Annotated in this window: 44 protein-coding genes and 3 pseudogenes; 38 read left to right on the top strand and 9 right to left on the bottom strand. The window is 42.0% G+C overall.

Features of this window, described 5'->3' with window-relative positions; genetic code table 11:
• Positions 1-145: 145 nt before the first annotated feature.
• Complete coding sequence (locus tag PS3_RS03860; protein WP_007122126.1) at positions 146-715, bottom strand: NADPH-dependent F420 reductase; 570 nt, start codon at positions 713-715, stop codon at positions 146-148.
• 143 nt (positions 716-858) lie between these two features.
• Between PS3_RS03860 and PS3_RS03855 the strand changes: the two genes are divergently transcribed.
• The 5 genes and pseudogenes from PS3_RS03855 to PS3_RS10600 form a co-directional block, all read left to right on the top strand.
• Entirely contained in the window at positions 859-1,359 is a 501-nt protein-coding gene (locus PS3_RS03855) for a GNAT family N-acetyltransferase (RefSeq protein ID WP_040468048.1), read from the top strand.
• Positions 1,356-2,372 (top strand): YdcF family protein, encoded by a 1,017-nt coding sequence (locus tag PS3_RS03850; RefSeq protein ID WP_040468047.1) that lies wholly within the window; start codon positions 1,356-1,358, stop codon positions 2,370-2,372. Before PS3_RS03855 ends, PS3_RS03850 begins: the two co-directional genes overlap by 4 nt.
• Positions 2,373-2,386: 14 nt before the next feature.
• Entirely contained in the window at positions 2,387-3,154 is a 768-nt protein-coding gene (locus tag PS3_RS03845; RefSeq protein WP_040468046.1) for an SGNH/GDSL hydrolase family protein, read from the top strand.
• Entirely contained in the window at positions 3,136-3,918 is a 783-nt protein-coding gene (locus PS3_RS03840; protein WP_040468045.1) for a putative hydro-lyase, read from the top strand. Before PS3_RS03845 ends, PS3_RS03840 begins: the two co-directional genes overlap by 19 nt.
• A gap of 55 nt (positions 3,919-3,973) precedes the next feature.
• Positions 3,974-4,195: pseudogene (locus tag PS3_RS10600) on the top strand (NADH-dependent oxidoreductase); the annotation flags it as partial.
• Between the two features lie 24 nt (positions 4,196-4,219).
• Here the strand turns inward: PS3_RS10600 and PS3_RS03835 are convergent.
• Positions 4,220-4,786 (bottom strand): sugar O-acetyltransferase, encoded by a 567-nt coding sequence (locus PS3_RS03835; RefSeq protein ID WP_007122123.1) that lies wholly within the window; start codon positions 4,784-4,786, stop codon positions 4,220-4,222.
• 71 nt (positions 4,787-4,857) lie between these two features.
• On the opposite strand from PS3_RS03835, the gene PS3_RS03830 reads away from it, so the two are divergent.
• From PS3_RS03830 to PS3_RS03825, 3 genes are read left to right on the top strand one after another with little or no spacing between them, the layout of a single operon-like run.
• Complete coding sequence (locus tag PS3_RS03830) at positions 4,858-5,277, top strand: (deoxy)nucleoside triphosphate pyrophosphohydrolase (RefSeq protein ID WP_007122122.1); 420 nt, start codon at positions 4,858-4,860, stop codon at positions 5,275-5,277.
• Complete coding sequence (locus tag PS3_RS10595) at positions 5,270-6,196, top strand: phospholipase D-like domain-containing protein (RefSeq protein WP_050950812.1); 927 nt, start codon at positions 5,270-5,272, stop codon at positions 6,194-6,196. Before PS3_RS03830 ends, PS3_RS10595 begins: the two co-directional genes overlap by 8 nt.
• Positions 6,135-8,216, top strand: a complete 2,082-nt coding sequence (locus PS3_RS03825; RefSeq protein WP_328285564.1) for a DUF3427 domain-containing protein — start codon at positions 6,135-6,137, stop codon at positions 8,214-8,216. The genes PS3_RS10595 and PS3_RS03825 overlap by 62 nt, the downstream gene beginning before the upstream one ends.
• Positions 8,217-8,310: 94 nt before the next feature.
• On the opposite strand, the gene PS3_RS03820 is transcribed toward PS3_RS03825, so the two are convergent.
• A complete protein-coding gene (locus PS3_RS03820) occupies positions 8,311-9,915 on the bottom strand; it encodes an LPXTG cell wall anchor domain-containing protein (protein WP_040468044.1) in 1,605 nt (534 codons plus the stop codon).
• 274 nt (positions 9,916-10,189) lie between these two features.
• On the opposite strand from PS3_RS03820, the gene PS3_RS03815 reads away from it, so the two are divergent.
• From PS3_RS03815 to PS3_RS03765, 11 genes are all read left to right on the top strand, one after another.
• Positions 10,190-11,872 carry an NEAT domain-containing protein gene (locus tag PS3_RS03815; RefSeq protein WP_176662249.1) on the top strand — a complete coding sequence of 561 codons (1,683 nt, stop codon included), beginning with the start codon at positions 10,190-10,192 and terminating at the stop codon, positions 11,870-11,872.
• 8 nt (positions 11,873-11,880) lie between these two features.
• Complete coding sequence (locus PS3_RS03810) at positions 11,881-12,633, top strand: NEAT domain-containing protein (RefSeq protein ID WP_007122121.1); 753 nt, start codon at positions 11,881-11,883, stop codon at positions 12,631-12,633.
• Between the two features lie 9 nt (positions 12,634-12,642).
• Positions 12,643-13,518: a heme ABC transporter substrate-binding protein IsdE gene (isdE, locus tag PS3_RS03805; protein WP_007122120.1), complete on the top strand. Its 876-nt coding sequence runs from the start codon at positions 12,643-12,645 to the stop codon at positions 13,516-13,518.
• Positions 13,519-13,528: 10 nt separating this feature from the next.
• Complete coding sequence (locus PS3_RS03800) at positions 13,529-14,449, top strand: FecCD family ABC transporter permease (protein ID WP_007122119.1); 921 nt, start codon at positions 13,529-13,531, stop codon at positions 14,447-14,449.
• The gene (locus PS3_RS03795) at positions 14,446-15,231 is read left to right on the top strand and encodes an ABC transporter ATP-binding protein (RefSeq protein WP_007122118.1); all 786 of its coding nucleotides are present in this window, start codon (positions 14,446-14,448) and stop codon (positions 15,229-15,231) included. The genes PS3_RS03800 and PS3_RS03795 overlap by 4 nt, the downstream gene beginning before the upstream one ends.
• An 87-nt stretch (positions 15,232-15,318) precedes the next feature.
• Positions 15,319-15,750, top strand: coding sequence for a CopY/TcrY family copper transport repressor (locus tag PS3_RS03790; RefSeq protein ID WP_040468043.1), 432 nt, complete (start codon positions 15,319-15,321; stop codon positions 15,748-15,750).
• A complete protein-coding gene (locus PS3_RS03785) occupies positions 15,747-16,124 on the top strand; it encodes a cupredoxin domain-containing protein (RefSeq protein WP_007122117.1) in 378 nt (125 codons plus the stop codon). Before PS3_RS03790 ends, PS3_RS03785 begins: the two co-directional genes overlap by 4 nt.
• 11 nt (positions 16,125-16,135) lie before the next feature.
• Complete coding sequence (locus PS3_RS03780; protein ID WP_040468042.1) at positions 16,136-16,414, top strand: cupredoxin domain-containing protein; 279 nt, start codon at positions 16,136-16,138, stop codon at positions 16,412-16,414.
• A complete protein-coding gene (locus PS3_RS03775) occupies positions 16,414-18,330 on the top strand; it encodes a copper-translocating P-type ATPase (protein ID WP_007122116.1) in 1,917 nt (638 codons plus the stop codon). The genes PS3_RS03780 and PS3_RS03775 overlap by 1 nt, the downstream gene beginning before the upstream one ends.
• Before the next feature lie 201 nt (positions 18,331-18,531).
• Positions 18,532-19,905, top strand: coding sequence for an NAD-dependent succinate-semialdehyde dehydrogenase (locus PS3_RS03770; protein ID WP_007122115.1), 1,374 nt, complete (start codon positions 18,532-18,534; stop codon positions 19,903-19,905).
• A 101-nt stretch (positions 19,906-20,006) separates the two neighbouring features.
• Positions 20,007-20,726 (top strand): nicotinamide mononucleotide transporter, encoded by a 720-nt coding sequence (locus tag PS3_RS03765; protein ID WP_040468041.1) that lies wholly within the window; start codon positions 20,007-20,009, stop codon positions 20,724-20,726.
• A 46-nt stretch (positions 20,727-20,772) separates the two neighbouring features.
• Here the strand turns inward: PS3_RS03765 and PS3_RS03760 are convergent, their stop codons facing one another.
• Complete coding sequence (locus PS3_RS03760; protein ID WP_050950809.1) at positions 20,773-21,510, bottom strand: DUF975 family protein; 738 nt, start codon at positions 21,508-21,510, stop codon at positions 20,773-20,775.
• Between the two features lie 131 nt (positions 21,511-21,641).
• Between PS3_RS03760 and PS3_RS03755 the strand changes: the two genes are divergently transcribed.
• Together PS3_RS03755 and PS3_RS03750 are read left to right on the top strand one after the other, a co-directional pair.
• Positions 21,642-22,679 (top strand): lipoate--protein ligase, encoded by a 1,038-nt coding sequence (locus PS3_RS03755; RefSeq protein ID WP_040468040.1) that lies wholly within the window; start codon positions 21,642-21,644, stop codon positions 22,677-22,679.
• Positions 22,669-23,763 (top strand): NAD(P)-dependent alcohol dehydrogenase, encoded by a 1,095-nt coding sequence (locus tag PS3_RS03750; RefSeq protein ID WP_007122113.1) that lies wholly within the window; start codon positions 22,669-22,671, stop codon positions 23,761-23,763. Before PS3_RS03755 ends, PS3_RS03750 begins: the two co-directional genes overlap by 11 nt.
• Positions 23,764-23,806: 43 nt before the next feature.
• Here the strand turns inward: PS3_RS03750 and PS3_RS03745 are convergent, their stop codons facing one another.
• The 3 genes from PS3_RS03745 to PS3_RS03735 form a co-directional block, all read right to left on the bottom strand.
• Positions 23,807-24,238, bottom strand: a complete 432-nt coding sequence (locus PS3_RS03745; RefSeq protein WP_040468039.1) for an Rrf2 family transcriptional regulator — start codon at positions 24,236-24,238, stop codon at positions 23,807-23,809.
• An 88-nt stretch (positions 24,239-24,326) separates the two neighbouring features.
• On the bottom strand, positions 24,327-25,178 hold the full coding sequence (locus PS3_RS03740; protein WP_007122111.1) for an NAD(P)H-binding protein: 852 nt from the start codon (positions 25,176-25,178) through the stop codon (positions 24,327-24,329).
• 128 nt (positions 25,179-25,306) lie between these two features.
• Entirely contained in the window at positions 25,307-25,930 is a 624-nt protein-coding gene (locus PS3_RS03735) for a MarC family protein (protein WP_040468038.1), read from the bottom strand.
• Between the two features lie 136 nt (positions 25,931-26,066).
• Between PS3_RS03735 and PS3_RS03730 the strand changes: the two genes are divergently transcribed.
• Entirely contained in the window at positions 26,067-26,672 is a 606-nt protein-coding gene (locus PS3_RS03730) for a nitroreductase family protein (RefSeq protein WP_007122110.1), read from the top strand.
• An 11-nt stretch (positions 26,673-26,683) separates the two neighbouring features.
• On the top strand, positions 26,684-27,058 hold the full coding sequence (locus PS3_RS03725) for a pyridoxamine 5'-phosphate oxidase family protein (RefSeq protein WP_040468037.1): 375 nt from the start codon (positions 26,684-26,686) through the stop codon (positions 27,056-27,058).
• Between the two features lie 58 nt (positions 27,059-27,116).
• On the opposite strand, the gene PS3_RS03720 is transcribed toward PS3_RS03725, so the two are convergent.
• The gene (locus PS3_RS03720) at positions 27,117-28,067 is read right to left on the bottom strand and encodes an L-lactate dehydrogenase (protein WP_007122109.1); all 951 of its coding nucleotides are present in this window, start codon (positions 28,065-28,067) and stop codon (positions 27,117-27,119) included.
• Positions 28,068-28,153: 86 nt separating this feature from the next.
• The gene (locus tag PS3_RS03715) at positions 28,154-29,137 is read right to left on the bottom strand and encodes an aldo/keto reductase (RefSeq protein WP_007122108.1); all 984 of its coding nucleotides are present in this window, start codon (positions 29,135-29,137) and stop codon (positions 28,154-28,156) included.
• A 180-nt stretch (positions 29,138-29,317) separates the two neighbouring features.
• Here PS3_RS03715 and PS3_RS03710 point away from each other — a divergent pair.
• The 15 genes and pseudogenes from PS3_RS03710 to PS3_RS03640 all read left to right on the top strand — a co-directional run.
• A pseudogene (locus PS3_RS03710) lies at positions 29,318-30,360 on the top strand (zinc-binding dehydrogenase).
• A gap of 116 nt (positions 30,361-30,476) precedes the next feature.
• A complete protein-coding gene (locus PS3_RS03705) occupies positions 30,477-31,283 on the top strand; it encodes a Cof-type HAD-IIB family hydrolase (RefSeq protein WP_040468036.1) in 807 nt (268 codons plus the stop codon).
• Positions 31,284-31,295: 12 nt separating this feature from the next.
• Positions 31,296-32,240 (top strand): LacI family DNA-binding transcriptional regulator, encoded by a 945-nt coding sequence (locus PS3_RS03700; protein ID WP_040468035.1) that lies wholly within the window; start codon positions 31,296-31,298, stop codon positions 32,238-32,240.
• Between the two features lie 137 nt (positions 32,241-32,377).
• Positions 32,378-33,886, top strand: coding sequence for a hypothetical protein (locus PS3_RS03695; protein ID WP_040468034.1), 1,509 nt, complete (start codon positions 32,378-32,380; stop codon positions 33,884-33,886).
• Positions 33,883-36,027 (top strand): RNA degradosome polyphosphate kinase, encoded by a 2,145-nt coding sequence (locus PS3_RS03690; RefSeq protein ID WP_007122106.1) that lies wholly within the window; start codon positions 33,883-33,885, stop codon positions 36,025-36,027. The genes PS3_RS03695 and PS3_RS03690 overlap by 4 nt, the downstream gene beginning before the upstream one ends.
• Positions 36,028-36,033: 6 nt before the next feature.
• Complete coding sequence (locus PS3_RS03685) at positions 36,034-36,963, top strand: Ppx/GppA family phosphatase (RefSeq protein WP_007122105.1); 930 nt, start codon at positions 36,034-36,036, stop codon at positions 36,961-36,963.
• Between the two features lie 16 nt (positions 36,964-36,979).
• Positions 36,980-37,474 carry a GNAT family N-acetyltransferase gene (locus PS3_RS03680; RefSeq protein WP_040468033.1) on the top strand — a complete coding sequence of 165 codons (495 nt, stop codon included), beginning with the start codon at positions 36,980-36,982 and terminating at the stop codon, positions 37,472-37,474.
• 8 nt (positions 37,475-37,482) lie between these two features.
• The gene (locus PS3_RS03675; protein WP_007122104.1) at positions 37,483-38,139 is read left to right on the top strand and encodes an NAD(P)-dependent oxidoreductase; all 657 of its coding nucleotides are present in this window, start codon (positions 37,483-37,485) and stop codon (positions 38,137-38,139) included.
• A gap of 278 nt (positions 38,140-38,417) precedes the next feature.
• Complete coding sequence (gene trpB, locus PS3_RS03670; protein ID WP_040468032.1) at positions 38,418-39,611, top strand: tryptophan synthase subunit beta; 1,194 nt, start codon at positions 38,418-38,420, stop codon at positions 39,609-39,611.
• 124 nt (positions 39,612-39,735) lie between these two features.
• On the top strand, positions 39,736-41,445 hold the full coding sequence (locus tag PS3_RS03665; protein WP_007122103.1) for an ABC1 kinase family protein: 1,710 nt from the start codon (positions 39,736-39,738) through the stop codon (positions 41,443-41,445).
• 101 nt (positions 41,446-41,546) lie between these two features.
• Positions 41,547-42,014: a Dps family protein gene (locus PS3_RS03660; protein ID WP_007122102.1), complete on the top strand. Its 468-nt coding sequence runs from the start codon at positions 41,547-41,549 to the stop codon at positions 42,012-42,014.
• 127 nt (positions 42,015-42,141) lie between these two features.
• Entirely contained in the window at positions 42,142-42,945 is an 804-nt protein-coding gene (gene proB, locus PS3_RS03655) for a glutamate 5-kinase (RefSeq protein ID WP_007122101.1), read from the top strand.
• A 4-nt stretch (positions 42,946-42,949) separates the two neighbouring features.
• Complete coding sequence (locus PS3_RS03650; RefSeq protein WP_007122100.1) at positions 42,950-44,191, top strand: glutamate-5-semialdehyde dehydrogenase; 1,242 nt, start codon at positions 42,950-42,952, stop codon at positions 44,189-44,191.
• Positions 44,192-44,201: 10 nt separating this feature from the next.
• Positions 44,202-44,972, top strand: coding sequence for a pyrroline-5-carboxylate reductase (proC, locus tag PS3_RS03645; RefSeq protein ID WP_007122099.1), 771 nt, complete (start codon positions 44,202-44,204; stop codon positions 44,970-44,972).
• Positions 44,973-44,988: 16 nt separating this feature from the next.
• A pseudogene (locus tag PS3_RS03640) lies at positions 44,989-45,721 on the top strand (hypothetical protein); the annotation flags it as partial.

Here is a 45,721-nt window from a genome sequence, read left to right as displayed (position 1 = left end):
CACTGATAGATTTTTCTATCAGTACTAAAAAGTGTAGAACCAGAATTTTGATGAAGATGGTCAGCAAGTCAAGTCGTTACAAGAATTTTAGATATTTAAAAGGCGTTAACTGATCCCAATTCGGACCAGCTAACGCCTTTATCAATTATTGATTAATGCCAAAGCCACCATTCCAAGAAATCTTATCTTGGGCTGCTAAGGTCATTTGTAAGAAACCGAGTGCTTCCATTTCCCGCGCCCGCTTAAGTTTTCCGGCATCCATAACAGTTAACGGACTTCCTGACAGGGCTGAAGCAAAAGTTTCCTTGGCATCTTCATCGTCACCAGCAACTAAAACGGTAGTTTGATTATCGCCAACCTGGCCACTATTTAAAGTACCAGCAAAGGTCGTATTAAAGGCCTTCAAAACCTTAGATTGTGGTAAAACCGTTTGTAAAATTTCAGCGGCGGATGAATCGCTTGGTACCACTAATTCGTCCCAATTATCAAAATTCAAGGGGTTGGCAATCTCAACCACAATTTTACCGGCTAATTGGGCTTGGTATTGATTTGCTAAGTCTTTTTCTGCCGCAAATGGAACCGCAAACACGACTAAATCGCCAAAAGTTGGTTGTGCTTCGCCATGACCAATAAATTCAACGGATTGACCTGCCGCTTCAAAATTCTTCGCAATTGCTTGCCCCATATTTCCTTTACCAATTACTGATACTTTCATAATCGTAAACTCCTTTTAAAAATTTAATTTCAATTGTTAAATTCATTATAGGATATTTACTTACTTTTTACAAGTAAAATGGTTTGAAGTGAAATTTAGGACTATTTATAATTAAGGCATTAATACTTAAGGGGAGATAGCTTATGCAAATTCGCCATGCTCAAATGGCTGACATCCCAGTCCTAGCAGCTCTTGAAAGGCATGCTTTTCCAAAAGCAGAAGCGGCTACGCAAGCGCAACTTAAAGCGCGGGTTGCCGCTTTTGGGAATCATTTCTGGTTACTGGTTGATGACGATGATCACTTGATCGCCTTTGTCAATGGTCTAGTAACGAATCAGGCTAATTTAATCGATGAGATGTATGAACGGGTCGATTGGCATCAAGAAGCTGGTGCCTGGCAGATGATCTTTTCAGTGGTAACTGATCCTGATCATCGTAAGCAGGGGTACGCTAGTCAATGTTTAAAAGCCGCAATTAAGGATGCCCAATTGAAGGGACGTCAGGGGTTAGTACTAACCTGTAAGGATCCTTTAATAGGATTTTATGAACGTTTTGGTTTTGTGAATGAAGGCTTTACTGGTTCTACCCATGGTGGGGTTCGCTGGAATCAGTTACGTTTGAGGTTTGAGGAAAGTCAAAAATGAAGCTTACACTCTTGATAATTACTCTACTGAGTTTCGGTGCCTTTGGAACAATTTGGCACCATGATCGGCGCTCTTTATTCCTTGGCTTTTATTTCTTGACGACCTTGGGAATGCTTGGGGTAGATTTACTGGTGGTCAATGCCCAACTCTGGCAGGCGGGCAGTCAATTTGCTTGGTTGGTGCTCGTCGTAATCGTGTTGATTGTGATTCTGTTGCTTTTGGTGCCTTTTTTGACGAGTTTTCTTTTGATTATTAACGGGATCCAATTAATTCGACGGACTCGGCGCTCCTTTAATAATTTGTTATCACTATTAGCTGGCTGCTTACTCTTGATTAACCTTACTATTTGGGCCCAACTCGACCACTTGTTTGCTTCCTGGGGACCATTCTTTTGGCATCTTTATCATATGGTCGATCTGGTGATTGCAGATGTCTTATTTTTATTAACGATCTATACCGTGACGAGCCTCTTGAATTTAATCCACTTTAAACATGAGCCATTAGATTACTTGATCGTCTTGGGAGCAGGCTTATATCAAGGTCGGGTTTCACCCCTGTTGGCGGGGCGGGTTCAGAAGGCGGCTTCTTTGGCCCAAGATAATCCGCAAACTAAATTCATTATGTCTGGAGGTCAGGGGAGCGATGAACCACGCTCCGAAGCCGCTGCCATGAAAGAATATGCCATGAGTTTAGGTGTGCCCGTAGACAGGATCATTTTGGAGGATCAATCGACGAACACGGCTGAAAACATCAAATTTTCGCAGCGTTTAATCCCGCCTAATCAAAAAGTCGGCTTGGTCACCAATAATTTTCATTTGCTTCGAGCCTTATTGTTAAGCCGTCAAGCTGGTTTACCATGTGTGGGATATGGGAGTAAAAGTCGCTTCTATTATTCTCTAAATGCTTTTATCCGGGAGTTTGCCGGCTATCTATTATTACGTAAGAAATTATTAGTGGGAATTTTGATCTTAATTGAGGGGGCGTATCTTCTTTTCGCCACTCTCGCGTCTTGAAGAGGAAATTGACGATGGAAAAAGCAGAGATAGAACAACTGTTACACCAGCTAGCACCAAAGGATCCGCTAAAATTACCGGGGAATGCGGAACAATATGCCGTTAAAAATGTAGTACTTAATCCTGATTCTCCCTTAAAAGGTAAGCGGATCTATTTCTTAGGTTCTTCAATTACGCTGGGGGCCGCGGCAAATGACGAGTCATTTGTTGATTACCTAGTAGCTGAAGATGGGATCATCGCGCAAAAAGAGGCCTTATCAGGAACTACACTGGCGAATTCAAATCAACCTTTATTAAAAGGGAATTCATATTTAGAACGCCTAGCTAAGAACCCGCCCAAGCAACCACTTGATTTAATGGTGGTTCAACTTTCGACCAATGATGGACGAAAACAAATTCCTTTAGGCCAGATTAGCTCAACTAAAGATATGGCGACTTTTGATCAACAGACGACTTTAGGAGCACTTGAGTACCTATGTGCCTTAGTCACGCAAAATTGGGTCTGCCCCCTTGCTTTTTATACCTGTTTACGCAAGGGAAATGATTATCAAATTTTGATTGCTAAGTTAAAAGTGCTACAGGATAAATGGGGATTTTCAATGATCGACTTAGGTAGTGATGAAAAGATCATATCAGTTACTCAGCAACACCCATCCTATATGTATGATGATGCTCACCCCACCCGCCTAGGCTATCGTGATTTATGGACGCCTTATTTCAGAAAAGAACTGCTTTCGATTTTCAAAGATCAGGAGGTGAAATTATGGAGTATGCAAATTTAAGTCCCGTTGAATTCCGTCATCTAGTCCGGCAAGGTCAATTTACGGGCCCGACGAGTGGCTATTGCCCTGGATATACCCAAGCAAATTTGATTATTGTGCCGCAAGCGGATGCCTTTGATTTTTTATTATTGGCCCAACGTAACCCACGACCATGTCCGGTTTTAGAAGTTGCTGATGTCGGTAGTCGTCAGTTACACCAATTTGCTCAAGACGTAGATCTGGCCAATGATTTCCCTCGTTATCGGATTTATCGGGATGGTCAATTAGTCCAAGAGGTGACCTCACTAGATGACATTTGGCGAGATGACTTTGTGGCCTTTCTCATTGGCTGCAGTTTTTCGTTTGAAGCAGAACTAATGGCCGCCGGAATTGAAATCCGCCATATCACCGAGGGCGTGAATGTGCCAATGTATGACACTAATATCGAATTACATGGAGCGGGGAAACTACAAGGTCAAATGGTGGTGTCCATGAGACCGATTCCTGGTAGCCAGATTGCCAAGGCTGTCGAGGTGACGGCGGCTATGCCACGTGTTCATGGCGCGCCAATCCAGATTGGGGATCCACAAGCAATAGGTATTCAGGATCTCAATCATCCTGATTATGGGGATCCGGTAACGATCAAGCCAGGAGAATATCCAGTATTTTGGCCGTGTGGGGTCACGCCGCAAAACGTGGTACGTCAAAGTAAGTTGCCATTAGTTATCACGCATGCACCGGGTCATATGCTGATCACTGACGTATTAAATCAAGATTTGAAATAAAATTGACATAAGATATGTGAAGAGCTCCAAGAAACTTTAACAGGGTTCACTTCACGTTGCTCAATTAGCACCAAGTGACTTTATTATTGGTTATCGGATCAGCCCGGAAGAAATTCATGGGGATCAGGTTGGTTATACATATCGTGAGTCGCGTTAACTAATTGCTCAAGTTGTTAAGGAGGAGTTGGATTATATTCACCTTTCCTTGTGGGAAGGCTATCAGTCAACTCCTAAAGATACGACGCGAACATATGCTGTGCTGTTCAAAGAAGTCTTAATAAGGTTGATATCCAGTTTTGTCTTACTCAGTAATTTCGCGAATAACCCGACAAGGAACGCCGGCTGCGACAACGTTGGCTGGGATATCTTTAGTGATCACACTGCCGGAGCCGATAATTGTATTATCACCAATAGTGACGCCTTGATTAATATGGACACCAGCGCCAACCCAGACATTATTACCAATCTTAACTGGTTTAGCATAGCAAGCGCCATGAGTACGCTCCCAAGCATCAAAAGCGTGATTAGATGTATAGATGCCGACTTTTGGCCCAAAAAGCACGTTGTCGCCAATTTCGATCCCACCGCCGTCGAGCATGACACAATCAAAATTAGCGTAGAAGTTATTACCAATCTGAATGTGATTACCAAACTCATAGCGAAAGGTTGGTTCAAAATGGACTCCTTGGCCGATGTGACCGAGGAGTTTTTTTAAGATGGCTTCTCGTTCAGGGGCCGGTTGACCAAAGCTGGCGTTATATTGGTTGGTCAATAAAACAGTTCGTTCCCGGGCCGTTACCAATTCAGGGGTTAGGTCATCATACATTTGCCCACTTAAAATTCGTTGGTATTGATCTTCTAATTTCATGGTGAGTACCTCGCTTAATATTGATATGTTATGATATTTACAGTATATCAAAAGGAAAGTGGGCCTGTAATATGAAGCAGATTAACGTAGTTGGTGCTGTGATTATTGATGATGCTGGACATGTATTGATTTCAAAACGAAAGGCAGAGCGAGTTTTAGGATCCTTATGGGAATTTCCGGGGGGCAAGATTGAAACCGGTGAAACACCTCAAGCAGCTTTGAAACGCGAAATGCAAGAGGAGTTTCAGGACCAAATTGTTGTTGGCCCACAGGTGGGGACAACGGCTGTGCACCAATATGATTTTGGCGAAATTCATCTTTCGGTTTATTTTGCTAAATTGTTAACCCATCATTTTAATTTACTTGAACACAGTAAAGTTGAATGGGTGGAACAAAATGAATTATTAAAACGGGACTGGCCAGCTGCTGATGGAGAAATCGTTAAGGAATTAGCCCAAATTGATTTGAGTGAGGTAAGTTTTGATGCATAAGGAAATCAAATATTCCTTTGATCGGGATTTAGCAGCTCATGATCCGGTAGTGGTCGAAGAACTAAGTGAATCACTGTTAAATGGTTACGTCGATCGTGATCAGTTTGACTATGTCAATGATTATGCCCCACAACTACTGACTAATCGGGGTGATCGACATATTTTTGATGACCTGCAAAGTGAACTTCGAAATTGTGATGGATTTACTTTTTCCGTGGCCTTCATCACGGAAGAATTATTGACAATGTTAAAGACTACTTTGGCCGATTTAGCTGAACGTGGGGTGCAAGGTCGAATTCTAACTTCCAATTATCTAAATTTTAATCACCCGAAGGTTTTTAAGGACCTTCAAAAAATTCCTAATATTGTAACACGATTGGTACGAGCCAATGGGTTTCATCAAAAGGGATACATCTTTGATCATACTGATCGGGATCTACAGACGGTGATCATTGGCAGTGCTAATTTAACCAAAAATGCCCTCTTAACGAACTATGAATGGAATCTACGGATTAGTTCATTGGAGAATGGGGATATTACCCATCAGGTTTCCCAAGAAATTGAAAGCTCGTGGGAGCAAGCCACTGTTTTAACGGATGAATGGATAGCTGATTACGAACAGTCCTATCAAGAAAAGGCTAGTATTCAGTATATAATTCGACAGGAAAAAACATCTAAAGTAGATCAGCTAATTAAGCCAAATGCAATGCAAGGGGAAGCTTTGGATCAACTGCAAATCTTGCGACAACGGGGTGAACATAAAGGCCTGGTGATTTCGGCTACGGGGACGGGAAAGACGTATTTAGGGGCTTTTGATGTTCAACAATATCGGCCAAAGCGGTTTTTATATGTGATTCATCGGGAGCAGATTCTCCAAAAAGACAAAAGATTCCTTCCAACGGATTTTAGGTGGCGATGATCGAGATTACGGAATCTTTACTGGAAATCGAAAGGTGACAGATGCTAAATACCAATTTGCGACTATTCAATCCTTAGCTAAACCGGATCAACTAGCTAACTTTGCACCGGACGAATTCGATTATATTTTATTTGATGAAGCTCACCATGTCGGTGGAGAAACCTATCAACGGGTAATTAATTATTTCCATGCAGACTTTATGCTCGGGATGACGGCTACTCCCGAACGGTCCGATGAATTTAATGTTTTCCAACAATTTGACTATAATATTGCCTATGAAATTCGTCTCCAGCAAGCCCTTGAAGAAGACATGCTGTGCCCTTTTCACTATATTGGAGTGGAAGATTATGAGTTTGATGGGGATGTAATTTCTGATACGGCGACCTTGAGTCGGTTAGTATCACCAGAACGGGTCAAATATATTATCAAACAGACACAATACTATGGTTATTCGGGGAATGTATTACGGGGCCTAATCTTTTGTTCGCGAAAAGACGAAACCTATGATCTGGCAGCTGAGTTAACTAAGCAAGGTTTTCCAGCGATCGGGCTGACCGGTTCCGATAGTGAAACTCGACGGAATGAAGTTGTTGATCAATTAGAAGCCGGAAAGATTAATTATATTGTGACGGTCGATATTTTTAACGAAGGGATCGATATCCCAGGTGTTAACCAAGTTGTCATGTTGCGCAATACCAAATCAAGTATCGTTTTCGTTCAGCAATTAGGACGGGGGTTACGAAAAGCACCGAATAAAGACTACGTGGTGGTAATTGATTTTATTGGAAATTATCGTAATAACTATTTAATTCCCATTGCTTTGACGGGAGATGATAGTCGGATGAAAGATTCGGCCCGCCAAACGATTGAGTTAGAACCAATGATTGGGGTTTCGACTATCAATTTTACCCGAGTCGCTAAGAAGCGAATTTATGAGTCCATCCAAGCAGCGAAGTTAACTGGAATTCGCGAGTTAAAGCAAATTTATTTACAGCAAAAAGAACGATTGAATCGGATTCCGTTAATGTATGATTTTCAGCGTTCGCATTCGATCGATGAGCGTGTCTTTGCTCGAATGAAGGGCAAAAAGACGGGCGCACCACAAGGTAGTTACTACGCCTTCTTAACTCGGGTTGAACCGGGGAAATTTGATTTATCTGGCTATGAAGCGGCTGTTTTGCGCTTCTTGACGAATGAAATTTGTACCGGGATTCGCCAACATGAACTTTTAGTCATTGATTATTTATTGACTCATGACCAATTAACTGATCAGGAATTCGCGAAGATTATTACTGACCATCATTTATATTTAGAAGACGATACATTGGCTTCAGTTCAACGGGTCCTGTCGCTGGAATATTACGGAGAGAAAACTCATCCAAGTAAGTATGACTATGGGGAACTGCCAGTGGTTGAATATGCTGATGGGGTATATCGATTAGGTAAGGACTTTAAGGAGAATTATCGGTATCATCAAGATTTCCAAGTCCTGGTTCAAGACGCAATTAAGACGGGCTTATTGCGGGCAAAACGGTATGATTCTACACAAGTCTTTACCCTGTATCAACGCTATACCCGGTCGGAGATTATTCGTTTAATGAACTTTGAAAAAGATATCCCCAAGTTGAATATTGGTGGTTACAAAATTGAAGGCCACCGCTGTCCAATCTTTGTGACTTATGAAAAACCAGATGATATTAGTGCCACGACTGATTACAATGATGAGTTCTATAATAATCGAGAGATGAGTTACTTCTCCAAGAGTAACCGGACGCGGCAAAGTAAAGATGTGCAAGCGATGACTGGTTATGATGAAAATGGGGAACCATTACTGGAAATGAAATTATTCTTAAAGCAATCAGCTGATGAAGGAGATGATTTCATGTTTTTAAGTCGGGTACGGACGATTACTCAATCTGTGTCAGAGACGACACAGGGTGGCAAACCGGTTGTGAAATTTATTTTGAAATTAGATTCTCCAGTTGAAAACCGGCGGTATCACCGGATTATCGGTAAATAATTGAAAAGCGGATGCATCGAGAAAATGAATCTCGATGCATCCGCTTCTTACTTTTTACCGTCTTTTAAGGAGAGAGATTGGTAAGACTTGTCTTTTAGTATCGACGTAGTTTAGCAAGGGGTGCGAAACCAAGCATTGCTAGGGCGATACCAAGTAGGGTCAGGCTAGTAGCGTCATTCCCAGTTTGTGGTAGGGTTGACGACGTCGTCATAGCTTTTTTAACGGCGACGATTTTCTGATTAGCATTGGTTGCAGCACCAGAAGCAACTTTACTTACTTCCTTGATTTCAGTAACGTTCATCAATTTAGCTACCGTTTCATTCAACACAGTATCCTGACTTGAAGATTCATTAGTAGTTTGATCGGGAACAATCTTTACCGGGGTTGCGTTTTCAGAAGTAGGTTGAGTAGTTTCGGCATTCGGTGCAACTTCTTCGGCTGGAGTAGTTTGGTTTGCAGCGGGTTGTTCAGTAGTTGAATTAGTAGGCTGAGTAGTTTCGGTATTTGGTGAAACTTCTTCAGCTGGAGTAGTTTGGTTTGCTGCGGGTTGTTCAGTTGTTGAATTAGTAGGCTGAGTAGTTTCAGTATTCGGTGCAACTTCTTCGGTTGGTGTAGTTTGCTTTTCAGCAGCTGCTTTAGCAATTACTAAGGTATTTTGAGCAGTGGTTAAAGCTGCTTTGGCATTTGCAAGCGTTTCTTGAGCTTCTGATACTTTTTGATCAATAGCATCTTTTTTATTCTTTGCTTCTAAAAGTTGGTCTTGTGTTCGAGTTACATTATAGCGAAGTCTCATTTGGTAAGCTTGTTCATAACTTGAAAGATCAGATTTTGCTTTATTTAACTCGGTTTCATCAGCTGAAACTTTAACTTTTGCATTGTCAAATGCAGTTTGTGCATCCTTTTGCTTTTCTAGTAAACCATTATAAATGGTTCCATCAACGCTGATCGTGGCCGTTTGATTCATGTGACCAATTGGCGTGTTAATGGACATAGCCAAATCATAGGTCGTTGCAGGATCAGCACTAAAAGTCCAATCGACAGCGTCGCCGTTGGCATTTGAAGCAGTCAGATCAGTTTCCTTGTAAGAAAGTGACCCAACATATTGCTTGCCGCTAGTCATATGAAGAGTAATTTCTACCTGACCACTTGGAAGTAGCTTAACAAGGGCGTTTTTAGCAAAGAATTGCTGTGAAAGTGATTCAGTAGTAGTACCTGTTTTCCAAACAGCAGCTGGAATTTCTTGACCATTTTCGGCACTTGACACGGCAGCAGTGGCAGTGCTTAATGCATCACTAGCTGAATTCAATGTGGCCTGATCTTGGTTGAGTTGATTTGTAAGATCATCGATCTTTTTTTGTGTTGAATCAATATTAGATAAGACTTCGTTATTAGCAGCAACAGCTTCGTCAGCCGCTGCACTAGCACTGGCATAATCACTATCAGCATTCATTTGCAATGCTGTGGCCGCAACTAATGATATATTGGCTGAATCAACATTCGCTTGTGCGGAATCGACGGCCGCTTGTGCTTCTTCAACAGAAGGTGCAGAACTTGTTGTCGCTGGTTGCGCTTCCGTAGCCGGTTGACTTGGGGCCGCTGCATCGGCATTGGCAACCGTGGTCCCTAAAACGGTCGTTGCAAATAGCGCTCCTGCCACAATGGACGTAACCATAGTGGCCTTTTTCAATTGATTTCCCATAAATATTCCTCCAAATTAATTGTAATAATAGTTACAATCATAATTTAATTATACAAACAAAGTTCAAATTTACAACAAAAAATTCAAAAAAGATTATCATGTGATCATCAAATGTGGTATGCTCTAATTGCTTATAAATAAAGGGTTTTCGTGACGTCGTGTCACCAACAAGGGGTTCAAAATGAGAAGAAATATAATGTATATTTATAGGTTGATAATCATATTTATTGTTGCTATTTTTTCAAATTTATTAATAATTTATGATTCTGGTGGTTTGAATATTCATCATAGCTTGGTCCAAGCTGATCAAACAACGAAGACGGTTGATAGCCAAGCGACTTTTTGGAAAAGCTCCGATCCGAACAGTCAATCTGTAGCGCAAAATTATCTGAATACTGATGCCAAACTAATCCAAACTGATGGGAAAACACAAGTGATCATTACTACCAAAAATGGTGGTGGACAAAACATTCAAAAAATGCAGATCAAGGGTGGGAGCGCAGCGCAAATCCAAACCAATGGCAATGAATCCACGCTGACCTTTGATCTGCCTAACTTAGACGGAACCTATACGGTTGAAATGACAATTGATACCAAGGTACCGATTCTTGGTAATCAGGGGATTATGACCGAATCGGCCATTATGAAAGTGGATTTATCGAAGCTTGCAACGACTACTTCATGTTCAAGTTCGGCCACGAGTTCATCAACCACGAGTGCTAGTTCAAGTTCAGTTTCTTCATCAGCGACTAGTTCCTCATCCAATACTAGCTCCTCTACGACAACAACCTCTTCAACGACAACACAATCGGTACCAACAAATAATGATCAGTCAGAAACCCGGTCACTCTCAATCCGCAAGAGTACCAATATCAATGAAGAATCAGCTTCAGCCTCCTTTTTTGGCCCTCAAATAGTCTTTCGCCCAGAGGGTGATCACTACTTAGCAATTATTACCCTGACTAGTGGTAAACAATATGTTAAGACAATGCAGTTTGCGGGCAAGTCACCAAGTCAAATTACTAATTTGGGGCCAGATAGTGCCGCTTATACTTATCAGATTTCAAAGCAAACGATGGTAGATGGTCAGGGAGTATTGACGTTCGATCTGACAACTCCGCTCGGTGAGATGCACCAAACCGCCATCGCTTATTATCCGGCTAATGGTCAGGCGACCCCGACTCCAAACGCAAACTCCATTACAGCGACCTCATCGCCATTTGGCACGGTTAATTCAAGCTCGTCCAATATAATGACTGCAACATCCGGACAAGTGATTGACCCCAATCAAGATGTCCAAGATATTACTTATGAAGTTTTAAACGAAAGTCGTTCAGGCCTCTCTGAAGCGAATAACTACTACACCCGCACTGCTCACATTGTCAAAAGTGGTTCGGGCTACAATGTTACGATGACGGTCAAGGTCAAAGCGGGAATCGTAACCTTTGTTCCGGTCAGTGTCGGGGTTGGGCAGATTACTAGTCAATCACATACTACTTCTGGTGGTGAGGACGTTTGGACTTTTACCTTTCATATCAACAGTGCTGATGACTTGAATAATCCAGTGGCGGGACAAATTAAGATGACCGTCCCAATGGTGGGGATTTCCGGACGCTTGTTCAATATCTGGTACGTCTTTGGGAAAACGTCGGTTGGAGGAGCTAGTTATCTCAGCTCGATGGGTGGCGATGCCGGTGCTTTAGGAACTAGTGGCACAGCTGGTGCTGCCACCGGGGCAGGTCAAACGGCGGGAAGTTCGGCTACTAGCCCACAACTTTTTGATCTAAAGGCGGCGCAAAAGCAGTTAAGCAAGTATCGGGTTGATCCAGTATTGGCTAAATGGCCACACGTGAAACTAATTCGCTATCCAATCGCTTTAACGGCCACAATCATCGTGGGCTTAATGGCCATAATTTCTGGTGGAACCTTAGTTTGGTACAAATGGTGGAGTAAATAGGTGAGATTATGAGAAAAAATCAAGGGATAAATTATATATGGCGGTGGATGTTGAGTGGTTTGATGTTTTGCTTGTCCTTTATTGGCCTGTTAAGTGTGGCGCATGCCGATTCAATTAATTACCAAACCTTTAAATACGGAACCTCCACGACTTCAATGGCGGATGGTTACTATGTTAAACCAGCACAAATTACTGTCTCCGGTAATAAATATGTGATTACGATGACAATCCGGACGGCTAATGATTTGACGGCCTGGCCGGTAGTAGTGAACTCGATTGATGGTCAAGCGCCACAAAATGTTTCGAAAACCCGCAGCGGGAGTTCTTATGACTATTCGTACTCATTTACGGAATCTGATCTGAATAAAGTGATCTCAAGTAATATTTCAATCAATGTTCCGGGCGTGTACACCGCAACTCACAACATTAGTTTTAAATTTGACACGAGCGATTTGCCATCTAAATCAGGTGGTAATAGCCAGACGGAAAGTACGACGGCGGTTGGGACAAATGATCCGAGTTTAAATACTAAATTAAAAAAGCTAACTTCACAGGCTTCTTCACAGTCAAAGGCTGCTAGCAAAAAAGAAAGTCAATTAGCGGTTTCGATTAGTCAGCAGAACCTCGCAACGGCCAAACAGAATCGCTACAATGCAGCACTTTTCTACTATGTGTTAGTGATTGGTCTGGTCGGCTTAGTGATTTTAATCGGTTCAGTAGGTTACTTTATCTGGCGGGGAAAATATCATCCGCGCCATTAGGAGGATAAAATGAAGAGGAAAGTTATTATTGGGAGTCTGCTGGCCTTTTTAGTGATAATTGGCGGGATTGCCTGGGGGGCACGCGTTTTCGTTCAAAAACAACAAGAACAAAGTCAGCGAATTGTGGCTACTAGTGCAGCGATTACCGAAATTTTTGCGAAACTTGATCTTGATTTAGTCGGCGTTCCCAAAACACAAGCAAAATTACCAGCTCGGTATCAAAATGTGGCTAAAATTGGTAGTCCCATGGCTCCTTCAGTGGAGAAAATCGCTTCGCTCAATCCGACAACCGTTTATGCCGTTTCGACCTTAAAAGATCAGTATAATTCGGCTTTTAAGAAGCAAGCAGTGAATGTGGTTTATTTGAAATTAGACTCAGTTAACCAATTGAAAGGAACTTTATCTAGCTTAGGTAAGCAATATCATCGAACGAGGCAGGCCCATGCAGCTAATCAGGAGATTGATAGTGCAATCACAACTGTGAAGAAGCGCGTTCATGGACGGAAGCCGCGGGTCCTGATTTTAATGGGGATGCCGGGAGCGGGATATATGATCATGACTGAGAAAACTTATGTCGGTGATTTAGTGAAACTTGCCGGCGGGGAAAATGTTTATGCTGCTAATGGACAATCATTTATCTCGCCTAATAATGAATCTTTAGCTCAGCAAAAACCTGATGTGATTTTACGGTTAGCTCACGCCTTGCCCGATCAAACGATTCCACAATTTAACGAGGAATTTAAGAATAATCCGGTGTGGGCGCAAATGCCAGCTGTTAAGAATCATCGCGTCTATGATCTGAAACAACCGACCTTTAATGCTTCGGCCAATATCAATGCCGCCAAGGCGCTCAAGCAGGTTAGTCAGTGGTTATATCCAAAATAAGGAGTTAGGGATGAAACGTATCGGATGGGCTTATTTGGGCGTGATGATCTTGTTAGTCGTTACAATAGTGATTGCGGTAACGTGCGGGTCAAGTTCAATTTCATGGCAACATATGACAATGACGGATTACAATACCATTTTTAATATTCGCCTGCCGCGCTTGGTGGCGGATTTAGTGGGTGGAGCTGCTTTAGCGATTAGTGGCGCTTTTTATCAAGCAACTTTTCGGAATCCAATTGCCGATGCGGGCATTTTAGGGATTTCAGCTGGAGCTGACTTGTTTGCGGTGGTTGCCGCCTTGGTTATTCCAGGGGCTTTTTGGTTCAAAGTTGGTGGGGCCTTGATCGGTGGCACCATCGTTTTAGTGGTCCTGGTAACTTTACAACAGTTTTTGAGCCCGACTCAGTTGATTCTAGTCGGGGTGGCAATGGACGCTGCGATTACCGGCGTTCAAAAAATATTGAATACGAATCAGCTGAATGGATTAGCAACGGTGACCTGGACAGGAACGATGGTATTAGCTGTTGTTGGTGTAATTGTTATTATTGCTGCCTTATTTGTTGCTCATTGGGGGAATTATCTTAAGGTCAGTGATGAATTTTTAGAATCCGTTGGACTTAATCCCCGTTTATTACGGACCAGTTTATTAATAATCGCGACGATCTTAGCAACTTGTACTACAGCGGTCATTGGAATTGTGGCTTTCTTAGGAATCATTGTTCCCCAATCATGCCGTGTCATCATCGGCCGAAATTATCAAAATTTAATTCCTTTTGCCGGTTTGTGTGGGGCGTGGTTGCTTTTAGCAACAGATACCTTTGGGCGCTTGATCGTCCAACCCAGTGAGATATCTGCGCAAATTATCTTGGCGATTGTAGGAGGTCCCTTCTTGATTGTGATGTTGGTTAAAGGAAAGCGGGCGGTTCAATGATTAGTGTAAAAGAAGTCAGTTTTCAGTATGATCATCAGCCACGCCTGATTGATAATTTAAATTTTTCACTACCAAGCAAAAAGATTACGGCCATTGTCGGTCCTAATGGGAGTGGGAAGACGACTTTATTAAAGTTATTAATGCGCTCTTTAAAGCCTGAGGAGGGGGAAGTGACGATTGCTGGTCAGTCGATTTGGAATCTGTCAGCTAAAGAATTTGCCCAACAAGTGGCGGTAGTTCATCAACACAATCCACTTTATGACGTCATCAAAGTGGGTGAATTAATTGATTTTGGTCAGTTACCATATCATGATTTGTTAACTAGCGCAGACCGTTCTGATCAGGGCAAAGATGCGATTATTCAACAACTCGGTTTAACAGAGCTAGTTGATCGACCGATGGGATCCTTATCAGGAGGGCAACAGCAATTGGTTTGGTTGGCAACAGCTTTAAATCAGTCGCCACAGATTTTAGTATTAGACGAACCGACGACTTATTTGGATCTTTATTATCAGGTGAAACTAATGCATCTGATCCAAAAAATTCAGAAGACTCAACAGTTAACCATTATCATGATTTTGCATGATTTAAATCAGGTTCTGCACTACGCGGATTGGTGTCTGTTGTTAAAAGATGGGCAATTAATCGATCAGGGGTTGCCCAAAGAGATCTTGACGCCAAAACAGATTCAAGCCACCTTTAATTTGGCGACCGATATGATCAATATGCCTCAGGGAGTCCAGTTATACATTAAAAATGAACAACCATTGATGGGAGATTAGGATTAATAATCTCCTTTTTTTGTTTACAAAAGTAAACGAAGTGCTATACTAGTTATGATTACAAATGTAGACAAAGGAGTTGGTTGGATGGAATTAACGGTTTCCAATAGCGAGTGGGACCTTATGCGAGTGGTCTGGTCTTTAGATCAAGCTACTTCGGCTCAAATTATTGCGGGAATACAAACGCAGCGCTCCTGGAGTGCTTCGACCATTAAAACAATGTTAAAACGGCTGGTTGATAAAGGCTGGTTGACTTTTACGAAGCAGGGGCGGCGGTTTAATTATCAAGCGACCATTGATGAACATACTGCAATGTCCCAACGAGTCTCCGATTGTTTTGACCAGATCTGCGATATGCACAAAGGTGAAATTCTTTATCAGGCAATTGATAATGCAACTTTGAGTCAGAGTGATATTGATAAATTACAAACCTTATTAGCGCAAAAGGCATTAACTGCCCCGCGGACCGTTGCTTGTAATTGTATTGAATGTCGTCAGTGTCAGGAGGAAGAAAAATGAGTGTTCTTCAAATTTTAGTTTTAATCCTTGCCATCGTGTTAATTGCTTTTATTAGTTGGTGGTTTTTCGGCAAACACGACACGGGAGCAGTTAGCGCCACTATGGTTGGGGGGCACCAACAAGTCGAAATCAAAGTGGATGGTGGTTATTCTCCAGAGACGGTGGTATTAAAGCAAGGGGTTCCAGCACAATTGATTTTTAACCGGCTGGATAAATCCAATTGTTTGGATGAAGTGGTTTTTCCAGATCAGGGGATTGATGAAAAATTACCGGCTGAAGCTGTCAAAAAAATCCCGTTTAATACGGATCAAGCGGGTGAATATTCATATGCCTGTGGGATGAACATGTTTCACGGTAAGGTGATCGTTAAATAGGAGGTAAGATAATGGGATTATTTAATAAAAATCAAGTCGTTAAGATTAAAGTTAATCATGGGTACGAACCAGCGGTAGTGAAAGTTAAACAGGGCAAACCGGCCCAGTTGGTATTTAAAAGAACGAATCCATCGACTTGTCTTGAAAAAGTAAAATCGACCCAGTTGGGGTTTGATCAATCGCTCCCCATGAATCAAGCCGTGACAATTTCCATCCCGACGGATCAAGCTGGTGAATATGAATATACCTGTGGGATGGAAATGTTTAAAGGAAAGGTCGTCGTTAACTAATGACCTATACCAAGCGCTTTTTTATTTCGTTGGTTTTAGCGATTCCAATGTTAATTCAAATGATTGGAATGATCTTTAATTGGATGATGCCATTCTATAATTGGATTGCTTTCATCACCACGACCTTGATCATGGCTTTATCCGCCTTGCCCTTTTGGCAAAGTGCATGGGCGGCCTTTAAGCACCATCATGCGAATATGGATACTTTAGTTGCAGTTGGTACAGCAGTGGCCTACTTCTATAGCATCTTTGCCATGTTTACGGGACGAGAAGTCTATTTTGAAAGTGCGGCTTTCGTGACAGTTTTTGTCTTATTAGGGCAAGTCTTTGAAGAACGGATGCGCCATAATGCCTCTAGTGCCGTTGGAAAATTAATTAATTTACAAACTAAAACGGCTGACGTAATCCGTGATGGAGAAGTTATGACGATTGCACTTGATCAGGTAGCTGTAGGGGATCTTGTGCAGGTGCGACCTGGACAGAAAATCCCCGTCGACGGTGTCGTGACTGAAGGTCGCTCGACGGTTGATGAGTCAATGTTGACTGGGGAAAGCATGCCTGTGACTAAAGAAATGGGGGACCAAGTTTATGGGGCGACGCTTAATAAGAGTGGTCGCTTATTGCTGAAAGTCCAAAAGACAGGCAATGCCACTATGCTGGCACAAATTGTTGAATTGGTGAAGATGGCGCAAACTAGTCGGGCGCCTATTCAAAAATTAACGGATCGCATTGCGGACGTGTTCGTTCCCTTGGTATTAATTATTGCGATTGTTACTTTTACCCTATGGTATCTGCTGTTTGGAACGACACTCGTGCAAGCGATGCTTTATGGAGTCGCCGTAATTGTCATTGCTTGTCCGTGTGCGTTGGGTTTAGCGACCCCAACAGCGATTATGGTTGGGACCGGACGGGCAGCTAAATATGGTGTCTTGATCAAAGATGGTGAAGTATTAGAAAAAGTAGACCATCTGAAAACGATTGTGTTTGATAAAACGGGGACCATCACGATTGGTCAACCACAAGTAACCGATGTGATTGGCGATCGCCAAATGACTTTACAATTAGCGGCTAGTTTAGAAAATTCATCCGAACACCCCTTGGCGCAAGCTATCCTGGAAATAGCTAAGAAAGATGGAGTTCCTCAGCAATCAGTAAATAATTTTCAAGCGATCCCTGGGCGAGGAGTCCGTGGCGAGATTGATCAACAAACGATCTTAGTCGGCAATGATAAATTAGTCGCTAGTCAGCAAATTTCAGCTGATTTGCAAAAAGCTAAAGTTCAACTGCATCAGGAAGCTAAAACCGTGGTGAATGTCGGCGTTGATGATCAAGTAATAGGATTAATTGCGATTCAAGACCAACCCAAGGCAGATGCTGATCAAGCGATTAAGGCCTTAAAGCAACGGGGCTTGAAAACGATGATGTTAACAGGAGATAATCAAGAGGTGGCTCATTCCATTGCCCAGTTGGTTGGGATTGATCAGGTAATTGCGGATGTTTTACCTGATCAAAAAGAAGCATCAATTCGGCACTTACAAGCGACGGGATCAGTCGCCTTTGTGGGAGATGGTATTAATGATGCTCCAGCATTATCGACGGCGGATGTGGGAATTGCAATGGGCTCTGGAACTGACATTGCGATTGAAGCTGGTGATATTGTCTTGACCAACAATCGTCTCTTAGGGGTTGTGGATGCAATTGACCTTAGTAAAAAGACCTTCCAACGGATTAAACTGAATCTTTTCTGGGCCTTAATTTATAATGTGATCGGGATTCCGATTGCGGCCGGGATTTTTGCGGAACTCGGCTTAATCTTGAGTCCAGAATTTGCTGGGTTGGCGATGGCCTTATCATCAATTTCCGTGGTTGGGTCCTCTCTATTACTAAATCGTGTTAAAGTTGGCTATGAAAAGTAGAAAATATCAAGCAGCTGGGAAATTTTTATTTTCTCAGCTTTTTAGTTTGTGAAATTATTTGGCATCTCTAAACTATTTCACAAAGTTGATATTTAGATGAACGTTTGATATTTGTGAATTAAATAATTTTTATCCAAAGGCTTGTGAAGATTAAGGAAAGCGTTTACAATGTGAATCACAAAGTAAATGGAGGAAATTATTATGACTTATCAAACGATTAATCCATATTCCAACGAAGTGGAAAAGACTTTCGAAAATACTAGTGCTGCTGAAGTTGAACAAGCCATCGTTAGTGCTCGCCAATTATATTTAAAATGGCGGACTGGAGATGACTTAGCAGCTCGAAAAGCGGTGATTGTAAAGTTAGGACAGCTCCTTCGGGAACGGCGGACATCCTTAGCCGAATTAATGACCCGTGATATGGGGAAACTTATTGGAGAAGCCGAGGGAGAAGTTGACCTTTGTGCCAGTTTTTGTGATTACTATGTTGAACATGCGGATGAATTCTTAGCACCGCAACCCATCTATACTAATTCCGGGAATGCCCACATTTTAAAGCAAGCCTTAGGGGTATTGATGGCTGTGGAACCATGGAATTTTCCATTCTATCAGATTGCGCGGGTCTTTATCCCTAATTTCTTAGTGGGGAACCCAATGCTCTTAAAAGATGCTTCCAATTGTCCAACTTCGGCGCAGGCCTTTGCAGATTTAGTACTTGAAGCTGGCACTCCTAAAGGCGCATTAACCAATCTCTTTGTTGATTATGATCAGGTGGCGGCGATTATTGCTGATTCAAGAATCGCCGGAGTTTGTTTAACCGGTTCTGAACGTGGTGGTCGCTCAGTCGCCACGGAAGCCGCCAAATCGTTAAAGAAATCGACACTGGAACTCGGTGGAAATGATGCCTTTATTGTTTTAGAAGACGCCGATTGGGACCAGTTAGCGCAAATTGCTCCGCAAGCTCGACTATATAATGCCGGCCAAGTATGTACGTCCTCGAAACGATTTATTGTTCCTGAAGCCCGGGTAGATGAGTTTGTTGAAATTCTTAAAGCGGCCTTTAAACAGGTTAAGATGGGCGACCCAATGGATCGGTCAACGACTTTAGCGCCAATGTGCTCGAAGAAGGCGAAAGAAAAGTTAACCAAGCAGGTTCAAACAGCAATTGATAATGGCGCTAAGCTTGAATATGGCTTTGAACCGGTCACTGAGCTGGAGGGACAATTCTTCATGCCAACGATCTTAACGGGGATTACGGAGGACAATCCTTTATTTGATCAAGAAATGTTTGGGCCCGTTGCGGTTGTTTACGGATATCAAACCGAAGCCGATGCGATCGCCTTAGCTAATAATTCTAGTTATGGTCTCGGAAATACGGTTTTCGGTTCTGATATCGCTCATGCTCGAGAAGTGGCCGCTCAAGTAGAAAGTGGGATGAGCTGGCTAAACGCAGGGTGGGCCTCACTACCTGAAATTCCATTTGGCGGGGTGAAAAATTCTGGTTATGGCCGGGAATTGAGTGAAATTGGCTTTACTGAATTTGTTAATCAACACCTAGTTTATGAAGTAGAATAGCTCTAAGCCCTTTACCTTACTGACTACTTGTGCTATAACATTCATCAAAACGAGGGTTGCTTCCGAATACGCCTCGCTAAAAACAAACAGGAGATGATGTTATGGAACGGATTGCTAAATCGAAATTATTTGATTTGTTAGGGGTTGTACTAGTAGTGGTGATTACCATCGCCAGTGGTTATTTAACCGAAACCCTAGCAGATGTGACAAACTGGGGTAACTGGGCGCGTTGGGTGCCATTCGGACTGATTTCTATCGGGAATTCGGTTCTGTCCATTTATTCGACCCGGCTAACTGGTCGCATGAATAATGTCGGTAATTGGATTGGGATTATTAACGCTGTCCTGTCAGGAACTATTGATTACTTACTTGGCAATCAGGCAGCGATTGTTACTTATCCGGTGACCTTTATCATTTATATTTTTGCAATTCGAACCTGGATGCGGTCGGAAAAGTATCGGGCGACTAAGCCCTTAACGGGAACGAAGAAGTGGGTAGTGATGATTAGTCTGTTCATCTTAAGTATGGCCTTTTCTTTTGCTACCAATTTGATTGGTTGGCAAAATGGTTTCCAACAACCGCTATTCTGGATTGTGGTGATCGCCTTCGGTCTTTCGCTAACCGCCAATGTTTTAAATGCCATGAAATTAACAGTCCAATGGCAATACTGGTTTGTTTATAACTTTGTCCAGTTAATTAAAGCCATTGTGCAAGGTAATTTTGCTAACGTTGGTAAATACATTTACTACATTATTAATGCCTTGGCCGCCTTAAGTTTTTGGACAAATTTGTCTGCCAAGGCAGACATTGAAGAACAATAAATAAAAGCTCGATCTTGAAATTCAGGATCGAGCTTTTATTTTTAGGTTAAGGCTTCGCCGCGCAGACTACGGTAAAAATTAACTTGGCAGGCTTTGTAATAAGGGATGATCCAGATACAAGCAATCCCGCAAGTAATGATCCCCAAGATGCCCCAGCGATGAAGGATAAGTCGAGCAAGAATAATTGAGTTTTATGACCGTCCATTAATTCACGACTCTGAGTAATACAGTTCAGGTAAGAAGGTCGGTCATCAGGGTGAGCGTTTAATTCATCTTTATAGATAAAGTAGGTCTGGGCATAGCTATAATGCTTAATGATCGCGGGAAATAATAGTAAGATTGACCAAAGAGAAAGGAAAATGTACATGATCAAGTAGAGACATAGGGTTGCTAAGAAGTACTTTTTCGTATAAATCGAAAACATCCCCCGCGTGGCACTGAAGTTGGCGTTATCCGTTCGGAACCAATCCAGCATGGTAAAGAGTGCTCCCACGGCTACAAATTCAACTAACATAGTGATGATAAAGTTCAGAATATTATTGTTGAAACCTGCGACGATATTGTTATGACTTAAGAACCCCAAATTATTATATTGATATGAGGTTAGGTCGGGGTGGAAGAATAAATAGATTAAAGCGCCGAAAATAACGCCACCGATAAAGGCGAAACCAATACTAGCAATAATTGCTAAAATAATTTGAATAATGTTTAAGCTAATGGCTTGACCCCAATGACCCCGTAATTTATGACGGGCAGCTTGTTTTAATTCACGTCTAGATACCATGTTAATTCCCTCCTTTTTACTTTATTATATCAGAAATAATGTGACTGTTATATAGTTGACCTAACAATCATGAGACCGTTTTCTTTCAAGTCAAGATGAGATAAAATGGGTATATTGAGGAGGGGAGTCAGATGTTTTTAATTGATACAAGTCGACATGGCGAACCAGTGTATGATCCAATTGTTAATCAATCATTGGATAATTATTTAATTAATGATTTACGATTGCCGGGGCATGGCTTAATTATGTATATTAATGATCCAGCGGTAATTATTGGCCGCTTTCAAAATGCCTATGCTGAAGTGAATTTGCCTTATTTAAAGGAGCAAGGAATTAAGTTGGTGCGCCGTTCCAGTGGCGGCGGGGCGGTCTATCATGATCGCGGAAATATCGTTTTCGAAAATATTGTGGTAGGCGATTTATCTAATTATGGTGATTTTAAAGCCATCGGGGAACCAATTGCCCAAGCATTACGTCAACTAGGGATTGCTAGTGCAGAAGTCCGTGGTCGAAATGATATCGCTGTGGATGGGAAGAAGTGTTCCGGGATGGCCATGGTCAAAAGTGGTGATGCCTATGCCGCTGGTGGCACGATTTTGTTTGATCTCGATCAAACCGTTGCCCGTCAAGTTTTAACCCCCGATCGGGGTAAACTCGAATCCAAAGGGATTAAATCAGTAGATGCGCGGATTACCAATTTGAAACCTTATTTACCTACGCAATATCAAACCTGGACCAGTGATGATTTTAAAGACTACTTATTGTGTGCTTTGTTTGAGGTTGATCAGGTTGCTGATATTCCTACCTATCATTTAACTGATGAAGATTGGGCAATTATTGACCAACGGATTGCGGATCATTATGGACAAGCGGCTTGGAATTATGGTAAGAATCCTGGGTATCAACGCTACGTTTCAAAGCATTTTCCGATAGGCACCATCTCCTTTAATTTCAGTGTTCAGGAGCAAAAAATTAGCGCAATTAAAGTCTTTGGTGATTTCTTCACGACAGGAGATCCTACTAAGTTGGAATCAGTTCTATTAGGGTGTGGATTTGATCACGATCATCTAAGAGCTAGTCTGTCACAGGTCAATTTAGCGGCTAATCTTGGTCATGTCACCGTCGATGAAATTATTGATTTATTAATGGAGGATACAAATGGAAATTAAAACAGCTGTCGTTCAAAGGCAAGGAGCCTTATTAGAATGGACACAGGCGCAATTAGATGAACCGAAAATCAATGAAGTACTGGTTAAGGTGGTAGCTAGCGGGATCTGCCACACGGACGCCAAAGGACGTGATACGGGGATCACTCCTTACCCCGTTGCGTTAGGCCACGAAGGAGCAGGGATTGCTGAAAAAGTTGGAGCGGCAGTGACCACGGTAAAGCCCGGTGATCATGTTGTCTTATCTTATACGGTTGATGGAACCTGTCCACAATGTCGAACCGCGCATCCAGGTAGTTGTGAAAGCTTTAATCTTTATAATTTTGGTGGGGCGTCTAAAGATGGAAACCACCGAATTCATGATGAAGCCGGTCATGATATTTCTAACTTTTTTGGTCAATCTTCCTTGTCAACTTATGCGGTCGTTGATGAGTCTGGAGTGGTGAAGGTAGATCCAGAAGTTGATTTACGGTATTTAGGTCCGCTTGGTTGTGGCTTTTTAACCGGGGCGGGGACAATGTTAAATTACATTAAGCCTCAATTTGGAGATACGGTTGCCATATTTGGGGCTGGTGCGGTCGGAATTGCAGCAATTATGGGAGCTAAAATTATGGGATGCCGGCATATTATTGCCGTTAACCGCAAAGATTATCGGCTAACGATTGCCAAAGAAATGGGTGCCACGGAAGTTATTAACAACTCTAAGGTTGATCCGGTAGCTGCCATCAATGAAATTGTTCCAGGTGGGGTTGATTATGTAATTGATACCACTGGGGTTGGTTCGGTCATTCTTGATGGCTTACACGCCCTGCGACCAGGGGGTGAATGTGTCCTAGTCGGAATTGGTGGTGACCTGAACTTGAATGTTATGAATGATTTGTTAGCAACCAGTAAGAAGCTAACCGGGGTTGTGGAAGGTGACGCCGTTCCGCAAACCTTTATTCCCAAATTGGTTGATTACTTTAAGCAAGGAAAGTTCCCACTTGATAAATTAAGTCGCTTCTATCAACCAAAGGACATTAACCAAGCCTTTGCTGATTCTGCGTCGGGAGAAGTGATTAAGCCCATTATTGTATTTGATGAATAGTAAAATCGCCTGAGAAAGCATTCGTGCTTTCTCAGGCGATTTTTTATAAAGAACGTTGTTGGTTGTTTAAAATGCCATCAATAATATCTTGTAGGCTAATGGCTTTCATTTCATTAAAAGCTGCTTGTTGAATTCGATCATAAGCGTCTTGTAACGTAGTTTGAATGTTGCCACCAACAATACAAGCTGGATTGGTATTCGGGTCAACATGAATTAAATCATGGTTGATATCAACAGCCGTATAAATGTCATAAAGACTGATCTTAGCAGGTTGCTTTGCTAAAGAAGGAGTGGCCGAACCTTGATGGGTTAAGATGAGTCCAGCTTTTTTTAGGTCGCGCATAAGATTACGAACCACACTGGGGTTGGCTTCAATGCTATCGGCAATCCTTCGGCTGGAAAGGTCACCATTTTGATAAATATCAAGATAAGCTAAGAGATGAATAGCATCACTAAATTTATAAGAAAATTTCATGATCAGTTACTCCTGTAATTTGATAAATCATTCTTATTGTAACAAATTACCAAAAGGGCGCCCATCCTGATGGCGATTTTTATGACGACTACCGGCTCAAAACCTCTTTAATGGCTTCGGTAATTGGCAATAAATCATGACCAAGGACAGTTGGTAAATCATTAGTATTTTCAGCTAATGACCCTTCTTCAATTGGTAATTGGAAAGAAGCATAAAGCGTTGCCAGATCATGATTTAGACCACTCGCTTCTAGTGCTGCGATGTATTCGTCCTGGCTAAGCTGAATTACCTCAAAATGGTTGCCAGTTGCCGCTTGAAGCGCTTCACCTAATTGAGCATAGGTCATGGCCGGACCAGCAAATTCATAGATCTCAGCGGGGGCTGTTGAGACTAACACTTTGACCGCCGCTTCAGCATATTCACGTTCAAGCGCCCAGCCAGCTTGGTTATTAGCCCAGTAAGCAGCTACCTGGTCATTAGCACCGTTTTGAAGGAAACCAAGCTCATTTTCTAAATACCAATTGTTCCGTAAGAAAGCATGGTTCAGTCCCGCCTTAATAATGGCGTTTTCGGTTAATCGATGGTCTTGGGCTAAGGCACTAATTGAAGTTTGAGCATGAGGAAAACTAGTATAAGCTACGAATTCGACATCATTATTTTGCAATGCTTGGACTACATTTTGGTGTTGAAGATCACGACTTACTTCACCACCAGGTTGAGAAGAAATAAAGAGGACCCGATCAACCCTGTCAAGGGCAGCCGTCATCGAATCAACTGAGTCGTATGATCCTTGTCGAACTTCAACCTGTGGGAATAAAGTTTGAGCCTTGGCTTGATTTCGGGCGATTACAATAATGTCCTTTGCATCAACTAACTTTAATAATTCGTTAACCGCCGTTTGACCAAAATTTCCAGTAGCAGCCGTAATTGCGTATTTCATAATTTAATACTTCCTTTCGGGATGTTGATTTATAATTTACAAGTATTATCATAGCACGTGTGATTTTAAAGTCAACAAGTTAATTCAAAAAAATCAATCTATTCGAAAATAGACTGATCAATTCGCTGTTATTTTAAGATTGTAAAGGCGGCTTTTAAACCCGCGATGACCATATCAGTACCGATGACGGCCAAAATTAACCCCATGAGTCGGGTGATGACGGTTAATAAATTCTGCCCCAATTTTTTAATTATTAATTCCCCGTATATAAAGAGAAAATAGGTTAGTAAAGCAAGAATGGCGAAGGACAGAATCACAATTAATGGATTATGTTTGTCAGCGAGGTTCATGGCTGTGGCAATGGTCCCTGGTCCAGCCAATACCGGCATAGCTAAAGGGGTGATCGCCACTGACATTTGTTGGTCAATGCGTGGATTCTTGGGATCAACATTGTGTTGGAGACTGGATGATTTGCCTTTAAGCATGTCGTAGCCAATAATAGCGATGACAATCCCACCAATGATCCTAAGGGCTGATAAATTAATCCCGAACAAATCGAAGATATATTTACCGACGAGGGCAAATAAGATTACGATGATGGTTGAGATCACTAAGGCTTCTTTAGCAATAGAGCGACTAACTTTAGGATCATCGGCCGTCGTTAGGCTGATGAAGACGGGCATGTTACCAAGCGGATTGAGGATGGCAAAGAAGGCCATAAAAGATACCGCAAAGGCTGAAATCAGGTTCATGGTTGGCACCTCCTTCTAGATAGCTATATTTTACCATTTAAAACAGTTCAAAATGTGAAATAGATTACAATGCTTATTATTTGTAAGTGAATTTATAGGGTGATAAACTTTAGATATTAAGTTAAGGAGATTAAAAATGACAAATCCATTCATTGAATTACAAAGTAAACGCCACTCAGAATATGATTTAAATGATCAGGTGAGCCAATCACCAACACAATTGGCTGATCTAATTAAAACGGCGATCAAGCAATCACCGACCGCCTTTAACAATCAATCAACACGGGCAGTGATCACATTTGGTAAGGATTCGGATGCCGTTTGGGAGATTACTTTAGCGGAATTGAAGCAAGTTATGACCGATGATGCAGCGATCGAACAGACTGCCGCCAAAATTGATACCTTTAAGGCGGGCTTTGGGACGGTACTCTTTTATACTGATACAGATGTAGTTAAGGAGATGCAGGCCCAATTCCCTAGTTATGCCGATAATTTTCCTGACTGGGCCGAACAAGGTCTTGGAGGCGCCCAACAAGCCGTTTGGGAAGCTTTGACAGCAGAAGGTTTAGGTGCAAGTTTGCAACACTACAATCCTTTAATTGATCAAGAAATTGCTGAGCGGTTTGACATTCCTGATTCATGGCAGTTACGTGCCGAAATGCCATTTGGTAATGTAGGTCAAAAGGCAGCGGTTAAAGATTCAATTGATGATGATTTGCGTTTTAAAACCTTTGGGATTTAAGGAGGAAGATGATGGCTAAATTATTAAATAACACGAGTTTAACGGTGGAACAAAAGCAATTTTTTAATGAAACAATGGACTTTCTTTCCACTAGCGGAGTAGATGGGAAACCACAAATTGGTCCTAAGGGATCATTAAGGGTTTTAGATGATGAACATTTAGTTTATCTAGAATATACTTACGGGCAAGCTTTTGAAAACATCAAAGCTAATCCCCAAGTAGCAGTTGCTGGATGGGATCCCAAGAATCATTTATCATTCCGGGTTAACGGGATAGCTGAGCTCCACAAAGATGATGACCTTGCTGATCAGATATTAGCTGATAGTCAACATCTGGAAGCGACGGTAGTTGTAATTAAAATTGATGAAATTTATGCTTTAGCATAGAAATTAAGCGTATATTAAAAGGGCTCCCCATCAATTTAGGGGAGCCTTTTAATGTAGATTATTGTAATTTCGCTAAACCGTTAGTGGCAACTTCTTTTAAGGCCTTGGCTGAATCGGCCATGGCTTTTTGTTCCCGCTCGTTTAATGGGACTTCAATAACCCGAGCGACCCCAGAAGCGTTAATAACTGCCGGCGTTCCAATGTAAATATCTTCTAAACCGTATTCACCATTCATAGGTGCGCCAACTGGGAGGACCGCATTTTGATCCCGTAAGATTGCCCGTGAGATCCGCATTAAGCAGGTTGCAACCCCGTAGTAAGTGGCACCCTTAGTGTTGATAATTTCATATGCTTTATGACGAACATCATCTTCAATTTGAAGTAATTCTTCGTCAGTAACTCCAGCTTCTTGTGCCATTTCTAATAAGGGCTTACCACCAATGGTAGCACTAGAGTAGGCAGCGAATTCCGTATCACCATGTTCAGCCATCATATTTGCCATCACATCTGGTGAAGCAACGCCAAATTTCTTAGCTAGGGCAACCCGGAGGCGAGCGGAGTCAAGCGATGTCCCTGAGCCAACAACCTTGTTCTTTGGGAAACCAGAGAACTTTTGAACAGCGTAGGTTAAAATGTCCACTGGGTTAGCGGCGACTAAGAAGATTCCGTCAAAACCACTGGCCATGATTGGCTCAACCACGGACTTCATGATTTTTAGGTTTTTATCAACTAATTCAATCCGTGTTTCGCCCGGCTTTTGAGGGACCCCGGCGGTAATGACTACTAAATCAGCATCGCCACAAGTGTCATAATCAGCATCGTAAACTAATTTAGGCGAAGTGAAAGGTGTTGCATCTTCCAAATCGAGAGCATCCCCGTGAATGCGGTCTTTATTGATATCGATAATCGCAAATTCTTCAGCGAGTCCTTGTTGAACCATTGCAAAAGCATAACTGGAACCAACCGCGCCATCACCGATTAAAACAACTTTTTGATGATTTTTAGACATAAGTAAAAACTCCTTTTCTGATAATGCTTACTTACAAATTAATTCTACTATAAAGATCAGGTCCTTGTCATTTTAGGTTCGCCAATCTAGTCTGGATCAGCTAGTGACTTGCCACTTTGAGTTTGCTTAAACCAGGTAAAGGCTTGCTCGATAGTTTGATATTCTTCCAAACTTAATTCGAGGTCTAAGGCTTTAGCGTTAGCGGCTACCTGATCAGGACGCTTAGCACCAGGAATTACGACGCTGATAAACGGATTTTGAATGTGCCAAGCCAGCACGGTTTGCGCCACAGTGGCTCCATGTTTGTCAGCAATCGACCGGATTTGATCAACAGCGGCTAAAGCCTTGGTGAAACGTGGCTCTTTAAAGTCGGCAATCTGACTGCGAATATCGTCTGCTGGGAATTCAGTTAAGTGGTCGTATTTACCAGTAAGGAGACCTGAAGCTAATGGAAAATATGGCACAAAGGAAATCTGATTTTCATGAAGATATTCGAGCATGCCATCAGCCAGGTGATCCTGATGGAGCAGACTAAATTCGTCTTCAACCACATCAACATAACCATCAGCATTTGCTTCTTTAATTTGGTCAAGGCTAAAATTCGAGATCCCGATGGTGCGAATCTTCCCTTGCTCACGTAATCGTTGTAAGGCACCAACTGCTTCGGCCTTTGGCGTATCGTGATCCGGAAAATGGAGATAATAGATATCGATATAATCTGTGCCTAACCGTTGCAGGCTCTGATCAACTTGTTGACTAATGAATTTGGGATCATTATTGATTACTTCTTCCCCCGTCGAGAAATCGTGGGCGCCTTTCGTAGCAATTGTCAATTCATGACGATCATAATTTTTAATGGCCTGACCGACTAATTCTTCCGAGTGACCTAATCCATAAACATAGGCTGTGTCGAGCAATCTGATGCCGTGATCAATGCCGGCTTGGACTAACTTGATTCCATCCTCGTCTTTTAAATTTGGAAAAAGGTTGTAACCACCAACGGCATTGGTTCCCAATCCCAATGGAGTTGTGGTGACATCAGTCTTTCCGATTGTAACAGATTTTGTCATAAGCTCCTCCTTTTGTTGATAGCGCTTCCATAGTTTTATTGTAGCATATTCAAACTTCTTCTTGGTAGAGTCCTAGAAAGCTCACCTAGCAAAATTTTTTGATAAAATCATTGCCCTAAAGTCAACTTTAGGGGTTAAGATATAGACATAGATAATTTTTAATTTATATGGAGGAAAATTATGAAAGCTGCAGTATTTGAAAAAGCTGGTCAAATGGTAGTTGATGAAGTGGCTAAGCCAACCATCCAAGCCAGTGATGATGTAGTTATCCGCGTCGTTCGTGGATGTGTGTGTGGATCTGACTTGTGGTCATACAAAGAAGGTGACGAGAAGGAAGCGCACTCGGCCAATTCTGGTCATGAGGCAATGGGAATTGTAGAAGAAGTGGGTCCTGATGTTACTTTAGTTAAACCCGGTGACTTTGTCATTGCCCCATTTACTCATGGATGTGGACATTGTGCCGCCTGTTTAGCTGGTTATGATGGGACTTGTGAAAATCACCCGGTTCCAACTAACTGGAGTAATGGTTACCAAGCCCAATATATTCGTTTCCAATACGCTAACTGGGCTTTAATCAAGGTTCCTGGTCAACCGGAAGATTACTCGGAAGGGATGTTAAAGTCCTTATTGACTCTTTCTGATGTCATGGCAACTGGATACCATGCTGCACGGTCAGCAAATGTTCAAAAAGGGACAAAGTTGTCGTAATTGGTGACGGGGCAGTTGGCCAATGTGCCGTGATCGCGGCTAAGATGCGTGGAGCTTCCCGGATTGTTTTGATGAGTCGGCACGCTGACCGTCAACAAATGGCCCTTGAATCTGGAGCCACTGATATTGTTGAAGAACGTGGCGAAGAAGGGGTTGCCAAGGTTCGTGAACTCCTTGGCGGTGGCGCTGATGCCGCCCTTGAATGTGTTGGGAAGGAACAATCACTCGAACAAGCCTTGGGTGTAATCCACAATGGTGGTCGCGTTGGTTTTGTTGGGGTTCCTCACTTTGCTAAGTATGACTTAGGACAAGCCTTTGTTACGAACACGGCGATTGCCGGTGGGACAGCTAGTGTAACCACTTATGACCGTGAAGTTCTGTTGAAGGCCGTCTTAGATGGAGAAATCAATCCAGGAAAGGTATTCACGAATACTTATACTTTGGATGAAATTGATCAAGCATATCAAGATATGGCAAATCGGAAGACGATTAAGTCTTACCTTGTAATGGAATAATCTACCGAAAAAGTTGCGACAAAAATTTGTGGCAACTTTTTTTATTTTGTCCTTGACCTGGAACGCGTTTCATAAATTATCCTATGGATGAAATCAAATGAAAGCAGGTGTTCAGGATGACAATCAAGCATATTTTTACCGATTTAGATGGAACCTTATTAAATTCTGATGGTCGGTTAACTGACGAGAATGCTCAGCTAATTAAGCAGAGTCGATTGCCAGTGACCATGGTATCAGCCCGCTCTCCTCGCGAAATGTTAGCCCCGCTCCGGCAACTCGCTCTGACCGGCCCTCAAATTGCCTTCAATGGTGGTTTGATTTATCAGATACAGCAAGGAGAACTTAAAGTTTTAGATACCCATCCGATGAATTTAGTGACGGGACGCCAAATTCTTTCATATATGTCAATTTATTTCCCATCGATTAGTACCACCTATTATGATGAGCGAGCTTGGTATGCGGATCATGAAGATTACGGCACAGAAATTGAAAGTCAAGTTACTGGGGAAGCGCCCGTTATTATGAATGCCGGTCAATTTTTAGCAAATCCGGCTAGTCATTTAATGAAGATTATGATTATGACCCATAATTCAGCCGAACGTGAGGTTATTAATCAATCCTTAACGCAATTGCATTTGCAGGATGTTAATATTAAGGCTTCTGGTGAACAGTATCTTGAAATCACAAGTCGGCAAGCCTTAAAATCAATAGGGATAAATTATATAGCAAAAAGTCTCAAATTAAATAAAGCTGAAATGGTGGCTTTTGGTGATGGTCAAAATGATTTGCCAATGTTCCAACAAGTTGGTTTAGCAGTCGCGATGGAAAATGCCGCCACAGAAGTGAAGGCCCAGGCGAACTTGATTACTAAGACCAATGATCTAAATGGGGTTGGTTGGGGACTAAATTATTTAATCTCATAAAAGGAGCTACTTATGGTCACAATGCGTGATATTGCTCGCGAGAGTGGATATTCTTTATCGACTGTTTCGCGGGTGGTCAACCAAGAAAAATACGTTTCCGATGAAGTCCGTGCGAAGGTTCAAGCAGTCATTGATGCCCATGACTATGCGACTAATCGAATTGCTCAGGACCTCAGCCATGGTGAGAATCGGGTTGTCGGGGTGGTTTTGCCAGATAATCGCCATCCCTATTTTGAAGAAATCTTACGAGGCATTACGGATCGAGCTTTTGAAAGTGACCATCGGATTGTCCTATTACCTTCACGTTATGATAAAGATAAAGAAGCGGAATTTTTAGAGGGCTTGCGACATAAAGAATACTCCTCCTTGATTTTTACATCGCATCGGTTGCCACTTACAGACTTTTTAAAATATCAAAAGTATGGTCCAATCGTTTGCTTGGAACACACAAACCTACCAATTTCGAGTGTTTATAGTGAACGAATTGCGGCCGCTAAAGATGCTTTTCGATGGTTAAAAGCCCAGGGACCCACCTCAATCGCTTTGCTCTTTTCACGTGCTGCCAGCGTTAGTGCCACTAATCGTCAAACCCAGTTAGCCTTTGAAAAGGTGTTTGGATATTCTTTGCCAGACCAGGATATCTATACCGGCATGTACACCTTTGATGACGGATATCATATCGCTCCACAGTTAGTAAAACGTCAGTACCAGGCGGTCTTTGCTAACAGTGACGATATTGCTAGTGGGATTTATCAATACTATCGTGTCCATCAGCTCACACAACCAATCATGATTGGACAAGAACAGCAGACTTCAGGGCAGTTATTATCGCTCTCAACCATTAACCATAATCTCTTTGAAATTGGCCAACGCGCCTTTGAACTAGCTGAAAGTACGGAAGTTCGACAAGTTCCGGTTCCGGCCGCCTTTGTTTTAAGAAACTCTTCAGAGATGTAACAAATTTTCGGATTTGTTGCATTTTTTTAATTTCCCCTAAATTCAGGAAAAATGATTAACAGATACTTAAATTAACGGTAAGATTAATTATTATAAGGTTATTAGAAATGACTCATTAAAGATTGGGGGAAAATACGATGGCGGGGAAGACCTACGGACTAATCTACATGTCACCAATTGATATCCGACTTGATATTGTCAATCTGAAGAAACAAACCGTGATTGATCGAGTTAATTCCGTTCCATTTGTGTCGGTTGGCAATTATCAAGCCGAAATGCCACAGATTATTGAAACCCTAATGGGCTTTAAACAATTAATGGCTGATTATGGAGTAGCTGATTATCACTTTTGGTGGCACTACCAAACGGTAGATCCCATTACGGCAGGCTATATTTGCGATCAAATTAAGATTCGGACGGATTTAGATGTCGATTTGCTAAATTTGGGGCAAGTCACTTATTTAAAGAATAGTGCCGTTTTAGCAAGTTTGAAACAAGGCGACTTACAATTAACGACTGATTATGTCTATCAACTAACATTAAGTCCCCAGGGGATTGTGATTTCCGAGTTTTACCGTCATGAGTTTATACAAAGCTGGACGATCAGCTTAAATCTAAATGAATTTAAGTTAATTAGCGATTCCATGTCGCATTCATCTCTCAACCCGATTGAAATCATGATTGACTATACGAGGAGTAAATTAGAATATTTACGCAAAGAATTAGTGCATTCAGACTTAGCCACTTTGATTATTCAGGATGCCTGGATTTTAAATCGTCATTTCTTGGCACCGGGTGAAGAATTTAAATTACTCTCCAGAGATGAGCTTAAACAGTGTTTTACCGATGCAACTCAGCAATCAGATCAGTATTTAATGCAACATTATGGCTTTGAAGAAGAACAGGGCGCGCGCTTTTTATTCGGGATGATTGTGATCCAACGAGTCTTTCATTACATTGCACCGCGTGAAACATACTTGACTAACCGCTCGATTGGTCATGGTTTAGTGCTGAATGAAGCCTCTCAGGCTGGCTACTTAAAGGATAATTACGCGGAGGTAATTTTGACGGCCGCCAAAAATATTGCGGAGCGGTATCAAGTTGACCTTCATCATGCCAATCAAGTTCATCGGTTTGCCAAACATTTATTTGAACAATTAAAGAAGTTGCATCGGCTCGATAAAAAAGAAGAATTATTGCTAGAAGTTGCTTGTTATACCGATGACATCGGTACCTTCATTAATCAATCAGGACACTATGACCACTCGGCATATATCCTACAAGCTAACCCGATCATTGGCTTATCAGACGAAGAAAATAAAATTATTGCCGAGATTTCACGCTATCATAGCTCGGAGTCTCCGGAAACCGGTCAAGCCCATTATCGACACCTTGATAATGACATTCAAATGATTGTGGCTAAATTAGCTTCCATTTTGCGACTGGCCGATGCCCTGGATGATTCCCGGCGGCAAAAGATTGATAAAATTTCTCTGTCCCTTAAAGAAGGGGAATTAATTGTGACCGTTTCTTCGAATCAAAATCTAGCATTGGAACGGTGGTCCTTTGATCTAAAGGCAAGTCTATTCAAAGAGGTCTTTGGCGTGAAACCGGTATTTAAACAAAGAAGGGTGAAACAAGCATGACCAAAAATTTTGCTAAAACCGAATATTTTAAAAATCGTGAATTAAGCTGGATTGATTTTAATGGTCGGGTCCTGCAAGAAGCCCGCGATAAAATGAATCCCTTGTTGGAAAGAGTTAACTTCTTAGGCATTACGCAAAGTAATGTGGATGAATTTTTTATGGTTCGGGTCGCCTCACTAACCAAAATGGAGGCAGCCAAGGTTGAATCAACTGATGCGAGTGGGATGACTCCCCAAGCCCAAATTATTGCTATTAACGAAGCGGAACACCAAGCGGTCCGCCAACGTTATTCAACTTATAACAAGCAATTAATCCCGGCACTTGCGGATGCCAATATTCATTTGTTATCAGCAGACCAATTGACGGATGGTCAAGCTGAATTCATTGAGCGTTACTTTAATGATGAAATTTATCCAATTTTGACCCCGATGGCGGATGATTCTTCGCGGCCGTTCCCTTTTATTAGTAATAACTCCCTGAATTTAGGAGTGCTCTTAAAGGATGAAGCAGGTAATAACGATTATGCTACCTTGCGGGTGCCGACTGGGGTAGTTAATCGATTGGTTAAATTGCCGGAAGCTGAGAATGATTTTATTTTGCTAGAAGAAATCATTAAGCCTTTCTTAGGACGTCTGTTCACCGGTTACACCATTAAAAAAGTGATGGCGTATCGGCTGATCCGTGATATGGATTTAGATGTGGCTGAACGGGATGCCTCAGATCTTTTGATGGCGGTTCAAGATCAACTGAAAGAACGGGAACGGGGCCATGTGGTTCGTCTTGAAATCGATGGCAAGATGACGGATAAACTTTGTCGACGGTTAGTAAAGAAGATTCACGTGGATGAACGGGCGATATACGAGGTCAACGGGCCAATCGATTTAACTTTTCTCAAGAAGTTACCATCCCGAATCAGTGAACACGACGATTTAAAGTATCAACCATTCCAAAGTTATCAAGAACCAGCCTTAGACAAAGATCACGATATTTTTGCGGCCATGCGTCAACAAGATTATTTGATGCAGCACCCTTATGATACTTTTGACAGTGTCGTTAACTTTATTCATCAAGCGGCGACTGATGAGCAGGTTTTAGCCATTAAGATGACGCTATACCGGGTTTCAAAGCAATCGCCGATTATTCGGGATTTAGGGCTGGCGGCGCAACGTGGTAAACAAGTGACGGTTTTAGTCGAGGTTAAGGCCCGCTTTGATGAAGATAATAATGTTCATTGGGCTCAACAACTGGAAAAGATGGGCTGCCATGTTATTTATGGTTTGGTTGGTTTAAAGACTCACTCAAAAATTGCCCTGGTTATTCGGCGGGACGAAGATGGAATTCGGCGTTACTTGCACTTGGGAACCGGTAATTATAATGATTCCACGGCCCGTTTCTATACTGATATGGGTTTGCTAACTTGTAATCGTGACATGGGGATGGATGCTACGACGCTCTTTAATATGTTATCGGGCTATTCTCAGCACCAATACTTGCATAAGATACATCAATCGCCAAAGTTAATTCGTCAATTTATTAACCAAAAAATTGATGAAGAAATCGCCGCGGCTCAGGCTGGTAATAAAGCGCTAATCAAGATGAAGATGAATTCTTTGTCAGATAAACATATTATTGAAAAGCTCTATGAAGCTAGTGCGGCGGGTGTGAAGATTCATCTGCTCATTCGGGGGATTTGTTGTTTAAGAACCGACTTACCAGGCGTTAGTGACAATATTAAGGTTCATTCGATTGTCGGTCGGTTCTTGGAACACAGCCGGATTTATTACTTCTATAACAATGGAAATGAAGATGTATATTTGTCCAGTGCTGATATGATGACCCGGAATTTAAACCGGCGAGTGGAACTATTATTCCCCGTCTTGCAAACTGATTTACACGATCGTGTTTTACGAATTTTTGATATTTTATGGCGGGATAATGTTAAGACACGGGTTTTGCATGATGATCAGTTTGAACGCGTTAATCGGCGGAATCAGGATCCATTAGATGCCCAACAATATTTTGTTAATGAAGCGGAACAAAAAGTTCAAGCTTTAAAAGCTAGTGAGCAGGATAAGTCATCAAGTGAATTTCAACCCTTAACTAAGCATCCTGATGATTTGTCGTTAGATAGTGAGGAATAAATAACCATGATCAATTTTGTTGTGATCGATTTAGGCTCTAATTCGGTTCGAATGCGGATCAATGAGTTAATGGAGAATGGCTCATTTTTGTTAACGCATCAAGTTAAAGAATACGTCCGTTTATCGGAAAATATGGGACCCGATAAAGTCTTGCAAAAAGAACCGATGGAACGGACGATTAAGGCCTTGCAGGAATTTAAAGAAATTTATGATCAGTTACCCAATCCGCAAGTACATGCCATTGCGACGGCCGCTGTTCGCCAAGCAAAGAACCAAAAGCATTTTTTGAAGCGCGTAAAAGAAGCAGTGGACTTAGAGTTTGATGTGATCTCTGGCGATCAAGAGGCCTATCTTGATTACCTCGGCGTTACGCGGACCCTGCCGGTTAATGATTGTATCATCATGGATACGGGTGGGGCTTCGACCGAATTAGTTTACGTTGAGGGGGGAAAAATGAAAGACCGGATCTCAATTCCGCTGGGGTCAGTTTTAATTTCCCAACGATTTGGGTTAGATGATGAAATTTCGGCGGTCAGTCTTTTTAAAGCCATGACCTTTGTAGAACAGGCCTTAGCTAAAATTGATTGGCTCCAAGAGGCTCACGGGAAACAACTCATTGGCCTGGGAGGGAGTAATCGGACCCTCGCCAAGATTATGCGACGCCAGTTGGCTCTTGATCCTGATGATCTTCCGGATATTCATGGGATGCATGTACCGAGTGCGCATGTTTATGAACTTATGGAATCTGTCATTCAAATGAACCGGACTCAACGTGAAAAGACCCCAGGTTTAGCGAAGGTTCGGGCTGACGTAATCGTAGGCGGTTGGATGCCAATCATCCTAGTGATGCGGATGCTGGATATTCAAGAAGTCGTCTTTTCTAATCATGGTTTACGTGAAGGGGTCCTCTATGATTATTTAGATCATCAGGCTTAACCACGGGGGTGAGTAAATGCCAGTAAGTTTTCGGCGGGCCATGACCGCAGATTTACCAATCATAACTACGATTTACAACCAAGCGATTCGGCGCGGCGGGATTACCGATGATGATCAAGAAGCTACCGTCGACGATCGTCAACCCTGGTTTGACGCTTTTACGGACCATTTTCCTTTATGGGTGATTTTAGATCGTCATAGAGTGATTGGCTTTGTAGGCTTGGAAGAATTCTTTCCTCATCCGAATTTTGATCAAAGTGCGCAAGTTTGTCTTTACCTTGATAATTCTGTTCAAGGACAAGGAATTGGTTCAACGGCCTTAGCATATGTTGACCAAATGGCGGAGCGGTTAAAGATCAAAACAATTGTCGCTTACATTTATGCAGAAAATTTGCCCAGTCAAAAGTTGTTTGCTAAAGTGAACTACAAATATCAGGGGGATTTACCTCAGATTGCGCATGTTCGTGGCGAATGGGCAACCATTAAAACTTACGTGAAAAACTATGAATAGCAGGTGATATGATGTTAAAAGTTGGAATTATTGGCGCTACTGGTCAGGCTGGATCGGAATTAACCAAGGCGGCCCAAGCTAGTGGTCAAATCGAAGTTACCGCTTTGGTTCGAAATGGCGAAAAAGCAAAAACAATGCTAGGTGATCAAGTTAAGGTGCTCGAAAAAGATGCCTTTGCGCTCACAAAAGCAGACTTAGCTGACTTTGATGTTATCGTGGACGCTTTTGCGACCGCGCCAGACCAATCTTATTTACAAGTTGATTTGGCGGCGAAGTTAGTCAGTTTTTTCCGTGATACTACTAGCCCACGTTTAGTATTTATCTTGGGTGCCGGAAGTTTACAGACCGGTGACGATCACCATTTGTTTGTGGATGATATTGCGAAAACTCATGGTGCTAACGAATGGATTGCGATCCCACAAAACCAGTTAGCGGAATTAGAATTTTTGCAAAACGTTAAAAATGTTAACTGGGTTGGGGTGTCGCCAGGGGCGGAATTTAAGGTCGGTCCTAAGGCAACAGCGGTTAAGTATGGTCATGATGAATTATTGTTTAATGACCAGGGAGAATCTTTTACGACCTACGCGACGATGGGCGAAGTTCTTACCAAGGAAATTATAGAGCCACAATATCACCAGGAACGATTTACGGTGATTAATCAATAATTTTTCTTGACATTAAAATTAGATTAGAATACAATTAACGAAATTAAAACGAAAGGACGATTACGTAATGACATTAAAAACTTGGCATAACTGGCATAGTTAAGTAAGTGTACATTTAGGTGTAGGCTTACTTTTGATTTGGTTTAAATCAATTGATCGGGCCTATGCCGGCGTAATCATTCATTAGTAATGAGTTGGGTGGCGTAGCTGTCACTCAGCTCTTTTTATTTACCTGGAGATGGCCCATGGACAAGCAAATAGGAAACGAGGTAAATAAAATGACTAATGCTGTAGAAAAAAATATGTTTTATGGTGAATTCGGGGGCCAATATGTGCCTGATAACATTAAGGTGGCGCTTGATGAAGTCGCGAAGGCGTATCAGGCGGCCAAAGAGGACCTGAGTTTTTTAACCGAATTACGGGCTTTATTGAAGGATTATTCCGGCCGGGCAACGCCCCTTTATTATGCAGAAGCCTTTACGAAAACCTTAGGTGGCGCCAAGATTTATCTTAAACGAGAAGACTTGAATCATTTGGGAGCTCACAAGCTTAATAATGTCTTGGGACAGATTTTATTGGCGAAACGAATGGGTAAAACACGGATTATTGCTGAAACCGGCGCTGGTCAACATGGGGTGGCGACGGCCGCCGCAGCCGCACGGTTTGGTATGGAGTGTGAAGTTTACATGGGGGCGGTTGATTGTGAGCGCCAAAAGCTAAATGTATTCCGGATGAATTTATTGGGGGCCAAGGTTAATTCTGTTAAAGCTGGAACAGGCACCTTAAAAGATGCTGTCACAGCGGCCTTTGCTGATTTTGCGCAAAATCTAGAAAATACTTTTTATATTGTTGGTTCGGCAGTCGGTCCGTATCCTTATCCACAAATGGTGCGAGATTTCCAAAGTGTAATTGGTAAAGAAGCGCGAGCGCAAATTTTAGAGAAAGAAGGACGGCTTCCCGATGCGGTTGTAGCTTGCGTTGGGGGTGGATCCAATGCCATTGGTTCATTTTCGGCCTTTTTGCAAGATCAGGATGTGCGTTTAATCGGGGCTGAAGGAGCGGGGAAGGGGGTTGATACTCCTGAAAATGCGGCGACGATGACCAATGGGCGCGTTGGTGTTAGTGATGGGATGAAGTCTTATGTCCTAATGGATGATCAAGATCAAGTTTTACCGGCTTATTCTATTTCCGCGGGCCTTGATTATCCAGGGGTTGGACCGAAACATGCCTATCTTAAAGATGCTCAACGGGCAGAATATTATCCAATTACCGACCAGGAAGCGATTGAAGCTTTCCAACTCTTATCTAAAACGGAAGGGATTATTCCAGCCCTAGAAAGTTCACATGCCCTCGCCCAGGCAATAAAATTGGCACCTACCATGGATTCGGATCAAATCATGATTGTAACCGTGTCAGGGCGTGGGGATAAGGACGTTAATCAAGTTGCTGATTATTTAGGGGTTGAATTATAGGAATCAAGAAATGTATTTAGGGGTGAAAAGAGACAGTTAAGGTTTCTTTTCACCCTCTTTTGAGTGTCCAAAGATGGCTAAATTTCTTATAATATAGTTATAAGAAAATGAGGGGGCAACACTTATGACGACGATCTCTGGAAAGAAACGCTTGCTTCAAATTATCTCGGTCCTTAAAAAGTATTCTTTCATCAGTAATTTTTATCGGCAGACGAACCCAGACCAAATACGTCAGGCCTTAGAGGAGTTAGGACCAACTTTTATTAAGTTAGGACAGATTTTGTCGACCCGGCCCGATTTGGTATCTCCAGCACTGATCAATGAATTACAACAGTTACAAGATAAAGTTAAAGCAGACGATTATGAGGTCATTGCTCAAATTTACGAGGAGCAAACCGGTCAAACAATTGCAGAAAATTTTGCTAGTTTTGAAGAAACGGCTTTTGCATCAGCTTCCATTGGCCAATGTCACCATGCCACTTTATTAGATGGCACGCCGGTCGTGGTTAAAATCCAACACCCTGACGTATCGACCTTGGTGCAAGTGGATCTAAATCTTTTCCGCCGGGCCGTTAAGATGCTGAAATACGTGCCCAATGATGGCAAATCGGTAGTGGATTTACCACAGGTGTTTGATCAACTGAGTACTTCTTTAATGAATGAGATTGATACCCTTCATGAAGTGAAAAATGGGGAACGCTTTTACGATCTCAATAATGGGCAAGGAGTTTTCGTAGTTCCCCAAGTCTATCCTAATGAATCAAGTACCAAGGTGTTAGTAGATCAGGCCATGACAGGCGATAGTATTAAGCAGCTCTTTGCGAGCGAGGAGCATCCCTTATCAACGGATGAACAGGCTCGAAATACCGCTATTGGACACCAATTGGTGGAAAATTTTATTAAACAGGTTTTTACCGATCACTTTTTTCATGCTGATCCCCATCCGGGAAATATCTTATATCGACCAGTTACCTCATCCGATCAACCAAATGTCTCGATTGATACGAAAACCAAAACATTTAACCATCTGGAATTTGAGTATCAAAAGGCGAGTGAGTTGCCACCGTTTCGTTTAATTTATTTAGATTTCGGGATGATGGGGACCTTATCCAATGAATTGGCGGATGGGATTGCCAATATTATTATTGCACTAGTCCAAAAGGATATCTATAAAGTTAGTCAAGCCGTCTTGGCGGTTTGCAATCGGACGGGGCAGGTTGATGAACAACAATTTAACCAACAATTTGGTATCTTTATTCGACCATATTTAAATCAAGGGTTGGGTGATATTGACTTTGGCACGATGGTTTTTGAGATCACGCGGCTTTGTCAAACGAATCATTTACAGATGAAACCAGAAGTTACCATGCTAATGAAGGCTTTTGCGACCCTGGAAGGCACAGTAGCCAAGTTGGATCCCACCATTTCGATGATGGCTGTAGCGCGCCCCTTCGCTAAAAAATATTTAAAAGAGCATTTTAATTGGCGAGAAAGCTTGGGGGATGCCTCTTTAGCCATGTATAGTTCATTAGAGTCCTTATCGAAACTGCCAAATCAGGTCAATCGTTTAATGACCATTTTGGCTAGTGGGGAGCAACAATTTAACTTCCATTATCAGGGACAAGATAAAGTATTAAAGTCCTTACACAAAATGGTCAATCAATTAGCCACGGTGATTGTGATTGCCGCAGTAATTATGGGATCTTCAATTATGGTGGTTGGGAGTTCTGATCACCCCTTTATCCATGATTTTGGAATTTGGGCATATGTGATCGCAATTTTTATCGTTGTAATCATGATGATTTCCTGGTTATGGAAGAGTTGGCGGAAGTAGATTACCAATAATTTTAATTAAAAATTTGTAAATGTTGGTCTCCTAATTAGATCCCTTCTAAAGAAAGCGTTATAATAGATATATCGAAGGAGGGAGATATCATGAAATATCCACAAACTAAAGAAGTTTTAAACCAATTAGTTGCTGATTTAAGTCAATTATCAATGGTTGTTCATCAGACCCACTGGTACATGCGGGGGACGAACTTCTTGAAGCTACACCCATTGATGGATGAGTGGCAAGAAGATTTGGATGCCCAATTAGATGTGATTTCAGAACGGTTAATTGCTTTAGATGGTTCTCCATACTCGACCTTAACCGAAATGGCGGATCATACTAAGATTCCTGATGAACCAGGAACTTGGGACAAGTCAACGCCAGAACGTTTTGAAATTTTTTCCAAGGATTACCGTTATTTAGCAGATCTTTACCAAAAGGGAATTGAAGTCAGTGACGACGAAAAGGACTTCAGTACGCAAGATATCTTCATTGGTTTTAAGACGGAAACAGAAAAGCGACTTTGGATGATTCAAGCCGAACTTGGCAAGGCACCGGAACGTGATGCTTAAAATATAATTTTTCAATCTCCTTGGGACTTCCTGAGGAGATTTTATTTTTAAGTCAAAAAAGCGAACAATTATTCATTAAACTTAGCTTTCTGGTAAAATGAAAGAAATACTTTAAGGAGCGGGACTAATGGCAAAATTACGGCAGCTTAAGGCTAAGCGAATTGTAATTAAGGTGGGAACTAGCACCTTAATTACTTCGAACGGGAAGGTCAATTTACGCGCTATTGATCAGTTAAGTTTTGTTATCTCGGGGCTAGTTTCCCAAGGCAAACAAGTAGTTTTGGTTACTTCAGGTGCGATTGGAGTTGCCATGAATGAGGTCGGCCTTGAACAACGCCCCAAAGCGATTCCATCGCAACAGGCTTTGGCAGCTATTGGACAGAGCCGATTGATCACCATGTATTTGGAGCGTTTTACAACCTATGGTCAAAACATTAGTCAAATTCTCCTAACTTATGATGTCTTAAAAGACCCGGAAACCCGACAAAATGCCTTAAATTCCATTGAGCAACTTTTGGAATGGGGGATTGTCCCAATTGTCAATGAAAACGATACGGTTTCTGTTGACGAAATGGATCATCAAACAACCTTCGGGGATAATGATCAACTTTCCGCCAAAGTGGCTGACTTAATTAATGCAGATTTGCTGATTGTTTTATCAGACATTGATGGTTTGTATGATGATAATCCACATACTAATCCTGACGCCAAGATGATGGAAGAAGTTCATGAAATTACTGCAGCAATCTGGGAAGTTGCAGGTGGAAAGGGCTCCAAATACGGCACAGGTGGAATGCAAACGAAATTGCTTGCGGCTCAACAAATGTTAGAAAATGGTAAAGCGATGGTGTTAATCAATGGTCAAGATCCCAGTCAGATTTTTGATGTAATCGCCGGGATCCCAGTGGGAACACTCTTTCAGAAAGGATGATCATATGAATTTAGAAACGATGGGTGAAAAGGCCCAAGTAGCAAGTCGCAAATTAGCCCAATTAACGACGGAAGAAAAGAATCAGGCCCTAAGATCAATGGCCCAAGCCCTAGAAGATCATACTGAAAACATCATTGCGGCGAATCAACGGGATTTGGAAGCAGCAGTTGGGCTTAAGGCGAGTTTTGTAGATCGGTTGACCCTTGATCGTGCTCGAATTGTGGGGATGGCCGATGGCTTACGACAACTCGCTCGGTTAGCTGATCCGATCGGGGATGTTGTGGATGCTTGGACGACGCCGACGGGATTAGAGATTGCTAAACGGCGGGTTCCCTTAGGGGTAATCGGCATGATTTTTGAAGCGCGGCCTAATGTATCGGTTGATGCGAGTGGCTTGTGTTTTAAATCGGGGAATGCCGTGATTTTGCGTGGTGGTAAAGAAGCTTTACAAACTAATCAGATGTTAGTGAAGGTTCTAAGGCGAGTCCTGGCAGATCATGGTCTGGATCCGAATGCCGTCCAGTTAATTGAGGATACGAGTCATGAAGTAGCCAATCAATTTATGCAGTTAACGGAGTATTTAGATGTCCTGATTCCGCGTGGCTCAGCCCGGCTGATTAATGCGGTAGCCCAACAAGCAACGGTACCAGTGATCAAAACGGGGGCGGGGAACTGTCATATTTATGTAGATGATGACGCTGATTTGGCGATGACCATTAATGTGGTTGTGAATGCTAAAGTGCAACGACCGTCAGTATGTAATGCTGCTGAAAAATTATTGATCAATTCAGCGGTCGCAAGCGAATACCTGCCAGCCATCGCCCAGGCCTTGATAGATCAAAAAGTAGAATTACGGGGTGATAAACGCGCTCAAGCAATTCTTGGTGATCAGATTAATCCGGCTACCAGTGAAGATTGGGATACGGAATATAATGATTACATCATGGCCATTAAAGTGGTTGATACTTTAGATGAGGCTATTAGCCACATTAATCAGCATAATACCCAACATTCTGAGGCAATCATCACCAATAACTATGCCCATAGTCAGCGCTTCTTAGCAGAGGTGGATGCAGCAGCTGTTTATGTTAATGCTTCAACCCGCTTTACTGATGGTAGCGAATTTGGCTTTGGTGCCGAAATTGGAATTTCAACGCAAAAATTACATGCCCGAGGACCAATGGGATTGAAGGAATTAACGACGACGAAGTACGTAATTCGTGGTAACGGACAAGTGAGGAAATAAGGAGATTAAGATGACAAAAGTTGCAGTAGTGGGGACCGGTAGTATGGGAAGCGCCATCTTAGAAGGATTGGCTAAAACCAAGCAGGTAGATTTGGTGGCCGCTAATCATCCCAATCCACGGGCTAAGCAGTTAGCTGATCAATTAAAGATCAAATTATATGAGCGTAACCAAGATTTAATTGCAGAACAACCTGATGTGGTGATTTTAACGGTACCTGTCCCCGTGACCTTAGATGTAGCCAAAGAATTGGCAGGCTTAACGGCCGGAACGGTTGTGATGTCGGCGTCTGTTGGGGTAACAGCTAGTGAGTTACAAGCCATCCTTCCACAGGCAGGGGTGGTACCTTTTGTACCCAATACACCAGTGGCAATTAATGCTGGCACCATTGGCGTAGCCTTCAATGATCAATTAAGTGCTGACCAGCGTCAATTAGCTAACCAGGTACTGGCTCTGTTGGGCGACGTTATTTCAGTACCAGAAGAACGGATGGATATTGTTGGTACGGTGGGCGGCTGTGGCCCGGCATTTGTTGATGTGATGATAGATGCGATGAGTGATGCGGCAGTCGCTAAGGGCCTTGATCGAGCAACGGCTTACCAATTAATCGCAAGTATGGTTAAAGGATCGGGGGCTTTAGCAAGTCAGAGTGACTTAACCCCGAGCCAACTACGTGATCAAGTCACGTCACCGGCTGGAACAACGATTCGTGGCGTGATGGCATTGGAAGCTAATGGTTTCCGCCATGCCGTGATTGAAGCTATTAATAAATCAGCTGAATAGAATGGTAGGAAAAATAATGGGGATTGAGCGAAATTTAATTTCTTATCTTTTAAAACATAGAAAAATACTTATTTTTGGTATTATTACTTGTTTAGGCGTTGTAATTCGGTTGTGCTTATTTAAATTTAGATCAGGAGACTACGATATATATTTATCTACCTGGTATGAGCAAATTAGAGAGCTTGGCGGTATTAAGGCCCTACACTTTCAAGTTGGTGATTATGGTGTGCCATATCAGCTAATAATAGATCTGTTTACTTACATTCCAATTAACAACTTGTATTTGTATAAAGCTCTTTCTAGTTTGTTTGATTTTATTTTAGCGTTCTATGGTGCATTATTATGTAAACAGTTCAATAAGAAAATTGATTTCAATGTAATATATGGAATTATATTAATGATTCCTACAGTGATATTAAATTCGGCATTGTGGGCTCAATGTGATTCGATATATTGTAGTTTTGTTTGCATATCATTATATTATTTGATGAAAAATAAGCCATTACCGTCATTTATTTTCTTGGGTATTGCTTTTTCATTTAAACTACAGACAATTTTTATTTTTCCAGCTTATATCTTATTTTATTTGATAAAGAAAAATATAAGCTGTGTTCATTTTTTGATTATATTAGTATCAATGTATGTAATGAATATACCAGGTTTTATAGCTGGCAGAGATCTTTTAACGCCTATAAAAGTATATATGAATCAAACAAATGAATATAAGCAATACGGATTAAATTTTAATT

Origin of the sequence: Limosilactobacillus gastricus PS3 (assembly GCF_000247775.1) — a bacterium.
Classification (GTDB): Bacteria; Bacillota; Bacilli; order Lactobacillales; family Lactobacillaceae; genus Limosilactobacillus; species Limosilactobacillus gastricus_A.
The sequence above is the reverse complement of the archived record's forward strand: the minus strand, read 5'-3'. Positions and strand labels throughout refer to the sequence as shown.

Excerpts from the sequence above, each read along its gene's own strand:
- PS3_RS03850 (WP_040468047.1), top strand. The coding sequence starts at position 1,356 with ATGAAGCTTACACTCTTGATAATTACTCTACTGAGTTTCGGTGCCTTT.
- PS3_RS03775 (WP_007122116.1), top strand. The coding sequence starts at position 16,414 with ATGACCTATACCAAGCGCTTTTTTATTTCGTTGGTTTTAGCGATTCCA.
- PS3_RS03650 (WP_007122100.1), top strand. The coding sequence starts at position 42,950 with ATGAATTTAGAAACGATGGGTGAAAAGGCCCAAGTAGCAAGTCGCAAA.
- proB (WP_007122101.1), top strand. The coding sequence starts at position 42,142 with ATGGCAAAATTACGGCAGCTTAAGGCTAAGCGAATTGTAATTAAGGTG.
- PS3_RS03760 (WP_050950809.1), bottom strand. The coding sequence starts at position 21,510 with ATGGTATCTAGACGTGAATTAAAACAAGCTGCCCGTCATAAATTACGG.
- PS3_RS03745 (WP_040468039.1), bottom strand. The coding sequence starts at position 24,238 with ATGAAATTTTCTTATAAATTTAGTGATGCTATTCATCTCTTAGCTTAT.
- PS3_RS03695 (WP_040468034.1), top strand. The coding sequence starts at position 32,378 with ATGGCGGGGAAGACCTACGGACTAATCTACATGTCACCAATTGATATC.
- PS3_RS03810 (WP_007122121.1), top strand. The coding sequence starts at position 11,881 with ATGAGAAAAAATCAAGGGATAAATTATATATGGCGGTGGATGTTGAGT.
- PS3_RS03860 (WP_007122126.1), bottom strand. The coding sequence starts at position 715 with ATGAAAGTATCAGTAATTGGTAAAGGAAATATGGGGCAAGCAATTGCG.
- PS3_RS03715 (WP_007122108.1), bottom strand. The coding sequence starts at position 29,137 with ATGACAAAATCTGTTACAATCGGAAAGACTGATGTCACCACAACTCCA.
- PS3_RS03800 (WP_007122119.1), top strand. The coding sequence starts at position 13,529 with ATGAAACGTATCGGATGGGCTTATTTGGGCGTGATGATCTTGTTAGTC.
- PS3_RS03855 (WP_040468048.1), top strand. The coding sequence starts at position 859 with ATGCAAATTCGCCATGCTCAAATGGCTGACATCCCAGTCCTAGCAGCT.
- PS3_RS03795 (WP_007122118.1), top strand. The coding sequence starts at position 14,446 with ATGATTAGTGTAAAAGAAGTCAGTTTTCAGTATGATCATCAGCCACGC.
- PS3_RS03680 (WP_040468033.1), top strand. The coding sequence starts at position 36,980 with ATGCCAGTAAGTTTTCGGCGGGCCATGACCGCAGATTTACCAATCATA.
- PS3_RS03765 (WP_040468041.1), top strand. The coding sequence starts at position 20,007 with ATGGAACGGATTGCTAAATCGAAATTATTTGATTTGTTAGGGGTTGTA.
- PS3_RS03845 (WP_040468046.1), top strand. The coding sequence starts at position 2,387 with ATGGAAAAAGCAGAGATAGAACAACTGTTACACCAGCTAGCACCAAAG.
- PS3_RS03755 (WP_040468040.1), top strand. The coding sequence starts at position 21,642 with ATGTTTTTAATTGATACAAGTCGACATGGCGAACCAGTGTATGATCCA.
- PS3_RS10595 (WP_050950812.1), top strand. The coding sequence starts at position 5,270 with ATGCATAAGGAAATCAAATATTCCTTTGATCGGGATTTAGCAGCTCAT.
- PS3_RS03785 (WP_007122117.1), top strand. The coding sequence starts at position 15,747 with ATGAGTGTTCTTCAAATTTTAGTTTTAATCCTTGCCATCGTGTTAATT.
- PS3_RS03660 (WP_007122102.1), top strand. The coding sequence starts at position 41,547 with ATGAAATATCCACAAACTAAAGAAGTTTTAAACCAATTAGTTGCTGAT.
- PS3_RS03720 (WP_007122109.1), bottom strand. The coding sequence starts at position 28,067 with ATGTCTAAAAATCATCAAAAAGTTGTTTTAATCGGTGATGGCGCGGTT.
- PS3_RS03780 (WP_040468042.1), top strand. The coding sequence starts at position 16,136 with ATGGGATTATTTAATAAAAATCAAGTCGTTAAGATTAAAGTTAATCAT.
- PS3_RS03685 (WP_007122105.1), top strand. The coding sequence starts at position 36,034 with ATGATCAATTTTGTTGTGATCGATTTAGGCTCTAATTCGGTTCGAATG.
- PS3_RS03705 (WP_040468036.1), top strand. The coding sequence starts at position 30,477 with ATGACAATCAAGCATATTTTTACCGATTTAGATGGAACCTTATTAAAT.
- PS3_RS03730 (WP_007122110.1), top strand. The coding sequence starts at position 26,067 with ATGACAAATCCATTCATTGAATTACAAAGTAAACGCCACTCAGAATAT.
- PS3_RS03665 (WP_007122103.1), top strand. The coding sequence starts at position 39,736 with ATGACGACGATCTCTGGAAAGAAACGCTTGCTTCAAATTATCTCGGTC.
- PS3_RS03700 (WP_040468035.1), top strand. The coding sequence starts at position 31,296 with ATGGTCACAATGCGTGATATTGCTCGCGAGAGTGGATATTCTTTATCG.
- PS3_RS03840 (WP_040468045.1), top strand. The coding sequence starts at position 3,136 with ATGGAGTATGCAAATTTAAGTCCCGTTGAATTCCGTCATCTAGTCCGG.
- PS3_RS03830 (WP_007122122.1), top strand. The coding sequence starts at position 4,858 with ATGAAGCAGATTAACGTAGTTGGTGCTGTGATTATTGATGATGCTGGA.
- PS3_RS03770 (WP_007122115.1), top strand. The coding sequence starts at position 18,532 with ATGACTTATCAAACGATTAATCCATATTCCAACGAAGTGGAAAAGACT.
- trpB (WP_040468032.1), top strand. The coding sequence starts at position 38,418 with ATGACTAATGCTGTAGAAAAAAATATGTTTTATGGTGAATTCGGGGGC.
- PS3_RS03790 (WP_040468043.1), top strand. The coding sequence starts at position 15,319 with ATGGAATTAACGGTTTCCAATAGCGAGTGGGACCTTATGCGAGTGGTC.
- PS3_RS03735 (WP_040468038.1), bottom strand. The coding sequence starts at position 25,930 with ATGAACCTGATTTCAGCCTTTGCGGTATCTTTTATGGCCTTCTTTGCC.
- PS3_RS03675 (WP_007122104.1), top strand. The coding sequence starts at position 37,483 with ATGATGTTAAAAGTTGGAATTATTGGCGCTACTGGTCAGGCTGGATCG.
- PS3_RS03740 (WP_007122111.1), bottom strand. The coding sequence starts at position 25,178 with ATGAAATACGCAATTACGGCTGCTACTGGAAATTTTGGTCAAACGGCG.
- PS3_RS03750 (WP_007122113.1), top strand. The coding sequence starts at position 22,669 with ATGGAAATTAAAACAGCTGTCGTTCAAAGGCAAGGAGCCTTATTAGAA.
- isdE (WP_007122120.1), top strand. The coding sequence starts at position 12,643 with ATGAAGAGGAAAGTTATTATTGGGAGTCTGCTGGCCTTTTTAGTGATA.
- PS3_RS03835 (WP_007122123.1), bottom strand. The coding sequence starts at position 4,786 with ATGAAATTAGAAGATCAATACCAACGAATTTTAAGTGGGCAAATGTAT.
- PS3_RS03820 (WP_040468044.1), bottom strand. The coding sequence starts at position 9,915 with ATGGGAAATCAATTGAAAAAGGCCACTATGGTTACGTCCATTGTGGCA.
- PS3_RS03725 (WP_040468037.1), top strand. The coding sequence starts at position 26,684 with ATGGCTAAATTATTAAATAACACGAGTTTAACGGTGGAACAAAAGCAA.
- proC (WP_007122099.1), top strand. The coding sequence starts at position 44,202 with ATGACAAAAGTTGCAGTAGTGGGGACCGGTAGTATGGGAAGCGCCATC.
- PS3_RS03690 (WP_007122106.1), top strand. The coding sequence starts at position 33,883 with ATGACCAAAAATTTTGCTAAAACCGAATATTTTAAAAATCGTGAATTA.